The organism is Streptomyces aurantiaciflavus, from assembly GCF_049808595.1.
In the GTDB taxonomy this organism is placed as follows: domain Bacteria; phylum Actinomycetota; class Actinomycetes; order Streptomycetales; family Streptomycetaceae; genus Streptomyces.
In genome coordinates this window covers 1-54859 of record NZ_JBNCAQ010000053.1, presented here as the reverse complement: position 1 = coordinate 54859, position 54859 = coordinate 1, and the positions used below count along the sequence as shown (strand labels likewise).

The window sequence follows — 54859 nt, the reverse complement described above, 5'->3', positions numbered from 1 at the left end:
CGAACGCCTTGCGCGCGGCCACGACCGCGTCACGGGCGTCCTTGCGGGACGACTGCGGTGCGTTGGCCAGCCAGTCGCCCTTGCCCGCCGCGTCAGCGGCTGATGTCTTCGCCGTCACCTCGTACACCCGGCCGCTCTCGGAACGCGGGAACTTCCCGCCGATGTACAGCTTGTAGGTCTTGAAAACCCTGAGTCGCTGCTGTTCGGACTTCTCAGACATCGAGGTACGCCTCCAGGCCGTGGCGGCCGCCCTCGCGGCCGAAGCCCGACTCCTTGTAACCGCCGAAGGGCGAGGTCGGGTCGAACTTGTTGAACGTGTTGGACCAGACGACACCGGCCCGGAGCTTGCTCGCCACCGCGAGGATGCGGGAGCCCTTCTCCGTCCAGATGCCCGCCGACAGCCCGTACGGGGTGTTGTTGGCCTTGGCGACGGCCTCGTCCGGGGTGCGGAAGGTGAGGACCGACAGGACCGGGCCGAAGATCTCGTCGCGGGCGACGGTGTGCGCCTGGGTGACGTTCGTGAAGAGCGTCGGGGCGAACCAGTAGCCGGAGGTGGGCAGTTCGCAGGCCGGGGACCAGCGTTCGGCGCCCTCCGCCTCGCCCTGGTCGGCGAGGGCGCTGATGCGCGCGAGCTGTTCGGCGGAGTTGATCGCGCCGATGTCCGTGTTCTTGTCCAGCGGGTCGCCCAGGCGGAGCGTGGACAGACGGCGCTTCAGCGAGTCCAGCAGCTCGTCGTGGATCGACTCCTGCACCAGCAGACGGCTGCCGGCGCAGCAGACCTGGCCCTGGTTGAAGAAGATGCCGTTGACGATGCCCTCGACGGCCTGGTCGACGGGGGCGTCGTCGAAGACGATGTTGGCGCCCTTGCCGCCCAGTTCGAGCGTGAGCTTCTTGCGGGTGCCGGCGACCGTGCGGGCGATCTCCTTGCCGACGGCGGTGGAGCCGGTGAAGGCGACCTTGTTCACGTCCGGGTGGGCGACGAGCGCGGCGCCCGCGTCGCCGTAGCCGGGGAGGATGTTGACGACGCCCTTGGGGAGGCCCGCCTGACGGCAGATGTCCGCGAAGAAGAGGGCGGAGAGCGGGGTCGTCTCGGCCGGCTTCAGGACGACCGTGTTGCCGGTCGCCAGGGCCGGGGCGATCTTCCACGCCAGCATCAGCAGGGGGAAGTTCCAGGGGATGACCTGGCCCGCGACACCCAGCGGCCGGGGGTCGCGGCCGAAGCCGGCGTGGTCGAGCTTGTCGGCCCAGCCCGCGTAGTAGAAGAAGTGCGCGGCGACCAGGGGGAGGTCGGCGTCGCGCGTCTCCTTGATGGGCTTGCCGTTGTCGAGGGTCTCCAGGACGGCCAGCTCGCGGCTGCGCTCCTGGATGATGCGGGCGATACGGAAGAGGTACTTCGCGCGCTCGGAGCCGGGCAGCGCCGACCACTTCCCGAAGGCCTTGCGGGCGGCCCTGACCGCGCGGTCCACGTCCTCGGAACCGGCCTGCGCGACCTCCGACAGCACCTCCTCGGTGCTCGGCGAGACCGTCTTGAAGACCTTGCCGTCGGCCGCCTCGCTGAACTCGCCGTCGATGAACAGGCCGTAGGAGGGGGCGATGTCGACGACCGAGCGGGACTCGGGAGCCGGTGCGTATGCGAATGCCGATGCCATGGTGATCAGTCCACCGTCACGTAGTCGGGGCCGGAGTAGCGGCCGGTGGCCAGCTTCTGACGCTGCATCAGCAGGTCGTTCAGGAGGGAGGAGGCGCCGAAGCGGAACCAGTGGTTGTCCAGCCAGTCCTCGCCCACGGTCTCGTTGACCAGGACCAGGAACTTGATGGCGTCCTTGGAGGTGCGGATGCCGCCGGCCGGCTTCACGCCGACCTGTACCCCGGTCTGCGCGCGGAAGTCACGGACGGCTTCCAGCATCAGCAGGGTGTTCGCGGGTGTGGCGTTCACCGCCACCTTGCCGGTGGAGGTCTTGATGAAGTCGGCCCCCGCCAGCATGCCGAGCCAGCTCGCGCGCCGGATGTTGTCGTACGTCGAGAGCTCGCCGGTCTCGAAGATCACCTTCAGTCGGGCGGACGTGCCGCAGACCTCCCGCACGGCGACGATCTCGTCGTACACCTTCAGGTAGTTGCCCGCGAGGAACGCCCCGCGGTCGATGACCATGTCGACCTCGTCGGCGCCCGCGGCGACGGCCTCGCGGACGTCCGCGAGCTTGACGTCGAGGGCGGCGCGGCCGGCCGGGAACGCCGTGGCGACGGAGGCGACCTTGACGCCGGAGCCCGCGACGGCCGCCTTGGCGGTGGCGACCATGTCGGGATAGACGCAGACGGCAGCGGTCGTCGGCGTCGTACGGTCGGTCGGGTCGGGGTGGACGGCCTTCGCGCCGAGCGCCCGGACCTTGCCCGGGGTGTCCGCGCCTTCCAGCGTCGTCAGGTCGACCATCGAGATGGCGAGGTCGATGGCGTACGCCTTCGCGGTCGTCTTGATGGAACGGGTACCGAGGGATGCGGCGCGTGCCTCCAGGCCGACCGCGTCGACGCCGGGCAGCCCGTGGAGGAAGCGGCGCAGCGTGCTGTCGGACGTGGTGACGTCCGCGAGGGCGTGGGCCGCGGTGGGTGCATTGGTGGGCATGGTCACCAGACGAGCATATCTACGCGCGTAGCGGCTGTACACCCCGACGGCTGCCCTTCGACAGGAGCGGGGACGGATCCCCCACGGGGACGGGCGGGTCGGCCCGGCGTCGCGGGCTGCGGCAGAATCGGGACCATGACGAGCCCGGAAGACCAGTCACCAGCACCGCAGCCCCCGGCCCCCGAGTCCAAGGACCGCATCTACCGGTCGCCCGCGGGCATGGCCGGCGGCGTGCTGCTGCTCGCGCTCGTCGGCTGGCTCGGCATCGACGCGATCGTCGCGGGGGACGGGCGCACGCCCTGGCTCGCGCTCGCGACGCTGATCCTGCTGGTGCCGCTGATCGTCGCGTTCACGCTGCGGCCGGCCGTGTTCGCGGGACAGGACCGGCTGCGGGTGCGCAATCCCTTCCGGGTGATCGTGCTGCCCTGGGGGCAGGTCGCCTCGCTGCGGTCCGGCTACACCAACGACGCCGTCGCCACCTCGGGGAAGAAGTACCAGCTGTGGTCGATCCCCGTCTCGCTGCGGGCGCGCAAGAAGGCGGTCCGGCAGGAGACCCGGATCGAGGCGGAGCGGGCCGCCGAGCGGCAGGGGGGCAGTGGCCGGGGAGCCAGGGGACGCGGTGGCCGGGGGGCCGGGGGACTCGGCGGGTTCGGCGGCCTCGGAGGCTTCGGGAGCCCTGGTTCCGCCTCGGGCGCCGCGCTCCCGGAGGGGCCGGTGCGGGCCGAGAGCGACAAGATCATGCATGAGCTGCGAGAGCTGTGGGAGGTGCGGCAGAAGGAGGAGAGCGCGCAGGGAGAGGTGACCGTGCGGTGGGCGTGGGAGATCGTGGGGCCGGCGGTCGCGGGAGCTGTGGTGCTGGGGATCTTGCTGGCTGTGGGGTGAGGTGGGGGCGCCGGGACCCGGAGCTGCGGGGGCGGCGGGCTTGTGCCGGACGCCGGGGCCGCCGGAGGAATGTGTCCGGGGCTGGGTGGGCTGCGGTTCCGGGAGCCGTACATACCTGAGCTGCCCACAGGCCGCAGACCCACCGAACGCCCGCCGTCCCGCGCGATCACCCGGTGGGGGTGCCACCCGCCGTCGGCCGGAGGCACCCCTCGCGTACGCCTCAGATACCGGCGGCCGCCGCCAGGTCCCGCTTGACGGCCGCGAGCAGCTCGGCCGCCCTCGCCCGGGCCGCCGGGAGACCGTCGTGCGAGGCGACCGGCACGACGACTTCCAGGTAGCACTTCAGCTTCGGCTCCGTACCGCTGGGCCGGACGATGACGCGCGCGCCGTCGAGGGTGTAGCGCAGGCCGTCCGTGGGCGGGAGCTGGTCGGTGCCCCGGGTCAGGTCCTCGGCGCGGGTGATGGCGAGACCGGCGAGCTCGGTCGGCGGCTGTTCGCGCAGCCGTCGCATGGCGGCGGCGATGACGGAGAGGTCCTCCACCCGCACCGAGAGCTGGTCGGTGGCGTGCAGGCCGTGCTCGACGGCGAGATCGTCGAGCAGGTCGAGCAGGGTGCGGCCCTGCTCCCTCTGCTGGGAGGCGAGCTCGGTGATCAGCAGGGCGGCCGTGATGCCGTCCTTGTCGCGCACGCCCTCGGGGTCGACGCAGTAGCCGAGCGCCTCCTCGTAGCCGTAGCGCAGGCCGTCGACGCGGGCGATCCACTTGAAGCCGGTGAGGGTCTCCTCGTAGGGCAGCCCGGCCTTCTCGGCGATACGGCCGAGGAGGGAGGAGGAGACGATCGACTCGGCGAAGGTGCCGCGCGCCCCGCGCTGGACGAGATGGGCCGCGAGCAGCGCGCCGACCTCGTCACCGCGCAGCATCCGCCATTCCCCGCCGTCCTTGACGGCCACGGCACAGCGGTCGGCGTCCGGGTCGTTGGCGATGACCAGGTCGGGGTCGGTCGCACGGGCCTTCGCGAAGGCGAGGTCCATGGCGCCGGGCTCTTCCGGGTTCGGGAAGGCGACGGTCGGGAAGTCCGGGTCGGGTTCCGCCTGCTCGGCGACGAGCGCGGGCTCCGGGAACCCGGCACGGGCGAACGCGGCGAGCAGGACGTCCTTGCCGACGCCGTGCATCGCCGTGTAGACGGTGCGGGCGGTGCGCGGGGAGCCCTCCGCCAGTACGGCGTCGGTGCGGGCGAGGTAGGCCTCGAGGACGGACTCGTCCAGGAGCTCCCAGCCGGTGGTGGGCCGCGGGACGTCGTCGAGGGACCGTACGGCCGCGATCTCGGCGGCGATCTCCGCGTCCGCCGGCGGGACGATCTGCGAGCCGTCGCCCAGGTACACCTTGTAGCCGTTGTCCCGGGGCGGGTTGTGGCTGGCGGTGACCTCGACGCCGGCGACCGCGCCCAGGTGCCTGATGGCGTACGCCAGGACGGGGGTCGGCAGCGGGCGGGGCAGCACGGCCGCGCGCAGGCCCGCGCCCGTCATCACGGAGGCCGTGTCCTGGGCGAACTCCGCGGACTTGTGGCGGGCGTCGTACCCGATGACGACCAGGCCGTCCTGCCCGCCCTTCGCCTTGAGGTACGCGGCCAGGCCGGCGGCGGCGCGGATCACGACGGCACGGTTCATGCGCATCGGGCCGGCGCCGAGCTCGCCCCGGAGGCCGGCGGTGCCGAACTGCAGGGTGCCGGAGAAGCGGGCGGCGAGTTCGGCGCGGTCGCCGGCGTCGAGGAGCTTCGCGAGTTCCTCGCGGGTGTCCGGGTCGGGGTCCTCGGCCAGCCAGGACTGGGCGCGGACGAGGAGATCGTCGAGATCGTGGTGCACGGTCGGTCAACCTCTCGTGAGTGTGGTGAGTTTCCTCGCCCCCGCCGCCCCTACCCTTCCCGCCCCCGGGGGCTGCACCCCCGGACCCCCGCTTCGGCCCTGGACGGGCCTCGTTCTCAAGAAAACGCGTTCTCAAGAAAACGCCGGACAGGCTCGATCGCCCGGCCGGCGCTCGAAAGCCGATGCCGGACGGGGTGGTCCGGGGTGGTTGGTTGTGGTGCTTCCTGACCGACCGAGTCGGGTGGTGGGCGCAGGCGGGGGCCAGGGGGCGGAGCCCCCTGGCGGGGTCGTGGGGGCAGAGGCCCTACAGGCGGCCCAGCACCTGCGCCAGCAGGGACCCCATCCGCGTCGCGCTGTCCCGCCCCGCCTGGAGGACCTCTTCGTGGTTCAGCGGCTCACCGGTCATGCCGGCGGCGAGGTTGGTGACGAGGGAGATGCCCAGCACCTCCGCACCGGCCTCCCGTGCGGCGATCGCCTCGAGGACGGTCGACATCCCCACCAGGTCGGCACCGATCACCCGGGCCATCCGGATCTCCGCCGGGGTCTCGTAGTGCGGGCCGGGGAACTGCGCGTACACCCCCTCCTCCAGCGTGGCGTCGATCTCCTTGCACAGCGTCCGCAGCCGCGGCGAGTACAGATCGGTGAGGTCGACGAAGTTCGCGCCGACGATCGGCGAGGTCGCCGTGAGGTTGATGTGGTCGCTGATCAGGACCGGCTGCCCGGGCCGCATGCCCTCACGCAGACCCCCGCAGCCGTTGGTCAGCACGATCGTCTTGCTGCCGGCCGCCACCGCCGTACGGACGCCGTGCGCGACGGCGGCCACACCACGGCCCTCGTAGTAGTGCGTGCGGCCCAGGAAGACCAGCGCGCGCTTCTCGCCGATCTTGTACGAGCGGATCTTGCCGCCGTGCCCCTCGACCGCCGGCGGCGGGAAACCGGGCAGCTCGGTGACCTGGAACTCGGCGTCGGGCGCGCCCAGTGCGTCCACGGCCGGGGCCCAGCCCGAGCCCATCACGAGGGCGACGTCGTGGGTCTCGGCGCCCGTCAGTTCGCGCAGTCGCGCGGCGGCGGCGTCGGCGGCGGCGTACGGGTCGCCCTGGATGTCGTCCGGGAGAAGAGATGCGTTCACGCCGATGAGGGTAGCCGGTCTCTGCCTACGCGCGTAGATGCCGGAGCCCACGGGATGGCGATCGTTGTCTTGTCGTTTCCAACCAGGGGCGGAGGCCGGGCGTCACTCGCCCGTGACGAAGATGTCCTTGTCGTTGAAGACTTCGATGATGAAGATCAGCAGTCGGCCCACGCTGACCGTGTACTCGATGAGGATGTTCTGCGTCAGCCGGATGGTCCGGTCGTCCCCGGTGGAGCTTATCGGCCGGGACAGGTCCGGGAAGGGGTCGGCGGCCAGCATCGTGATGCCCTTGTCGAAGGCGGCGCGCTGCTGCTCGTCGAGTCGGTCCCGTGCCGCTGCCGCCTGCTCGGTGTAGTAGACCGTGTACGCGGTCCTGCCGGTCATCGCGCCCTCCCGTCCGTGTGTCGGTCCCGACCAAGTCTAGGTCGGGTGCCTTCAGCAGGGACGCTTCCGTAGCTCCATCACGTAATCGTGTGGTGCTCCGGCCGACTCCGCCGCGTCCGCGACCTCTCCGAGGTACCGGGCCGACGGCAGGCCGCCCTCGTAGCTGTTCAGGACGTACACCCAGGCGGCCGTCTCGCCGTCCAGGGTGTGCACCCGTACCCGGAGCCGGCGGTAGATGCCGAGGCCGACGCCCTCCCAGCGGTCCAGCGAGTCCTCGTCCATCGGCGCGAGGTCGTACAGCGCGACGAAGACCTGGGAGAGGGGGTCCTCCACGAGCGTCGCCAGGGCGCCCTCCCAGCCCATGTGCTCGCCGCCGAAGGTGAGCCGCCAGCCGTTCAGCCAGCCCGTCGCGCGCAACGGCGAGTGCGGGGCGCGGCGGGTCATCAGCCGCGCGTCGAGGTTGCCGGCGTACGCGGCGTAGAGCGACATGCGACGAGGGTACGGCAGCTCGAACGGACGTCACTTGCGTCGTCCGGCGTCGCTGCGGCACCTGGCGGTACCGCCGCCCGGCCCCCCGAGGCAGTCGTACGTTGAAGCGTGCGGGACAATGGGGTACGTGACTCGGATCGTGATCATCGGTGGCGGACCCGGCGGCTACGAAGCGGCGCTGGTGGCCGCGCAGCTCGGCGCGGAGGTGACCGTCGTCGACTGCGACGGTCTGGGCGGGGCGTCGGTGCTGACCGACTGCGTGCCGTCGAAGACCCTGATCGCCACGGCAGAGGTGATGACCACCTTCGACTCCTCCTACGAGGAGCTGGGGATCATCGTCGCCGACGACACCCCGCCGCTGGAGCAGGCCGCCCGGGTGGTCGGCGTGGACCTCGACAAGGTCAACCGACGGGTGAAGCGGCTCGCGCTCGCCCAGTCGCACGACATCACCGCCTCCGTCACCCGCGCGGGCGCCCGTGTCCTGCGCGGCCGGGGCCGGCTGGAGGGCATGCAGGCCCTCGACGGCTCCCGCAAGGTCGTGGTCACCGCCGCCGACGGCACCGAGGAGACCCTCGTCGCCGACGCCGTCCTCCTCGCCACCGGCGGTCACCCCCGCGAGCTGCCCGACGCCCAGCCCGACGGCGAGCGCATCCTCAACTGGACCCAGGTCTACGACCTCCGTGAGCTGCCCGAGGAGCTCATCGTGGTCGGGTCGGGTGTGACGGGCGCCGAGTTCGCCGGCGCCTACCAGGCCCTCGGCTCCAAGGTCACCCTCGTGTCGTCCCGTGACCGCGTGCTGCCGGGCGAGGACCCGGACGCCGCCGCCGTCCTCGAGGACGTCTTCCGGCGTCGCGGTATGAACGTCATGGCCCGCTCGCGCGCCCAGTCCGCCAAGCGCGTCGGCGACCGCGTCGAGGTCACCCTCGCCGACGGCCGTGTCATCACCGGCTCGCACTGCCTGATGGCCGTGGGCGCCGTCCCGAACAGCGCGGGCCTCGGCCTGGAGGAGGCGGGCGTCCGGGTCCGCGAGTCCGGGCACATCTGGACCGACAAGGTCTCCCGGACGACGGCCCCCGGCGTGTACGCGGCCGGTGACGTGACCGGTGTCTTCGCCCTCGCCTCCGTCGCCGCCATGCAGGGCCGTATCGCCATGTACCACTTCCTCGGCGACGCGGTGGCCCCGCTCAACCTCAAGACCGTCTCCTCCAACGTCTTCACCGACCCCGAGATCGCCACCGTCGGCTACACCCAGGCCGACGTGGACGCGGGCAAGATCGACGCGCGGGTGGTCAAGCTGCCCCTCCTGCGCAACCCGCGCGCGAAGATGCAGGGCATCCGCGACGGCTTCGTCAAGATCTTCTGCCGGCCGGGCACCGGGATCGTCGTCGGCGGTGTAGTCGTCGCGCCGCGCGCCTCGGAACTGATCCACCCCATCTCGATCGCCGTCGACAACAATCTGACGGTCGAACAGATCGCGAACGCCTTCACCGTGTACCCGTCCCTTTCGGGCTCGATCGCCGAGGTGGCACGGCAGTTGCACACGAGGAAGTCGGGCGGCGAGCTCTAGGGCCGGTTGCGAAAGTGGCGTCGTCGCCCGAAGGGCGGCCGCGCGGCGTCCGGTGCGTGCTCTCGGCGTGCCGCCCGGAAGCCCTCGTACTGGGCGTACTCGGGCTTTCGGGCGGTGCGGCGAGAGTGCGTGCCGGGCGTCGGGCGGCAGGCGCCACTTTCGCAACAGGCCCTAGCCCTCTCGGGCGGCCGGCGGCAACTTCCCGCTGGTCACGGGGAGTTGTGGCCCGTGCGGGTGGCATAGGCGCCGGAACTAGGCTCCTATACCACCTCGCGCCCCACTGTGCGAACAACTTCTGCTATTCGGCGCAAAGAGCTGAAAGCAGACGGTCGCCCGCGTTACTGTCAGTTTCGTGTTCGCTGCAGAACGTCGCCAATTGATCCTCGAAATGGTGCGAGCGAACGGGGCCGTGTCGCTCCGTGAGCTCGCCCGCGTCGTCCAGACCTCCGAAGTGACCGTACGGCGGGACGTGCGCGCACTGGAGGCAGAAGGACTCCTCGACCGCCGGCACGGCGGTGCGGTACTGCCGGGCGGTTTCACGCGGGAGTCCGGCTTTCCGCAGAAGTCCCATCTCGCGACCGCCGAGAAGACCGCCATCGCCGACCTCGCCGCCAACTTCGTGGAAGAGGGCGAGGCCATCGTGGTCGGGGCGGGTACCACCACCCAGGAGCTGGCCCGCCGGCTCGCCCGGGTGCCCGGCCTCACGGTCGTCACCAACTCCCTGTTGGTCGCCCAGGCGCTGGCCCACGCCAACCGGGTGGAGGTCGTGATGACCGGCGGCACCCTCAGAGGCTCCAACTACGCCCTCGTCGGCAGCGGAGCCGAACAGTCCCTCCAGGGCCTGCGCGTCTCCCGGGCCTTCCTCTCCGGAAGCGGACTGACCGCCGAACGCGGCCTGTCCACGTCCAACATGCTCTCCGCATCGGTCGACCGGGCCCTCGTGCAGGCCGCCGCCGAGGTCGTCGTCCTCGCCGACCACACCAAGCTCGGCACCGACACGATGTTCCAGACCGTCCCGACCGACGTCATCACCCGCCTGGTCACGGACGAGCCGCCCGCCCACGACGACCGCGCCCAGACCGAGCTGCAGGCCCTGGCGGACCAGGGGGTGCAGATCGCCGTGGCCGGGGCGCAGGGAAACCCGGGGGGTGAAGCGGTCCCGGCGCGCCGCCAGCAGCAGCGCCGGGACGTGCCTCTCCCGGCCCCCCGCCGCGGCCAGGTCCCGGGCGCCTCGGCAGGCCTGCGCGCCGCCACGGTCCTCGGCGAACAGCCCCCGGGCGGGGAGCGGGCCCGGGTGGCCGACCTCCGCCGCCGCTGAGCCCGCCGCCGGCACCCCGTACCGGTGCGACGGCGACCCCGAGCGACCAACCTGCGCCCTGTGGCCGACGTGCTGGTGAGGACCGTACGCAGGCCTCATGCGGTGGGCGCGCGGGCCGTACCGTCGCCCCAGGGGCGGCGAAGCCGTCCGACGGGACGCCCGGGGACGCCACGGAGTCAGCGGGGCGGACGTGCGGCGGGTGAGTCCGTCGCCGTCATGGCGCGCTCCTCGAAGCCGGGCCCCTGGAAGCCGGGCCCTTGGGGGACAGCCGCCCTCGGCACCGGGCGGCCGCCGATCACCGCGACCCCGCCCGTCGACGTGGCCGGGTTCGTCTCCGGCCCGTAGCCCGGCATCCCCCGATCTCCTTCGCCCTGCCTGCCACCACCGGATGCGACCCCGCGGGTCTGGTGATCACCCGGCACGCTTCCGGCCGGCCGCGCGCCGCGCACAACGGGCGAGGCGCCCGGCGGGCCGTTGCTCCAGCCCGCCGAGCGCCTCGACGCCGTATTCGATCCCGGTGTGTCAGTCCTTGATCTCGCAGATCGCCGCGCCGGACGTGATCGACGCGCCCACCTCCGCGGACAGGCCCTTGATCGTGCCGGAGCGGTGCGCGTTCAGCGGCTGCTCCATCTTCATGGCCTCCAGGACGACGATCAGGTCGCCCTCCTGGACCTCCTGGCCCTCCTCGACGGCGACCTTGACGATCGTGCCCTGCATCGGGGAGGCGAGGGTGTCGCCCGAGGCGACGGGGCCGGACTTCTTCGCCGCGCGGCGCTTGGGCTTGGCGCCCGCCGCGAGGCCGGTGCGGGCCAGCGACATGCCGAGGGAGGACGGCAGGGAGACCTCGAGACGCTTGCCGCCGACCTCGACGACGACCGTCTCGCGGCCGGGCTCCTCGTCCGTCTCCGCGTCGGCGGGGGCGGTGAAGGGCTTGATCTCGTTGACGAACTCGGTCTCGATCCAGCGGGTGTGGACCGTGAACGGGTCGGTGGAGCCGGTCAGCTCGGGGGCGAACGCCGGGTCGGTGACGACCGCGCGGTGGAACGGGATCGCCGTGGCCATGCCCTCGACCTGGAACTCGGCCAGGGCCCGAGAGGCCCGCTGCAGGGCCTCCTTACGGGTGCGGCCGGTGACGATCAGCTTCGCCAGCAGGGAGTCCCAGGCCGGACCGATGACCGAGCCCGACTCCACACCCGCGTCTAGGCGCACGCCCGGGCCGGACGGCGCGTCGAACGTGGTGACCGTGCCGGGGGCGGGGAGGAAGTTGCGGCCCGGGTCCTCGCCGTTGATGCGGAACTCGAAGGAGTGGCCGCGCAGCGGCGGGTCGTCGTAGCCGAGTTCCTCGCCGTCGGCGATGCGGAACATCTCGCGCACCAGGTCGATGCCGGCGACCTCCTCGGTGACCGGGTGCTCGACCTGGAGACGGGTGTTGACCTCGAGGAACGAGATCGTGCCGTCGTTGCCGACGAGGAACTCCACCGTGCCGGCGCCGACGTAGCCGGCCTCCTTCAGGATGGCCTTGGAGGAGGAGTACAGCTCCGCGACCTGCTCGTCGGACAGGAACGGCGCCGGGGCCTCCTCGACCAGCTTCTGGTGGCGGCGCTGCAGCGAGCAGTCACGGGTGGAGACGACCACCACGTTGCCGTGGCTGTCGGCCAGGCACTGGGTCTCCACGTGCCGCGGCTTGTCCAGGTAGCGCTCGACGAAGCACTCGCCCCGGCCGAAGGCGGCGACGGCCTCGCGCACCGCGGAGTCGTACAGCTCGGGGACCTCTTCGAGGGTGCGGGCCACCTTCAGACCGCGCCCGCCGCCACCGAAGGCGGCCTTGATCGCGATCGGCAGGCCGTGCTCCTTGGCGAAGGCCACGACCTCCTCGGCGCCGGACACCGGGTCGGGCGTACCGGCCACCAGGGGCGCGCCCGCGCGCTGGGCGATGTGGCGGGCCGCCACCTTGTCGCCGAGGTCGCGGATGGCCTGCGGGGGCGGGCCGATCCAGATCAGGCCCGCGTCCAGCACCGCCTGGGCGAATTCGGCGTTCTCCGAGAGGAAGCCGTAGCCGGGGTGGATGGCGTCCGCGCCCGACTCACGCGCGGCGTTCAGCACCTTCTCGATGTCGAGATAGCTGGTGCCCGGCGTGTCACCGCCCAGGGCGAACGCCTCATCCGCGGCGCGGACATGCAGAGCGTCCCGATCCGGGTCTGCGTACACGGCAACGCTCGCGATACCGGCATCCCGGCATGCCCGGGCCACGCGGACTGCGATTTCGCCACGGTTGGCGATGAGCACCTTGCGCACGATTGAGGCTCCCTCCTTGAAACAAGCCGAGTTTAGGGACTGCCGACACGGCACTTCGACCCGTCCCCAAAGGTGAGCTTGCCCACACGGAGCGTGATGCGAGGCTCACTCGACCGCGAAATCCCTTGTAGTACCGCCGTACGCAGCACTCCTCCCGGAAACCCTAGCCCTCCACTGTGGTCAAGGTCTCTGTGAAGGCGTGCTGCGGCCCACTCTGTTTCTTTGTGGAGTCCCTACGAATGGCCCAACGATTCTTTGCTGCGGCCGGAACCCTTGTCCCGGGGTTTACCCGTTAGTAGCGTTCACGATGTCTCGAACGTACTTGAGGTAACAGCAGTCCTGCTCGGGGCTGGGTCGAAAGTGGGTGGGGACCGGTGGTGCGCAGACCGGTGGCAGCGATCGTGGCGGTCGTGCTCTTCGCGGAGGCACTCGGTGTCGCCGCGCTGAACTGGTTCCTCGGGATCGTCGTGGACCGGCAGGACATGTCCCTGGCGGGCCTGGACCCGGACACGATGTCGACGTCCTCGAAGATCGGCGGGATCGTCTTCGGTCTCTACTTCGCCCTGTGCGGTCTGGTCGCCCTGCTGGTGGCGCTGCGGGGCCGCCCGCCGGCCGGCCTCGGCCGCGTCCTGCTGATCAGCGCCGCGGTGGTGCACGGCCTGCTGGGCGCGTTCGTCTGGGGGCTCGTGGGCTGGCCGGCGTTCCTGTTCATGGTGGTCGTGCTCGCGCTCATCGTGCTGCTGCTGATGGGCTACGACCGGCAGGAGGGCGCGGGCGCCGCGGAACCCCGTGACGCCGGCCCGCAGGACGGCGGATCCAGGGACGGCGGGCCGCAGGACGGCGGATCACAGGACGACGGGCCGAAGAACGAGGGTCCCGCCCCGATCACTCCGCCGACGGCGCCCACAACTCCGTGATGCCGACCCCCAGTTCGGCCAGCAGCCGCCGCAGGAGGGGCAGGCTGATACCGATGACGTTGCCGTGGTCGCCGTCGATGCCGTCGATGAACGGGGCCGAACGGCCGTCGAGGGTGAACGCCCCGGCGACGTAGAGCGGCTCGCCCGAGGCGACGTACGCGGCGATCTCCTCGTCCGTCGGCTCCCCGAAGCGGACCACGGTGGAGGCGACGCCGGAGGTGTAGCGCCCGCTGGTGGTGTCGTAGACGCAGTGGCCGGTCTGGAGCGTGCCCGCGCGGCCGCGCATCGCCTTCCAGCGGGCGGTGGCCTCCTCGGCGTCCGCGGGCTTGCCGAGGGCCTCGCCGTCCAGGTCGAGGACCGAGTCGCAGCCGATCACCAGAGCACCCATGACCTCCGGCTTCGCCGCCACCACGGAGGCCTTCGCCTCGGCGAGGGCGAGCGCCAGCTCGGCGGGGGTGGGGGCGGTGACGGCGTCCTCGTCGACCCCGCTCACGATCACCTCGGGGTCGAGCCCGGCCTGCCGCAGCAGACCCAGCCGGGCGGGGGACTGGGAGGCGAGCACGAGTCGACGGCGCGGCTGATCAGTCATGGGCTCAGCGTAGCGCTGACGCCGGTCCGGGCAGGTTCCGTCATCCGAGGCCGATCACGATCATCGCCAGCATCATGGCCAGGGCCAGGAAGAGGCCGAGACGCCGCAAGGTCTCCTGCATGTCGCGCAGTTCCTTGGGCGGCTCGTTCTCGGGGTCGGACCACAGCATGGTTCCAGGGTGCGGGAGGCTGCCGCCGGGCCGCCTGAGTACGCGTACTCAATGTCTTCGGCGCATCCGGTGCATCCGGCGTATCCGGCGTATCCGGTGTATTCGGCGTATTCGGCCCGCAGTCGGTGGTTCTCCGACCGCGGGCCGGTGGGGCTTGTCGCGCCGCCGCGCGGAGCCGCATGTCGATACGGTCCCGCGCCCCCGGGTGGGCTGCGCTCAGCTCGGCCAGTACGTGCGGGCCCAGGACGCCTGGCCCGGTCGCGGCAGCCGGTGTCCCGCGATGCGCGACGGGTCGGACCAGGCGTCCTTCGTCGTCGGTGCGCCGGGTGGCGTGGTGGACGCCGCCGCGGCGCGGGCCCTGACCACCGCCAGTGCGGCGGCCAGCTCCTCAGGGGTCGGGTTGCCCCGTACGACCTTGATCACAGCGGCTCCTTACAGGGGGATGTTGCCGTGCTTCTTCGGAGGCAGGGATTCCCGCTTGGTACGCAGTTGACGCAGGCCGCGCACGACGTGGCGGCGAGTGTCGGACGGCATGACCACGGCGTCGATGTAGCCGCGCTCGGCCGCGATGTAGGGGTTGAGGAGGGTGTCCTCGTACTCCTGGATCAGCCGGGCGCGCACCGCCTCCAGATCCTCGCCGTTCGCCTCGGCCTCCGCGATGGTGCGGCGGTGCAGGATGTTGACCGCGCCCTGGGCGCCCATGACGGCGATCTGGGCGGTCGGCCAGGCCAGGTTGAGGTCGGCGCCCAGGTGCTTGGAGCCCATGACGTCGTACGCCCCGCCGAAGGCCTTGCGGGTGATGACCGTGATCAGCGGGACGGTCGCCTCCGCGTAGGCGTAGATCAGCTTGGCGCCGCGGCGGATGATGCCGTCGTGCTCCTGGTCGACGCCGGGCAGGAAGCCCGGGACGTCGACGAAGGTGATGACGGGGATGTTGAAGGCGTCGCAGGTCCGCACGAAGCGCGCGGCCTTCTCGCTCGCCTTGATGTCCAGGCAGCCCGCGAACTGCATCGGCTGGTTCGCGACGATCCCGACCGGGTGCCCCTCGACGCGGCCGAAGCCGGTGAGGATGTTCGGCGCGAACAGCGGCTGCGTCTCGAAGAACTCGGCGTCGTCCAGGACGTGCTCGATCACCGTGTGCATGTCGTACGGCTGGTTCGCGCTGTCCGGGACGAGCGTGTCCAGCTCCAGGTCCTCGTCGGTGACGGAGAGGTCCGCCTCCTCCGGGAACACCGGGGCCTCGCTGAGGTTGTTCGACGGCAGGTACGACAGCAACTGCTTGACGTACTCGATGGCGTCCTTCTCGTCGCCGGCCATGTGGTGCGCCACACCGGACGTGGAGTTGTGGGTGCGGGCGCCGCCCAGCTCCTCGAAGCCGACGTCCTCGCCCGTGACCGTCTTGATGACGTCCGGGCCGGTGATGAACATGTGCGAGGTCTGGTCGACCATCACGGTGAAGTCGGTGATCGCGGGGGAGTAGACCGCGCCGCCCGCGCAGGGTCCGACGACCAGGCTGATCTGCGGGATGACACCGCTGGCGTGCGTGTTGCGGCGGAAGATCTCGCCGTACGCGCCGAGCGAGGCCACGCCCTCCTGGATGCGGGCGCCGCCGGAGTCGTTGATGCCGATGACCGGGCAGCCGGTCTTCAGCGCGAAGTCCATGACCTTGACGATCTTCTGGCCGTAGACCTCGCCGAGGGCGCCGCCGAAGACGGTGAAGTCCTGGGAGAAGACGGCGACGGGCCGGCCGTCCACGGTCCCGTATCCGGTCACGACCCCGTCCCCGTAGGGGCGGTTCTTGTCGAGGCCGAAGTTGGTGGAGCGGTGGCGGGCGAACTCGTCCAGCTCGACGAAGGACCCCTCGTCGAGGAGGAGTTCGATGCGCTCACGGGCCGTCAGCTTGCCCTTCGCGTGCTGCTTCTCGACGGCACGTGTGGAGCCGGCGTGCGTCGCCTCCTGAACGCGGCGCTGGAGATCCGCGAGCTTTCCCGCGGTCGTGTGGATGTCGATCTCTTCCGGCTCGGACATCGGGATGCGGCTCCCTGCCTGCTCAAAAGGGGGGACGGTTACTCATCCGTAGCGTAGTGGTGTGCCTCTGCATCGGCAGTGCGGCGTTTACCACACCTAGGGTGGCTTGCATGACGCCGCGAGATGCATCAGGAAACTCAGCAAACAGCAGCCGGTGGGCCGATCTCGAACGGCCGCCCCTCAACGCCGCGAGTCTGCGCCGGGGGCTGGTGCGGGAGGGAGGGCTGTGGACCGGGGTGGACGTGGTGCAGCGGACCGGGTCCACGAACTCCGACCTCGTGGCTCTGGCGGCCGCGGGGAAGGCGGCGGAGGGGGCTGTGCTGGTCGCCGAGGAGCAGACCTCCGGGCGCGGCCGGCTCGACCGGCAGTGGACGGCGCCCGCGCGGTCCGGGATCTTCTTCTCCGTGCTCCTGAGGCCGGCCGAGGTGCCCGTGGAGCGGTGGGGGTGGCTGCCGCTGCTGACGGGGATCGCGGTGGCGACGGGGCTGTCGCGGGCCGCGGGGGTGGATACGGCGCTCAAGTGGCCGAACGACCTGTTGGTGACCGTCGGCGGGGAGGAGCGCAAGGCCGGGGGGATCCTCGCGGAGCGGGTCGGGGCGGACGGGGTGGTGCTGGGCGTCGGCGTCAACGTCACGTTGCGGGCCGAGGAGCTGCCGGTGCCGCAGGCGGGGTCGCTGGCGCTGGCCGGGGCGGTGAGTACGGATCGGGATCCGTTGCTTCGGGCTGTGCTGCGGGCGTTGGAGGAGTGGTACGGGCGGTGGCGGGGGGCCGGGGGTGATCCTGCGGTGAGCGGCGTGCAGGAGACCTATGCGGCGGGGTGCGCGACGTTGGGGCGGGTGGTGCGGGCCGAGTTGCCGGGGGAGCGGGCTGTTGTGGGGGAGGCGGTGGCTGTGGACGGGGACGGGCGGCTGGTGATCGCGACGGGGGAGGGGGTGCGGGAGCCGGTGGGGGCGGGGGACATCGTGCACCTGCGACCTGCGTGAGGTGCTCCGCCCCTGCGGGGGGCTCCGCCCTTGGACTCTGTGCGGGGCTGTGCCCCATCGTCCCCGGGGCTCCGCCCTTGGACCCCGTGCGGGGCTGCGCCCCTGCGCCCCCTGCGGGGCTGCCGCCCCGCACCCCGCTTCGGCCCTGAACGGGCCTCGTCCTCAAACGCCGGACGGGCTGAGGTACCTGACCGGCGCTCGTTGGGCACCGTCGGCCGGGCTGAGATGCCTGTGTGGCGCTCGTCAGGGACCGGCGGGCGGGGTGAGATGCCTGTGCGGTGCTCGTCAGGGACCGGCGGGCGGGGTGAGATGCCTGTGTGGCGCTCGTCAGGGACCGGCGGGCGGGGTGGGCTGTGGGCTGCGGCGGCTGCTTCTTGTTCGAGCGAGTCGGGTGGTGGGTGGGCATAGGCCGGGGGTCTGGGGGCGGAGCCCCCAGCGGGGTGTGGATCGGGGGCGGTGCCCTGGCGAGTGGTGGGTGCGGGGTACGGGGGGCGGGGAGTGCCCAGGTGGTGCGGGGGCTGGGGGCGGGGGCCCCAGTCGGGCCCGCTGGGGGTGCAGGGGGCGGAGTCCCCGGCGTCGGAGACCCCTGCTCCACCTAACGGAGTGAGCTGGCGCACACCTGCCGTAGAGTTGAGGCCGGTCGATACCTGACCGCGATAGATCGGAAGGGCAGCAGGCGTGACCGTCGACGACACGGGCTCCGGCGCGGGCGCGGACGGCCGGATTGACCCTCCGCCACTCTCGGCTTCGCTCGAGCGGGGGGACCCACAGGCCGCCGAACCCGGCGACGACCCGCTCGCCCTGCGTCTCGAGCAGCTCATCCTCGGCGCCGAGCGGCGCTACACCCCTTTTCAGGCGGCCCGCAGCGCCGGCGTCTCCATGGAGCTGGCGTCCCGCTTCTGGCGGGCGATGGGCTTCGCCGACATCGGGCAGGCCAAGGCGCTCACCGAGGCCGACGTGCTGGCCCTGCGCCGGCTCGCCGGTCTCGTCGAGGCGGGGCTGCTGAGCGAGGCGATGGCGGTGCAGGTGGCGCGGTCCACGGGGCAGACCACCGCCCGGTTGGCCGAGTGGCAGATCGATTCCTTCCTGGAGGGGCTGACCGAGCCCCCCGAGCCGGGCATGACCCGCACCGAGGTCACCTATCCGATCGTCGAGCTGCTGCTGCCCGAGCTGGAGGAGTTCCTCGTCTACGTGTGGCGTCGGCAGCTCGCCGCCTCCGCCGGGCGCGTCGTCCAGGCCGCCGACGACGAGGAGATGGTCGACCGGCGGCTCGCGGTCGGGTTCGCGGATCTCGTCGGGTTCACGCGCCTGACCCGTCGTATGGAGGAGGAGGAGCTCGGCGAACTCGTCGAGGCCTTCGAGACCACCGCCGCCGACCTCGTCGCCGCGCGCGGCGGGCGGCTCATCAAGACGCTCGGTGACGAGGTCCTCTACGCCGCCGACGACGCCGGGACCGCCGCCGACATCGCCCTGCGTCTCGTCGAGACCATGAGCAACGACGAGACCATGCCCGAGCTGCGCGTCGGCATGGCCTTCGGCACCGTCACCACCCGGATGGGCGATGTGTTCGGTACGACCGTCAACCTGGCCTCGCGGCTGACCTCGATAGCCCCACGGGACGCCGTCCTCGTCGACAGTGCCTTCGCCGAGGAGCTCATCCGTACCGGCGACGCACCCTCCTCCGAGGCGGAGGCCGCGGAGGAGGCGGCTGCCGCCGAGAAGGAGGGCAAGGAACCGCCCGTCTACCGGTTCGCGCTCCAGCCGATGTGGCAGCGGCCCGTGCGCGGACTCGGCGTGGTCGAGCCCTGGCTGCTCACCCGGCGGGGCAACGGGAGCGAGTGAGCGACGAGTGAGCCCCGTCAGCGCGGGGCGCTGAGCGGGTCCACGCACAGGCCGATCACCGGTACGCAGATGCCGGGCTGCTCCGGCTGCGGAGCGGGTACGGCGGTGGTGGGGGTCGGTGCCGGTGTACGTGCGGGTGCAGGTGTGGGTGTCAGTGCCGGCGTCGGAGTGGGTGTGCTCGGCTGTCGGGCGGTGGTCGCCGGGGGCGTGGTCGGCGGGGCAGGTGCGGTCGTTCGTGGTGGGGACGGGGTGAGTGAGGCCGCGTAGGGGCCGCTCGGTGTGCGGACCGGGGTCGTCGGGGACGCGGTCGGGGCGCCGCTGCCCATGGGCGCGGGGGCCGTCGGTGCCGCCTCCGGGGTCGGGTCCGCCGTGGCGGCCGCACGGGTCGTGTCCGCGGTGGGCTCCATGCGCGGTTCCGCCTCCGCCGTGCCCAGGCCTCCCACGCCCGGGTCCGGTGTCAGGCGGACGAGGCTCAGGGCGCCGGCCGCCAGGGCCAGGCCGCCCGCGGCGAACAGGACCTTGCGGGGGCGGGGGCGGCGGTGCCGGCCTCGGGTGCGGGGGGTCCGGAGAAGGGCGGTCGGCTCGGGGTCCGTGGGTTCCCCGCCCGCCTCGCCTCGATATCCGTAGGTCCCGGTCTGCGTTTTCACCGGTGTGGTCGTCATCGCGCTCCCTCCCCGAGGTGGTTGCGCCCCCTCCGCGCCGTGGCGGACGCACGTTATGCGCTTCCGTGGGCGGTGCGGGCGGAGTCGGGCGAGATGTCACTCGAACGGGTTGACGGGGGGTCCCCTCGGTCTCTCCGGCCGCTCGTTCCCCGGTTCGGCCTTTCCCCGGTCCCGCCCGGCTGCGATGATCGGGCGAGCCAGGTAGTTAACCCGCGTTAACCGGAGGGTGTCATGAGCGAGGAACGGTTCGGGGAGTTCGTGCTGGTGCGGCGGCACGGGGACGGGCATGTCGCGGAGCTGGCCCTCGACCGGCCCAAGGCCATGAACGCCGTGTCGACCGAGATGGCCCGGTCCATCGGGGCGGCCTGTACGGCGCTGGGCGACGACAAGGGCGTACGGGTGGTCGTCCTCACCTCGACGCATGAGCGGGCCTTCTGCGTCGGGGCCGACCTGAAGGAGCGGAACTCCCTCAGCGACGCCGAGTTGGTGCGGCAGCGGCCGGTGGCGCGGGGGGCGTACACCGGCGTGCTGGAACTGCCGGTGCCGACGGTCGCGGCGGTGCACGGGTTCGCGCTGGGGGGCGGGTTCGAGCTGGCGCTCGCGTGCGACGTGATCGTGGCCGACCGCACGGCGGTGGTGGGGTTGCCCGAGGTGTCGGTCGGGGTGATTCCGGGGGGCGGGGGTACGCAGCTGCTGCCCCGGCGGGTGGGGGCGGCCCGGGCGGCCGAGCTGATCTTCAGCGCGCGGCGGGTGGAGGCCGCGGAGGCGCGGCAGCTGGGGCTGGTGGACGTGCTGGTGGAGGAGGGGCGGGACCGGGAGGAGGCGCTGGCGTTGGGCGCGCGGATCGGGGCCAACTCACCGGTGGGGCTGCGTGCGGCCAAGCGGGCCCTGCGGCTGGGGCAGGGGCTGGATCTGCGGGCCGGGCTGGAGGTCGAGGACGCGGCCTGGCGGTCGGTGGCCTTCTCGGGGGACCGGGCGGAGGGGGTCGCGGCCTTCAACGAGAAGCGGAAGCCGGAGTGGCCGGGGGAGTGAGTTCCCTCGGCGCCCCTGAATAGGGGACGCGGTACCACCGACACTCCACCGCCCACCTGGTGTCCCGTTTGTAAGTAAATATCCCTAGCCTGGTGAGATGGGTGAGGACAGACGCCTCGCGGCCGTGGTGGCGCTGGCGCAGGGGATGGCGGCCGCGCACACGCCCCGGGAGTCGTGGCGTGCGGCGGCGCTCGGGGCGTGCCGGGCGCTGGCCGGCGCCTTCGCCGCGCTCTCGGTGTGGGAGCGGGAACTGGGGCGGCTGCGGGTCCTCGTCAACGTGGGGGACCGGGCGCCCGACGAGGAAGAGTTCCCGGAGGGCGAGGCCTACCCGGTGCACCAGTTCCCGGAGATCACCGAGTTCCTGCACGAACGCTGGGTGTCCGGGGGCGAGCCCCACGCGTGGGTGGAGACGGCGGACGGGCCCGCCGCCGGGCGGCCCGGCCACCGCCATCAGGGGGCGCCTCCCGGTGTCAGCTGGGGGAGGGTCGCCGCCCTGCGCCGGCGCGGACGCGGCTCCTGCGTCGTCGCGCCGATCGTGCTGCACGGCCGCGCCTGGGGCGAGCTGTATGTGGCCCGCTCCTCCGGCACCCCCGTCTTCGACCGCGCCGACGCCGACTTCGCCACCGTCCTGGCCGCCGTCGTCGCCGCCGGGATCGCGCAGACCGAGCGGCTGGAGGAGGCGCGTCGGCTCGCCTTCACCGACGCCCTCACCGGCCTGGCCAACCGCCGCGCCGTCGACGTACGGCTGGAGGAGGCGGTCGAGCGGCATCGGGCGCGGGGGGAGGTCGTGAGCCTGGTGGTGTGCGACCTCAACGGGCTGAAGCGGGTGAACGACACCCAGGGGCACGCCGTCGGGGACCGGCTGCTGGAGCGGTTCGGGTCCGTGCTGTCGCTGTGCGGGGCAATGCTGCCGGGGGCGCTGGCCGCGCGGCTCGGCGGGGACGAGTTCTGTCTGCTCGCCGTGGGGCCGCCCGCCGACGACGTCGTCAAGGTCGCCGAAGAACTCTGCCGCCGGGCCGGCGAGTTGGAGCTCGGTGAGGGCGTGGCCTGCGGGGTCGCCTCCACCGGGGACCCCATCGGGCCCGTGCGCTCCGCCCGCCGGCTCTTCCGGCTCGCCGACGCCGCCCAGTACCGCGCCAAGGCCCTACGGGCCGTCCGGCCGGTCGTCGCGGGGCGGCAGGGGCCCGACGACCCCGTCGTCCGCCTCGCCGACGAGCCGCCCCGGGGGCCGTCGGCCGAGCGGCGGCGCTTCCGTGGGCGGCACTGACACGGTGACCTGTCGGTAAGGGGCGAACCCCGCCCCCACTGGTGACATCTTCGTCTTCACTGCGTACGCTCCTGAATATGGATATGCACATTGTGGTGGTGGGGACTTCCGGGGTGACCGCGTCCGACGTGCTCGCCGTGGCGCGCGGCGGCGCCCGGGTCGAGCTGTCCGAGGAGGCGGTGGCGGCCCTCGCCGCGGCCCGCGAGATCGTCGACGCGCTGGCCGCCAAGCCCGACCCCGTCTACGGCGTCTCCACCGGTTTCGGCGCCCTCGCCACCCGGCACATCAGCCCGGAGCTGCGCGCGCAGCTCCAGCGCAACATCGTCCGCTCGCACGCCGCCGGCATGGGGCCGCGCGTCGAGCGGGAGGTCGTACGGGCGCTGATGTTCCTGCGGCTCAAGACCGTCTGCTCCGGGCACACCGGCGTACGGCCCGAGGTCGCGCAGACCATGGCCGACCTGCTGAACGCCGGCATCACCCCGGTCGTCCACGAGTACGGCTCCCTCGGCTGCTCCGGCGACCTCGCCCCGCTCTCGCACTGCGCCCTCGCACTCATGGGCGAGGGGGACGCCGAGGGCCCGGACGGCGTCGTACGGCCCGCCGGTGAGCTGCTCGCCGCGCACGGGATCGCGCCCGTCGAGCTGCGCGAGAAGGAGGGGCTCGCCCTCCTCAACGGCACCGACGGCATGCTCGGCATGCTGATCATGGCCCTGGACGACCTCGACACCCTCTACAAGTCCGCCGACGTCACGGCGGCGCTCTCGCTCGAGGCCCTCCTCGGCACCGACAAGGTCCTCGCGCCCGAGCTGCACGCCATCCGCCCGCACCCGGGGCAGGGCGCCAGCGCCGCCAACATGCTGGCCGTGCTGAAGGGTTCCGGGCTGACCGGGCACCACCAGGACGACGCGCCCCGCGTCCAGGACGCCTACTCGGTGCGCTGCGCCCCGCAGGTCGCCGGCGCCGGACGGGACACCATGGCCCACGCCCGGCTGGTCGCCGAGCGGGAGCTCGCCTCGGCCGTCGACAACCCCGTCGTCCTGCCTGGGGGCACCTCCCAGGCTTTCGGCACTGGGGGAGGGCGCGTCGAGTCCAACGGCAACTTCCACGGCGCCCCCGTGGCCTACGTCCTCGACTTCCTCGCCATCGCCGCCGCCGACCTCGCCTCGATCGCCGAGCGCCGTACCGACCGGCTGCTGGACAAGAACCGCAGCCACGGGCTGCCGCCGTTCCTCGCGGACGACGCCGGCGTCGACTCCGGCCTCATGATCGCCCAGTACACGCAGGCCGCGCTGGTGAGCGAGCTGAAGCGGCTGGCCGTACCGGCCTCCGCGGACTCGATCCCGTCCTCCGCGATGCAGGAGGACCACGTCTCGATGGGCTGGTCGGCGGCGCGCAAGCTGCGCACCGCCGTCGACAACCTCACACGCGTGATCGCCGTCGAGCTGTACGCCGCCACGCGCGCCGTGGAGCTGCGCGAGGGGCTCACGCCGGCGCCGGCGACCCGGGCGGTCCTCGACGCCGTACGGGAAGCGGGAGTTCAGGGTGCCGGTCCCGACCGGTTCCTGGCGCCCGACCTCGCGGCGGCCGACGCGTTCGTGCGGGACGGGCGGCTCGTCGCGGCCGTGGAGACGGTCACCGGGCCGCTGCGGTAGCAGACGGGCCGGGGCCCTGCCGTCGTGGGTGACGGCAGGGCCCCGGTGTCGATGTGCGTACCCGAGCGAGGACTACTTGAGCTTGGCGACCTGCGCCTGGACCACGGCCGCCGGGATCTCGGTCTTGTCGCCGCCCGCGAGCGCGGCGAAGTTCACCGTGTAGAACGTGGCGATGGTGTTGCCCTTGCGGATCACCTCGGTGTGGAAGGTGGCCGTGCCCTCGCCGTCCATGTCGACGTCCTCGGCGAACGCGATCGCCTCGTCGCCGCCTCCCGTGCCCTTCTCCGAAGTGACCTTGGTGACCTTGGACTTCTCGCCCCCGGCGGCCAGGCCGTACCCGCCGGCACAGGCCGTCACGCCGTCGGAGACGGCCTTCATGGCCTTCTCGGCGCCGTCACCCGCGTACGAGGAGAGGCCCACGAACGTCATGTCGATGTTGAAGGCCTCCGCAAGGTCCGCCGGGGACTTGGTGGCGCTCGACGCCTTGTCCTCCGAGACGGTGTTACTGGCGTTCGCGTCCGTGTCGCCCGGCGCCAGCGCGGCCGTGGCCCAGGCGAGCGGGTCGCACGCCGCCTTGTCCGTCTTCACCTCGGCCTTGGATTTCGGGAGGGTGTCGTCGCCCGACGCGACCTTGTACCCCTTGACCTCGCCCTGCGCGAGAAGCAGCTTCTCCAGCTCGGCCGCGGTCAGCGCGGCGGCGGCCGGGGCCGACGACGAGGCGGCGGAACCGGTCCCCGAACCGGAACCCTTGGACCCCTTGTCCTTCTTCGACCCGTCGCTCGAACAGCCGCTGATGAGGGCGAGCGAGAGAGTGCTCACCACGGTCACGGCACACAGCCGCGCCCCCCAAGATCTCTTCATGAGCGGACTATGAAGGTTGGGTCAAGTAAGCGTCAAATCAATTCACAGACCGAGGCGTTCGCGGCGAACGGAATAAACCACGAACCCCGCACCCAGGGCGAGCAGCGTCGTTCCGCCGATCACGTACGGGGTGGTGTCGAAGCTTCCGGTGTCGGCGAGGCGGACGCCGTCGGTGTCGGCCGAGGTGTTGGTGGCCGTCGTGTCCGCGGCCCGCGCCTGGGTCGTGGCCTGCGGCGTCACGTCCGTTCTCACCGGGGCGTCCTGGGTCGCGTTGGCGTTCGGGACGAACCACAGGGCACCCAGCAGGGTCCCCGCGGCGGTGGCGGTCAGCAACGGACGGCGAGCGGATGACACGGAATATCGATCCCCTTGTGGCGCTGGCGAATTGGCCGTGTGGGCAGATGCTAATGAAAGGCGCGGGTCGCGGGAAAGTTGCGGGAGGCGAGAGCCGTACGCTCCGGGCATGAGCACTGAAGAGACATCCCGATATGTCCGGCTTCGCGTCGAGCTTGTCCTCGAGATCGAGAACGAGGACGCCGTGACCAAGGCCGCCCTGCGGCGGATCGCGGCGGACCCGGAGGCGCCGGAGAGCGAGCGGGCGCACGCCGAGAGCGCTGTGACGGAAGACACCGCCGAGGCCCTCGCCTATCTCGTCGACCCGTTCGACCTGGTCAGCGAGGTGCCGGGGGTCGAACTCCAGCAGGCCTCCTGGTCGAGTGAGCCGATCGACTACGACCCTGACTCGCCGGACTGGGACCTCGACGAGGATGATGTCGAGGAAGATGACGAGGCGGACGGCGAAGAGGGCGGCCGCACGGGCGGCATCGGCTGAGCCTCTCGGGGAATTCGTGACCCCGGGCGGCAACCGCCGGCCGGGGTTTCGTCGTCTCAAGGGGCGCACTGACCGACACCCGCGCCACGGGCCCCGGCGGACCCTTCCGCCTCGGCGGTTTCCACCGCTCCCGCGGACGTGGCGTGGCCCACACATCAGGAAGATGTGGAACGGGACGAACCGGTCGTAGCGTTGATGTTCTTTGACGGGGACTCTCGGGGTTTCGGGAATCGGCAACGATGGAGAAGCGTGTGATGACGAACAGTAGGCGGCGCAGGGGTCTGAGGACCGCGTCCGCACTGCTCGGCAGTGTTCTGTTGCTCTCTGCGTGTTCCGGCGGCGACAGCAGCGCCTCCGACGGCGGAAACGGCAGTTCCTCCCAGGCCAAGGCCGACGAGGCCGCGGCCCAGAAGGCTTCCGAGGCACAGATCAAGATCACGCCCGCGGACGGCTCGGACAACGCCTCCATCAACAACTCGGCGGCCGTCACGGTGAGCAAGGGCACGCTCACCCAGGTGACGATGACCACCGCCGACGGCAAGGCCGTCGAGGGCGAGCTCTCCGCCGACAAGACCAGCTGGAAGCCCAGCGTCCAGCTCGAGCGCTCCACCACCTACAAGCTCGCGGCGACCGCGAAGGACTCCAAGGGGCTCGAGGCCCACGAGAACGCGTCCTTCACGACGGTCTCCCCGGACAACAGCTTCATAGGCAACTTCACGCCCGAGGACGGCTCCACCGTCGGCGTGGGCATGCCGGTGTCGATCAACTTCAACAAGGAGATCACCAACAAGGCCGCCGTCCAGAAGGGCATCACGGTCACCTCCAGCAGCGGCCAGGAGGTCGTCTGCCACTGGTTCAACACCCAGCGCATGGACTGCCGGCCCCAGGACTACTGGCAGGAGGACTCCACCGTCACGCTGAAGCTCGCGCTCGACGGCGTCGAGGGCGCCCAGGGCGTCTACGGCGTCCAGCAGAAGACGGTCACCTTCAAGATCGGCCGCAACCAGGTCACGTACGTCGACGCGAAGACCAAGCAGATGAAGGTCACGCAGGACGGCAAGACCATCCGCACCATCCCGATCTCCGCCGGCTCGCCCGACAACAAGACGTACGAGGGCCAGATGGTGATCTCCGAGAAGTTCAAGGAGACCCGGATGAACGGCGCGACGGTCGGCTTCACCGACGACGACGGCAAGGGCGAGTACGACATCAAGGACGTGCCGCACGCCATGCGCCTGACCACCTCCGGCACCTTCGTGCACGGCAACTACTGGGGCGCCAAGTCCATCTTCGGCTCGGTGAACACCAGCCACGGCTGTGTCGGCCTGTCCGACACCAAGGGCGCCAACGACCCGAACACGCCGGGTGCCTGGTTCTACAACAACTCGATCGTCGGTGACGTGGTGGTCGTCCAGAACACCGGCGACAAGACGGTCTCGCCGGACAACGGCCTCAACGGCTGGAACATGGACTGGGCCCAGTGGAAGGCGGGTTCGGCCGTCTGACGGCCCTCCCCCGACAGCCGGGTCACAGCTGACCGATGCCGCCCCCAGGGGCGGCATCGGTGTTTCCGGGGCCGGACACGGCCTTCTCATCCGTCTCTTATCAGCGCCTTATCCCTTCATCAGGGTGCGTACCTAGCTTGCGGCGCATGTTCTTCACCTACCTGAGGCGCGAACTGCGCCGCCGCAGAAAGGCGGCCCTCGTCGTCGCCTCCGGCCTCGCGCTGGGCATCGCGCTGGTCATCGTGGTCACCTCCGTGTCCTCCGGCATGGGAAAGGCCCAGGACAAGGTCCTGCAGTCCCTGTACGGGCTGGGGACGGACATGACGGTCACCAAGGCCGCCTCGCCCACCGCGAACGCCTCCGAGCGGCCGCGCTTCCAGTTCGACGCGCAGGACAACGACTCCGGCGAGGAGCAGAGCAGTGACCGCGTGTTGGTGCAGGGCTTCCAGACCCTGTCGGCCTCGACCGTCACCAAGGTCGGCGAGCAGAACGGTGTCGCGGACGCGGTCGGCGGGCTGAGCCTCCAGGTCATCAAGGTCAGCGGCCAGTTCACCCGCGGCCAGTTCCAGCAGAACGGCACCGGCGGCCAGCAGGGCGGCCCGGGCGGCGCCGGCGGCGGGAGCGGCCAGCCGCAGGGCGAAGTACGGGGCGGCGGCGCGAACTTCGACGTCAACAACTACTCCGTCTACGGCACCGACGTGACCCGGCCGGCGCTCGGCCCGCTGACCTCCTCCAAGATCACCAGCGGCCGTACCTTCAAGTCCACGGAGACCGACGCCAAGGTCGCCGTGCTCGACTCGGCGTACGCCAAGGAGAAGAAGCTCAAGGTCGGCTCCACCGTCACCATCAAGAGCGTCAAGTTCAGCGTGATCGGCATCGCCACCGCCGACAGCGGTGACTCGGCCGCCAACGTGTACATCCCGCTGACGCAGGCGCAGACGCTCAGCGACTCCAAGGACAAGGTCACCACGATCTACGTCCAGGCGACCGACTCCCAGAAGATCGACAGCGTCAAGTCGGCGATCCAGAAGAACGTTTCGGGGACGACGGTGACGACGTCGGCCGACCTCGCGGACACGGTGTCCGGCTCCCTGTCGACGGCGTCCTCGCTCGCCACCAGCGTCGGCAAGTGGCTGTCCATCGCGGTGCTGATCGCCGCGTTCCTCGTCGCCGGGCTGCTCACCTCCTCCGCGGTGTCGCGACGGGTGCGGGAGTTCGGCACGCTGAAGGCACTCGGCTGGAAGTCCGGACGGGTCACCCGGCAGGTGGTCGGGGAGGCCATGGTCAACGGACTGCTGGGCGGAGCGCTGGGCATCGCGCTCGGTCTGGCGGGAGCGTATGCCGTGACGGCGATCAGCCCCACGCTGCAGGCCCAGTTGGGCGGCGGTGGCGGTGGCGGCCAGGGCGGTCCCGGCGGCGGGGGCTTCGGCGGCCCCGGGCGGCAGGCCGCGAAGACGCTGGACGTCGTGCTGACCGCGCCCGTGAGTGTGACGACCGTGGCGATCGCCGTCGGCCTCGCCGTGGCCGGTGGGCTGATCGCGGGGGCGTTCGGCGGCTGGCGGGCTTCCCGACTGCGGCCGGCGGACGCGCTGAGGCGCGTCGAGTGACCGACGCCGACACCCCGACGCCCCGACCACACCCAGGAGTTGACCCATGTACGAACTCAGAGACGTCACCAAGCGCTACACCCGCGGCAAGGAGACCGTCCACGCCCTCGACGGCGTCGATCTGACCATCCCGGACGGGGACCGGCTCGTCATCCAGGGCCCCACCGGCGGCGGCAAGTCCACCCTGCTGCAGATGCTCGGCGGGCTCGACCGGCCCTCCGAGGGCGAGGTCGTGCTCGACGGCGTCGACCTCGCCAAGCTGTCCGAGGCCAAGCTGACGCAGGTGCGCAGCCAGAACATCGGCTTCGTCTTCCAGGCCTTCAACCTCATCCCGACGCTCACCGCGCAGGAGAACGTGGAGACCGCTCTCGTCCCCCTGGGCGTGAGCGCGAAGGAGCGGCGCGAACGGGCCGCCGAGGCGCTGACCTCCGTAGGGCTCGGCGAACGGCTCGGGCATCTGCCCGGTGAGATGTCCGGAGGCCAGCAGCAGCGCGTGGCCATCGCCCGCGCGCTGGTGAAGCGGCCCAAGGTGCTGCTCGCCGACGAGCCCACCGGCAACCTCGACGAGTCCATGCGCGACGAGATCATGGACGTGCTCGAGACGCTGTGGAAGGAGCACGGGCTGACTTTCATCATGGTCACCCACGACTCCTCGATCGCGAAGAAGGCCCAGCGGCTGGCGACGATCCGCAAGGGCAAGATCACGGTGAAGGAGAACGCCGTCTCCTGACGGACCCCGGGTCTGTCCAGCCGTCCCGCACGGGCCGGTGAGGGGGAGGGCTGTGTGGGCGGTGCGGCGGGGCGGCGCGGGTCGGCTCGGCGGGCTTCGGGCCGGTGCGGGTCAGGCCTGTCCGGGGGGTCAGGTCATCCCGGGTCAGGTCAGTTCGCGTAGTGCCTCGCCGAGGGCCGCGACTCCTTCGGGGATGACGCCGGCCGGGGTGGCCGCGTAGCCGAGGACGAGGCCGGGGCGGCCGGGGAGTTGGCGGTGCCAGGACAGCGGCTGGCACTTCACGCCCCGGGCGAGCGCGGCGGCGGCCAGCTCGGTGTCCGGGACGTCGGGCGCGTAGGTGACCGTGAGGTGCAGGCCGGCCGCCGCGCCGTGCACCACCGCGCCCGGCAGTCGTTCGGCGAGGGCGTGGATCATCGCGTCGCGGCGGCGCCGGTGACGGCCGCGCAGCATCCGCAGATGCCGCTCCAGGCCGCCGGACTCCATCAGCCGGGCGAGGACGAGTTGCGGCAGCACCGCGTTGCCGAGGTCGGTGAAGCGTTTCGCGTCGACCAGCGCGTCCCGGTGGCGGCGCGGCGGCACCACCCAGCCGATCCGCAGCGCGGGCGCGAGCAGTTTGGACACGCTGCCCAGGTAGCAGACCTGGTCGTCGAGGAGGGCGCGCAGCGCGGGCACCGGCGGCCGGTCGTAGCGGTGTTCGGCGTCGTAGTCGTCCTCGATGATCAGGCCGCCGTCCGCCGCCCAGCCCAGCAGTTCCCGGCGGCGCTCGCCGCTGGTCACCACGCCGGTGGGGAACTGGTGGGCGGGCGTGAGCAGCACCGCGCGGGCGCCGGTGGCGCGCAGCGCGTCCACCCGTACGCCTTCCTCGTCGACCGGCACCGGCGGGGTGGCCAGGCCGCCGTTCTCCAGGTGCTGCCGGCTGCCGAGCGAGCCGGGGTCCTCGACGGCGACGGCGTCGACGCCCTCGGCCCGCAGGACCGGGTGCAGCAGGGTGAGGGCCTGTGCGGTGCCGGCGACGACGAGGACCTCGTCCGGCTCCACGCGGATGCCGCGACCGCGTGCCAGCCAGCCGGTGAGGGCGCGGCGCAGCTCCGGGGCGCCGTGCGGATCGCCGTAGCCGAGGTGCTCGGCGGACAGCTCGGAGAGCACGGCCCGTTCCGCGCGCAGCCAGGCCGAGCGGGGGAAGGCGGTGAGGTCGGGCCGGCCGGGCGTGAAGTCGATACGGGCGGGGGCGGCGCGCAGCGCGTCGAAGACGTCGGCGCCCGGTCGCCCGAGGAACGGCGCGCCCGTCACGGCGGGGCCTTGTGCGGCCGGCACGGGCGGCGCGGCGGGGGAGACCGCGACCACGACCGTTCCGCCGCGCCGGCGCCCTTCGACATGGCCGTCCTCGGTCAGCCGCCGGTACGCCTCGGCGACCACCCCGCGGGAGACGCGCAGTTCGGCGGCGAGCACCCGGGTCGGCGGCAGCCTGCTGCCCACCGTCAGCCGGCCGTCGGCCATCGCCCGCCGCAGCTGCCGCACCAGCCAGTCCGCCTTGCCGCCGGGAGGCGCGTCATCGGCGTCGAGCTGCAGGAAGTCCGACCCGTGGGCCGGGGATCCGACGCCCGCCGCCTGTTCCCTCTCGGTCACCCGGCCCATGCTGCCACGGGTCACCCGGGCCCCTGTCCGCCGTCCGGCCAGACGAACTCCGGCGCGGCGGAGGAGAGGACGGTGGTCGTGGGCTCGGCCGGCCAGTGCGCGGCCAGCTCCTCGGCGACGGTCTTCAACAGCTCCGGCACGGTCTGCCCACCGCCGTCGTGCAGGGCCTCCGCCACCACGAGGATCCGACGGGTGTCCGCGCCGACCGCGGAGTGGCCGCTCTGCCGGTTGGTCCAGCGGCGGGCATGGGAGCGTCCGGCCGAGTCGGCGAAGATCACCTCGCCGGGCGCGGGATGCTCGACGCCGCCGCCGAAGGCCGTGTACTCCTCGTCGCCGCGCGCGGGGCGCACCTCCAGCAGCGGACCGGCGATGCGGTCGGCGTCGAGGGCCGCCACCGGGACGGCGTACGCGGCGGAGATCGCGTTGCACAGGTCGACCACCGGATGGATGCGCGGCAGGCTCCCCTCCTTCCGCAGCCGCCGCAGCAGCGACTCCGAGGCACACCGGTACTGCGTCGGCCGGAGCCCCATCCGGGTGAACGCCCGCCGCCAGGCCAGCACTTCGGGGAACCCGCTCTCGCTGCCGGCCGCCAGCCGCTCCAGGGCGCGGGCGGTGTACTCGGCTACACGCGGGCCGACGTCGGCGGAGGCGTCGACGCCGGTGGCGTACAGGGCGCCGGCCGTGAGGCCGGGGTGGTCGGAGCGGACGGCGTCCGCGTGCCGGAACCGCATGCTCACGCCACCGCCAGCCGCGCGCTCAGTCCCACGAAGCAGGCGGCGAACACCCGGCGCACCCCGGTCATCACCCCGGGCCGGGCCAGCAGCCGGTCGCGTACGGCGGCGGCGCACCACCCGTAGGCGGCGAACACGACGAAGGTGAGCGCCATGAAGACGGCCCCGAGCCGCAGCATCGCGCCGACGGAGCCGGAGCCGGACTCCCCGGCGGGGACGAACTGCGGCAGGAAGGCGACGAAGAAGATCGTGAGCTTCGGGTTGAGCAGGTTGACCAGCACCGCGGAGCCGATCACCCGGGCCGCGGACCGCTCCCCGGCCCCCTCCACGGCCAGGGCCCCCTTCTCCCGCACCACGGCCCAGGCCATGTACAGCAGATAGCCGACGCCCAGGTACTTCACCGTCTCGTAGGCGACCGCGCTGGTGTGCAGCAGCGCGGCGAGGCCGGTGATCGTGGCCGCCAGGTGCGGCACGATCCCGAGGGTGCAGCCGAAGGCGGCGACCACGCTCGCCCGGCGGCCGTGGGCCAGCCCGGCGGCGAGGGTGTACACCACCCCGGTGCCGGGGGTGACCGCCACGACCAGGGCGGTCAACAGGAACGCGATGCTCAAGGAAACCTCCGGGAAGCTCGACGCACGTGCCGGCCCTCACCCTGCCGGGCCCATGGCCCACTCGACAGGGCCAAAGCGAGCGGCTTGGACAGGTCCAAAAAGCCTCCCGCTGAGCGCTGAGCGAACGCGACGCCGGAGGGGCAGCCTCCACCGTCCCGTTGTGCTTGCGTGATCCCATGACCGCCGAGACAGCCAGCACAGTCATCGAGTACATCCGGTACCGCATCCCCGAAGAGCGCTCCGCGGAGTTCCTCGCCGCCTACACCCGCGCCGCACCCCACCTGGCGGCCTCACCCCACTGCGTCGACTACGAACTCACCCGCTGCGAGGAGGACTTCGCACACTTCGTCCTGCGCATCACCTGGACGTCCACCGAGGACCACCTCCAGGGCTTCCGCACCTCCGACCTGTTCCCGGCCTTCCTCGCGGAGATCCGACCGTACGTCGGCGACATCGAGGAGATGCGCCACTACAAGCCCACGTCCGTGCGCGGCCGGGGCTCCGCCGTGCCCACCCTGTACGAGTGGGCGGGCGGCGCCGAGGCCTTCTCCCGCCTGACGGAGGTCTTCTACGCCAAGGTGCTCGACGACGACCTCCTGGCCCCGGTCTTCGCGGGCCTCGCCCCCGAGCACGCAGCGCATGTCGCCCTCTGGCTCGCGGAGGTCTTCGGCGGACCCGAGGCCTACTCCGCGACCCAGGGCGGCCACAGCCACATGGTCGCCAAGCACTTCGGCCGCGGCATCACCGAGCCCCAGCGCCGCCGCTGGGTCGAGCTCATCCAGGACGCGGCCCACGAGGCCGGCTTCCCCACGGACGCGGAGTTCCGCTCGGCCTTCCTCGCGTACGTCGAGTGGGGCACCCGTCTCGCCGTGTACTTCTCGGGCCCGGACGCGAAGCCGCCGGCGGAACAGCCGGTGCCGAAGTGGGGGTGGGGGATGGCGCCGCCGTACCAGGGCTGACGGGACGGTTGCTGCTCAGGCCTGGGGCCGGCTGATGCGGTCGGCCCGACGGTGGCTGGTGACGAGGGGGCGTACATCGGACCGTCGGCGCTGCTCTCCGCGCGAGGGCAGGGGACAAGCAGCCCGTCCGGCGACCGGGGACGAGGCCTGTTCAGGGCAGAAGCGGGGGTCTGGCGGCGGCAGCCCCCGGAACGAGGCCCGCGCCGGCACGGGGCACCTGTCGGGCGGAGTGCCTGAGACTCCGCGCCCGGCACTAGCCGCACCGTGGGCGGGCGCTGCTCCAGCCTCGTGACGCCGGACGGATCGCATCGTCCCCGGACGACACCGCGGGCGCCCGCGACGCCGAGGCGCCCGCGGCCACCGAACCTCCCGCCCAAGGTTTCTGACGCCACAGCACGAAGACCGGCGTTCACCCCCCTGGCTCGTCCCGGAGGGCGGAACCGCGCGCGCTGGAGATCCTGATCACAGCGGGGATCCAACCGGGCCCCCACGGAACAAGGAGTCTCCCGTGCGATTCGCACCCAAGGCGGGCAGCACGCTCGCGGCCGCCGGACTGGCCCTCGGCCTCGCCACGATCCCCGCCCCCGCCCACGCCGCACCGATCATGTGTGACGAGGCGGCCCTCGTGGCCGCCATCAACGCGGCCAACCTGGCCGGTGGCGGCACCATCGACCTCGCCCCGAACTGCGTCTACTCCCTCGATACGGCCCAGTCCCCCGTCGGCGACAGTGGACCGAACGGGCTACCGGTGATCACCGAGCCCATCATCATCAACGGCTCCAACTCCGTCATCGAACGCGCCGCCGCGGCCGGCGCCCCGAAGTTCCGCCTCTTCGAGGTCGGCGGCACGGACGGCGAGCTCACCCTCAACAAGGTCACCCTGCGGGGTGGCAACCCCGCCGACCTGGGCAGCGAGGACGGCGGTGCCGTCCTGGTCGACGCCGGCCGCGTCCTGGCCGTCAACAACAGCGTCCTTTCCGGCAACAGCGCTCAGGAGGGCGGCGCCATCGCTTCCCTCACCGGCAGCAGCACCACGATCTCCAGCAGCGTCGTCAGAGACAACGTCGCCTCCTTCGGCGGCGGCGGCGTCTACAACCTCGGCGGCAGCGTCACGGCCCGCTCCAGCGTCGTGTCGGACAACAAGGCCGACCACGGCAGCGGCATCCACAATCTCGGCACCCTGGTCCTGCAGTCCAGCGTCGTGCGGAACAACTCCGCCCCGCTCATGGGAGGCGTGGGGGGCGGCGTCTACAACACCGGCACCGCGACGATCAGCAGCAGCGTCGTGCAGAAGAACACCGCCGGCATCGGCGGCGGCCTCTTCAACCTCACCGGCTCCATGACCGTCAACCTCAGCGCCATCAGCGGGAACACCGCGGACAACGAGGGCGGCGGAATCCGCAACTACGCCACGCTCAACGTCACTTCCTCCACCCTCTCGAGCAACAAGGTCACCGCCGCGGGCTCCCAGGGCGGCGGCCTCTACAACGGCACGGGCACGGCGACCCTTACGCAGACCTTCGTGGCGGGCAACAGCGCCGTGCTCGAAGCCGGCGGCATCTACGAGAACCCCGGCAGCACGGTCACCCTGGTGGGCGGCGCCGTCACCGGCAACACCCCCAACAACTGCCGGCCCTCCGGAGCCGTCCCCGGCTGCGTCAACTGACCAGCCGCACCGCGCCCGGCCGCAGGGCGACGCCCACGACCGGGAAGGCCCGGCAGGGCGGCAGCGCCCACTGCCGCCCTGCCGGCCGCCGACCGGTCCGCGGTCGCAGCCCGTCGCGCCGAGAACGCCCCGGTGGAAAATGCTCCGGCGAAAGCGGCCCGTTCGTGAGTTACTGACTCGAACAGTCCGACCGACCGGGGGGAAGCGCGCGTGCCCAGCCACGACAACGACAACAGCAGCGGTGATGTGTTCCTGATCGGCGGTGGCCGGGACGAGGCCACCGCCGAAGCCGTCTTCGGGCCGTTCCTGCGGGCCGCTTCCGCGGCCGTGCCCCGCATCCTCTGCGTCCTCGTAGACGAGGGCGACGGCGCCAAGCAGTTCGCTGAGTACGACGCGGTGCTGCGGCAGGCCGGTGACTGTACGCCGGTGCCGTTGCTGCTGCCCATCGGGCAGCCGTTCGAGGTGGAGGCGCTGGCCGAGGACGTGGACGGGCTCTTCGTGTGCGGCGGGCTGACGCCGGCCTATCAGGAGGCGTTCGCCGGATGCCGGGAGCAACTGGCCGGGCTGCTCGCCGAGCGCGGTCTTCCGTACGCCGGTTACTCCGCCGGGGCCGCCGTCGCGGCCCGGGACTCCGTGGTCGGGGGGTGGCTGTCGGACGGGGTCGTGGTGTGTCCGCCGGACACCGCCGAGGACCTGGAGGAGATCGAGGTACGGCCGGGGCTCGGGCTGGTGCCGTTCGGGGTGGATGTGCACGCGGCGCAGTGGGGGACGCTGCCGCGGCTGGTCGCCCTGGTGGCGGACGGGCGGTCGGCGCACGGGGTCGCCGTCGACGAGCACACGGTCGTACGGGTCACGGCTGAGGGACGTGCCCATGTCGCCGGGCGGGGACGCGCCCACTCCGTACGTCCCGCGCCCGGTGGCGGGGCCCTCGTGCGGTCCTACGGGCCCGGCGAGTCCTTCTCCGCCGTCTGAGGCCGCCCCGCACGCCCAAGGGCCCCGGCGCGCTGCCGGGGCCCTTGAGCAGGCCGGTCACACGGTCGAAAAGGGGTCGTTCTCACCGGCCTTCGGCGAGCTCACCGGCCTTCGGCGGGCCGTCAGATCGTCGCCGTGTCGATCACGAACCGGTACCGCACATCGCTGCTCAGCACCCGCTCGTACGCATCGTTGATCTCGGACGCGCTGATCAGCTCGATCTCCGCGCCGAAGCCGTGCCCGGCGCAGAAGTCCAGCATCTCCTGCGTCTGCGCGATGCTGCCGATCATGGAACCGGCGAGGGTCTTGCCGCCGCCGATCACCGAGAAGAGGTTGAGGGAGATCGGCTCCTCGGGGGCGCCGACGTTCACCAGCGCGCCCTCCGTCTTCAGCAGCGACAGGTAGGCGTTGAAGTCCAGCGGGGCGGACACCGTGGACACGATCAGGTCGAACGTGCCGGCCAGCTCCTCGAAGGTCTTCGGGTCGCTGGTGGCGTAGTAGTGGTCGGCGCCCAGCTTCAGGCCGTCGTCCTTCTTGCGCAGGGACTGCGACAGCACGGTCACCTCGGCGCCGAGCGCGTGCGCGATCTTCACGCCCATGTGGCCGAGGCCGCCCAGACCGAGGATCGCGACCTTCTTGCCGGGGCCGGCGTTCCAGCGCTTCAGCGGGGAGTAGAGGGTGATGCCGGCGCACAGCAGCGGCGCGGCGACGTCCAGCGACAGCCCGTCGGGGATGCGGAGGACGTAGTTCTCGTCGACGACGATCTTCTCCGAGTAGCCGCCGTAGGTCGGCCGGCCGTTCTTGTCGAGGCCGTTGTAGGTGGACACGCCGCCGCCGGTGCAGTACTGCTCCTGGCCGGCCTTGCAGTTGTCGCACTCCCGGCAGGAGTCGACGAAGCAGCCGACGCCCACGTGGTCGCCGACGGCGAACTTGGTCACACCGGGGCCGACCTCCGAGACGACGCCGGCTATCTCGTGGCCGGGCACCATCGGGAAGATCGCCTCGCCCCAGCCCTCCCGGGCCTGGTGGATGTCGGAGTGGCAGATACCGGCGAACTTGATGTCGATCAGCACGTCGAACTCGCCGACCGCGCGGCGCTCGATCGTGGTGCGCTCCAGCGGCGCCTTGGCAGCGGGAGCGGCGTACGCGGCAACGGTGGTCGTGCCAGTGGTCATGCAGGGATCTCCTAGCAGGTCGTACGCCCGGTCTGCCTTCGGACCGGGCACGGCGACCAGCCTGCCGCACCGACCGCTCGCCACCCAGGCCTCAGCTGTGCCTACGACCGCCGTGCCTACCACTGGCGGGGTCAGGATCGCGTGCGTACGACCGTGAATACTGGACGCATGGACGAACAGCCCGAACCCGTGCCGGAGCCCGGCGGGGGCCTGGACCGGCGTGCCGAGCTCAGCGAGTTCCTGCGCACCCGGCGGGCCCGGCTCAAGCCGGAGGACGTGGGGCTGCCGGACTTCGGGCGGCACCGCCGGGTGCCGGGGCTGCGACGCGAGGAGCTGGCGCAGCTGGCCGGGGTGTCGGTGGCGTACTACACGCGCCTGGAGCAGGGCAACGGGCGGAACGTCTCGGCGGAGGTGCTGGACTCCATCGCCCGCGCCCTGCGGCTGACCGACGCCGAGCACGCCCACCTCAGCCATCTCGCGAAGCCCAAGCACAAGAAGAAGCCGGCGGTGCGGACCCAGCAGACGCGGGTCGCGCTGCGGCAGCTGCTGGACCAGCTGGACGGGGTGCCCGCGTACATCGTGGGGCGGCGCGCGGAGATCCTCGCGTGGAACCGGATGGCCGCGGCCCTCTTCGGGGACTGGGGCGAACTGCCCGTCGCCGAGCGCAACTGGGCCCGGCTGGTGTTCCTGCGGCCCGACTACCGCGAGCTGTTCGTGGACTGGGAGCAGAAGGCGATCGACATCGTGTGCGCGCTGCGGATGGACGCCGGGTGCTATCCGGACGATCCCCGGCTGTCCGCGCTGGTCGGTGAGCTGTCCGTGAAGAGCGAGGACTTCCGGCGGCTGTGGGCCACCCACGACGTCAAGGAGAAGAGCCACGGCGTGAAGCGGATGAATCATCCGCTGGTGGGGGAGCTGTCGCTGAACTTCGAGGGGTTCCGGCTGCTGGGCGAGGGTGAGCAGTCGATGGTGACGTACCACGCGGATCCGGGGTCGCCTTCGGCGGAGGCGCTGCGCCTGCTCGCGCACTGGGGCGCCGACGCCACCCGGGCGGGCGCGGAGTCCCAGGCGCCGTCAGCCTGAGGCGCCCTGCGCCGCGCGGGGGTCGTTCGACGCGGGCGGGGGACGGCGGACTCGACGGGGTCCGCGACGCCGTCCCCGGGCAGCAGCGGGCGGGCACGGAATGGCTTGGAACCCTCGCGCGTTGAGGAGAGCGGGCAGGGGATGCCGGTGGTGTGCGAGCCGGGCAGTCCGAGCGACCGAGCTGACAGAAATTGGAGGGGCCGTAATGGCTGCGCAGACGCAGAGGGCCGTGCTGGCGGGCGGATGCTTCTGGGGGATGGAGGAGCTGATCCGCCACCTTCCGGGCGTGACGGCGACCCGGGTCGGATACACCGGGGGTGACGTGCCGAACGCGACGTACCGCAACCACGGCACGCACGCGGAGGCCATCGAGATCCTTTTCGACCCCGAGAAGACCGACTACCGCGCGATCCTGGAGTTCTTCTTCCAGATCCACGACCCGAGCACCAAGAATCGCCAGGGCAACGACATCGGCCTCAGCTACCGTTCGGCGATCTACTACGTGGACGACGAGCAGAAGCGGATCGCCGAGGACACGATCGCCGATGTGGACGCCTCCGGACTCTGGCCGGGCAAGGTCGTCACCGAGGTGGAGCCGGTCGGCCCCTTCTGGGAGGCCGAGCCCGAGCACCAGGACTACCTCCAGCGTTACCCGGACGGCTACACCTGCCACTTCCCGCGCCCGGGATGGCGGCTGCCCGCCCGCACGGAGCGCTGACCGCGAGGCGGCTGGGCGGCGGGCGGGGACGGACCGGCCCAGGCACCGCAGCCGGGCTGCGGTCGCGCATGCGGGACGGTTGTCGCCCGCTGCGGACCAGGGGCGCCGGTGGCGGGACACAGCCCGGTAAGGGGGGACGCCCCGGCGACCCCGCTCAGCCGCCGGTCGTGACGACGCCGGTGGGCCCGCAGTACCCGCCCGCGGGCTCCGATCGGGGGTCCGCGGACGTCAACGTGCGGGGCGTCCCGCGGGCTCCGGCCCGGACTCAGTGCGGCAGCGTCGCCGGGCTCCCGCCGTTCGCCTCGTAGCCCGCCACCGCCAGCGCCCGGTACACGGCGAACTCCGCGGCCGGGTCCGGGGACAGCGTCCACGGCAGCGCGCCCACGTGGCCGTCGACGTGTATCAGCTGGCTCATGGCCTCCGACCAGCGCTCGGCGCGCACCAGGAAGAAGACGAGGAGATGGCGCACGTGCGCCAGCATCGGATCGTCGGAGCGGGCTGCGTGCACGGCGAACAGCGCGCCGTGGATCGCCTTCTTCACGACCTCGCTCTGGTAGAAGCCGCTGACCAGGTTCACCTCGGGCAGGTGCTCGAACACCGCGAAGAGGGGCATCGCCGCCAGGAGGGAACCCTGGGGGGCTCTGGCCGCCGCGGCCTCCGCGAACTCCATCGCCGTCTCCCGCGAGCCGTGCCACTTCTCGCACCAGTAGTGCAGGGCCGCCAGATGCGCGCCCATGTGCGCCGGGGCACGGTCCAGGATCCTCAGCCAGAGCTGCTCGAACTCCGCCTGCGAGTAGTCCAGGCCGCGGGCCACCGACAGTTCGACGATGTACGGGATCGGGTCACCGGGGGCGAGCAGCGCCGCCTGGCCGCAGGCGTCCCTCGCCTCCTCCATGATGATCCGGAAGTCGTCCGCGCCCGGCGTGGACGTCCGCCACGCCTGCTGCACCAGGAACTCGGCGTGCACCGCCGCGCCGCCCGCGTCCTTGGGCGCCTCGGCCCGCCACACCCGCAGCCACTGCCCGCCGGGCGTCTCACCGACCCCGCCCGGCCGCTGCTGCAGCTCCAGCGCCGCGGCGCCGGCGAAGGCCTGCACGCGCTGCCAGCGCACCTCGCCCTCCGTCTCCGTACCGGCCAGGAGCTGCTGGGCCGCCCGGTAGTCCTGCGTGCGCTGCACCACGCCCAGGACGTCCAGCAGGTCCTGGTCGGGGCCGGGCATGCGGATGTCCAGCTCCTCCTCGCGGACGAAGCCGTAGTTCGCCGGGTCCGCGGCGTCCGGGTGGCCCGCCGGGACCTGCTCGATCATGCCGCGCCTGCGCCGCAGGAACGGCAGCAGCACGAAGCTGAGCATGACCAGCGCCATCAGGACCCACAGAATCTCCATGTCTCAAGGGTTCCAGACGCCGCCGACAATTGGCCAACCCCCTCCACCCACCTGTGGAAAAACGTCCCGTCGGGGCTCGGACGCGGCGGGTCCGGCGAGCGCCCGGCAGCCCGCCGTCCCCCACCTCCCCCTCCGGCGCACTACGCTCGATGCCCATGAGCGACAGGCACATCAGTCAGCACTTCGAGACCCTGGCGATCCACGCGGGCAACACCGCCGATCCCCTCACCGGCGCGGTCGTCCCGCCGATCTACCAGGTCTCGACCTACAAGCAGGACGGCGTCGGCGGACTGCGGGGCGGTTACGAGTACAGCCGTAGCGCCAACCCGACGAGGACCGCCCTGGAGGAGAACCTGGCCGCCCTGGAGGGCGGCGTCCGGGGTCTCGCGTTCGCTTCCGGACTGGCGGCCGAGGACTGCCTGTTGCGTACGCTGCTCAGCCCCGGGGACCACGTCGTCATCCCGAACGACGCGTACGGCGGCACGTTCCGGCTGTTCGCGAAGGTCGTCTCCCGGTGGGGCGTGGAGTGGTCGGTCGCCGACACCAGCGACCCGGCCGCCGTACGGGCCGCGATCACCCCGAAGACGAAGGCGGTGTGGGTGGAGACCCCCTCCAACCCGCTCCTCGGCATCACCGACGTCTCGGCCGTCGCCCAGGTCGCCCGGGACGCGGGCGCCCGGCTCGTCGTCGACAACACCTTCGCCACGCCGTATCTGCAGCAGCCGCTGGCGCTCGGCGCCGACGTCGTCGTGCACTCGCTGACCAAGTACATGGGCGGTCACTCGGACGTGGTCGGCGGCGCGCTGATCGTGAGCGACCGGGACCTCGGCGAGGAGCTGGCGTACCACCAGAACGCGATGGGCGCGGTCGCCGGGCCGTTCGACTCCTGGCTGGTGCTGCGCGGCACGAAGACGCTGTCGGTGCGGATGGACCGGCACAGCGAGAACGCGACGAAGGTCGCCGACATGCTGACCCGGCACGCGCGCGTGACGCGCGTCCTGTACCCGGGCCTGCCGGACCACCCCGGTCACGAGGTCGCCGCCAAGCAGATGCGGGCGTTCGGCGGCATGGTGTCGTTCCAGGTGGCGGGCGGCGAGGAGGCGGCCGTCGAGGTCTGCAACCGCGCCAAGGTGTTCACCCTCGGCGAGTCCCTGGGGGGCGTCGAGTCCCTGATCGAGCACCCGGGGCGGATGACGCACGCGTCCGCGGCCGGCTCGGCCCTGGAGGTCCCGGCCGACCTGGTGCGTCTCTCCGTCGGCATCGAGAACGTCGACGACCTTCTCGAGGACCTGCAGCAGGCCCTCGGCTAGTACCGGGCCGCTACCGGCAGGGCTCAGGGAGCCCATGGGGTGGTGGTCGAGGGGCTCAGGCGGCTCCGGGGCTCACCAGTCGGTCAGGGGTGGGGTCGTCTCCGACGGCGGCTCCACCCACGGCTGGGCCGTCATCGCCCAGACGGTGAACCCGACCACGGCCGCGAACAGCAGCAGCCACAGCAGACGCCGGGCGAGCGTCCGCCGGCGCAGCATGCGGCTGCCACGGCGTACGACGTCCGCGTGCAGCTCCGGCGGCACCCGCGGCACCGCCCGCTCCATGATCTGCCGTACGGCGGCCTCCCGCTCGGGCCGGTTCATCCGGACCTCCCGTCGACGGACGGCCTCACGCCGTCGCCGTCACCCTGTCCGCCCGGTCGCCTCATGACGTCGCCGCCTCGGCGCCCACCACGGCCGCCGGCCGTTTCCGTGGCGGATGCAGCACTGTCGCCGTGGCGCGGTCGCAGATCGTGCGGACGCGTTCGGACGGCACACCGAGAAGGGCCGCCACCTGTTCCTCGGCGACGCCCTCGTAGAGCCTGAGCACCAGGATGAGACGCTCCTGCGGGGTGAGGGGGGCCAGGGCTCCGGTGGGGCGGGTGCGGGTCAGGGTGCCGTACTGGTGCCAGGCGCCGTGGGCGAAGCGGGTGGCGAGGTGCTGTCGGGCGTGGTCGTAGGGGTCCTCGCCGCGGAGACGGTCCCAGCACGCGTACGTGTGCGCGAGGACCAGGGTGAGGAGGCGCCGCGCGCGGGGGTTGTCGTCCGGTGCCTCCGCGGTGAGCAGGGTGGCGGCGTGCAGCAGCCGGCCGCTCGCGCCGGCGACGAACGCCTCGAACTCCCGGGCCCGACGGGCCTCCTGGGCCGCATGCCGTACTCGCATCGCGTGCCTCCCGCCTGCCGGCGACCCCCTGGAAACGGATCCCTGCCGCATGCGGCGAACGGGGACCCGGTCTCATATGAGGCCAGGGGCGGGCCGTCGGTCAAGAGCCGCGCACGCGCGGGATCGCTTCCCGCGCGCGGGACGTCAGGAAGCGGGGGCGGGCTCCGCACCCGGGACGCCGGGGACGCCCTGGACGGCCATGCGGGCGGACAGCGCGCTGTTGAAGCGGGTGAGGAGCGTGCAGAACGCCTCACGCTCCTCCGGCGCCCAGTCGTGGGTCAGTTCGGCCATCAACTGCCGCCGGGAGGAGCGCACTTCCTCCAGGCGGGACATCCCGCGCGGGGACAGCTGGAGCACCACGGCCCGCCCGTCCTCGGGGTGCGAGGTGCGCTTGACCAGGCCGGTGTCGACGAGCGGAGCCACCTGCCGGGTGACAGTGGACGAGTCGATGCCCATGCTCGCGGCGAGCGCCTTGACGCCCATCGGGCCTTCCTTGTCGAGGCGGTTGAGCAGCAGGTACGCGGCGCGGTCCATGGAGTTGCGCACCTGCCCGACGCCGCCGAGCCGGGTCTGTTCGGCACGGCGCGCGAAGACGGCGACCTCGTGCTGCAGCGTGTCGAGAAGACCGGTGTCACCGACGGTCGTCATGTCCATCGACATTTCAGGTGTTGTGGGCATGGCCGGGGGCTCACTTCATGAAGGGGGTGCTGGGTTGGGGGACAGGGTACGCGGCCGGAAGGCGGGCCGTACCGGCGCTGCGGAAACCAGTCTCGGTGGTTGGTCGCTGCGGTCGTTTCCGCCTGTGAACTGCGATGCTTGAGTCATGAGCTACGGCACGGCTGACTCCTTGCGGCCCGTCACCCTCGACGATGTGCGCGGCGCCCAGAAGATGCTCTCGGGTGTGGCGCGGATGACCGCGATGGAGGGCAGCAGGCACCTGTCCCAGCTCGTCGGGGCGCCGGTGCACTTCAAGTGCGAGAACCTCCAGCGGACGGGTTCGTTCAAGCTGCGCGGCGCGTATGTGCGGATCTCCGGGCTGCTGCCGGAGGAGCGCGCCGCCGGGGTCGTCGCCGCGAGCGCCGGCAACCACGCGCAGGGCGTGGCGCTGGCGTCGTCGCTGCTGGGCGTGCGCTCCACGGTGTTCATGCCGAAGGGCGCCCCGCTGCCGAAGATCAGCGCGACCCGGGAGTACGGCGCGGAGGTTCGCTTGCACGGGCAGGTCGTCGACGAGACGCTGGCGGCGGCGCAGGAGTACGCGGCGCAGACCGGTGCGGTGTTCATCCACCCGTTCGACCATCCGGATGTCATCGCGGGGCAGGGCACGGTCGGGCTGGAGATCCTTGAGCAGTGCCCGGAGGTGCGCACGATCGTCGTCGGGATCGGCGGCGGGGGTCTGGCGGCGGGTATCGCGGTCGCGGTGAAGGCGCTGCGGCCGGACGTGCGGATCGTCGGCGTGCAGGCGGAGGGGGCGGCGGCGTATCCCCCCTCGCTGGCGGCGGGGCGGCCGATGGCGATCGACCATCCGGCGACGATGGCCGACGGCATCAGGGTCGGCCGGCCCGGCGACGTGCCGTTCGCGATCGTCGGCGACCTGGTGGACGAGGTGCGCACGGTGACGGAGGACGCGCTGTCCACGGCGCTGCTGCTGTGCCTGGAGCGGGCCAAGCTGGTCGTGGAGCCGGCCGGGGCGAGCCCGGTCGCGGCCCTGCTGAGCGCGCCCGGCGCCTTCGAGGGTCCGGTCGTGGCGGTGCTCTCCGGCGGCAACGTCGACCCGGTGCTGATGCAGCGCGTCCTGCGGCACGGCATGGCCGCGCAGGGCCGCTACCTGGCCGTTCGGCTGCGTCTGACGGACCGGCCGGGCGCCCTCGCCACACTTCTCGGGGTGTTGTCAGTGGTCGACGCTAATGTCCTCGACGTGAGCCATGTCCGGACCGACCCACGGCTCGGGCTCACGGAGGCGGAGGTCGAGCTGCACCTGGAGACGAAGGGTCCGGCGCACTGCCTCGAGGTCGGCCAGGCCCTGCGCGAGGCCGGCTACACCGTCATCGGCTGAGGTCAGGGCCCCCTTCGTCACTCGTTCGAGTAAGTCCATTGAGAGACGCGATACATCGCGATACGGTGTGTCGCGCGACGCATTCGACCTCCGACGAAACCCGTCGCAGGAAATCCCCCCACGCACAGCACAGGCGAATTCAATGACGCATCCCCAACGACGTGGAGACTCATATGCCAGGCGCCATCTACGCCGAAGGCCTGGTGAAGACCTTCGGTGACGTAAGGGCTCTGGACGGCGTCGACCTCGACGTCCCCGAGGGCACGGTCCTCGGCCTGCTCGGGCCGAACGGCGCGGGCAAGACCACCGCGGTCCGCTGCCTGACCACCCTTCTGCGCCCCGACCGCGGCCGTGCCGTGGTCGCCGGTATGGACGTGCTCAAGCATCCCAACGAGGTCCGGCGCTCGATCGGCCTGTCCGGTCAGTTCGCCGCCGTCGACGAGTACCTGACCGGCCGCGAGAACCTTCAGATGGTCGGGCAGCTCTACCAGATGAGGGCCGCCGCGGCGAAGGCCCGGGCCGCCGAGCTGCTGGAGCAGTTCGACCTCACGGACGCCGCCGACCGCACGACGAAGACCTACTCCGGCGGCATGCGCCGCCGCCTCGACCTGGCGGCCGCGCTGGTGGTGTCGCCGCCCGTGATGTTCATGGACGAGCCGACGACCGGCCTCGACCCGCGCAACCGCCAACTGCTGTGGGACGTGATCAAGCGCCTCGTCTCCGGCGGTACGACCCTGCTGCTGACCACGCAGTACCTGGAGGAGGCCGACCACCTCGCGCACGACATCGCGGTGGTCGACCAGGGCCGGGTCATCGCGCGCGGCACCTCCGACCAGCTCAAGGCCCGCACCGGCGGTGAGCGCGTGGAGGTCGTGGTGCACGAACGCGACCACATCCCGGAGGCCGCGGAGGTGCTGGCCGGCTTCGGCAAGGGCGAGACCACCGTCGAGCAGCACACCCGCAAGCTCACCGTGCCCGTGACCGGCGGTGCGAAGCTCCTCGCCGAGGTCATCCGCGAGCTGGACACCCGCGGCATCGAGATCGACGACATCGGCCTGCGCCGTCCCACCTTGGACGACGTCTTCCTGTCCCTGACGGGACACGTGGCCGAGGCGAAGAACGACGAGAACGGCAAGGAGGCCGTGGCATGAGCGCCGTCACCGACACCGTCCGCAGCGCGGCGCCCGCCCGCCCCTTCGGGCAGGCCGTCCGGGACTCCCTGGTCGTTGCAAAACGCAACCTGATCAGGATGTCCAGGATTCCCGAAATGGTCATATTCGGGTTGATTCAGCCCATCATGTTCGTGGTGCTGTTCACCTACGTCTTCGGTGGATCGATGCAGATCGGCGGCAGTACCAGCGCCACCGACTACAAGAACTTCCTCATGGCGGGGATCTTCGCCCAGACGGTCACCTTCGCCACCGCCGGAGCCGGCGCGGGCATCGCCGACGACATGCACAAGGGCCTCATCGACCGCTTCCGCTCCCTGCCCATGGCCCGTGGCGCGGTCCTCACCGGACGCACCCTCGCCGACCTGGTCCAGACGGCCCTCACCCTGCTCGTCCTCGCCGTCGTCGCCCTGCTGGTCGGCTGGCGCGTCGGCTCCGACGGCGACACGAACGCCGGCCGCGTCCTGGCCGCCTTCGGCCTGCTGCTCCTGCTCGGCTACGCCTTCACCTGGATCGGCGCCCTCATCGGTCTGTCCGTGCGCACCCCGGAGGCGGCCACCTCCGGCGGACTGATCTGGCTCTTTCCGGTCACCTTCATCTCGAACGCGTTCGTGGACACCAGCAACATGACCCCCTGGCTGCGCCACATCGCCGAGTGGAACCCCTTCAGCGCCACGGTCCAGGCCTGCCGTGTCCTCTTCGCCAACCCCGGCCAGTCACCCTCCGACGCCTGGCCCATGCAGCACCCGGTCTGGGCCTCACTGATCTACTCGGTGCTGATCATCCTGATATTCCGCACGCTGGCGGTGCGCAAGTACCGCTCGGCCACCGCGTGAGCACCACCGGACCCGCGCGGCGCGACCGCGGCACCCGCGCATGACGAGGCCCCTGGTGCCACGGGGGGCGCCAGGGGCCTCCAAGCGGAAGTGAGCCGGTCAGCCGTTGTAGGGCTCGGCCTTGAGGATGCGCACGGAGGCCTTCTTGCCGTTCGGCAGCTCGTACTCCGCGTCCTCGCCGACCTTGTGGCCGATCACGCCGGTGCCGAGCGGGGACTGCGGCGAGTACGTCTCGATGTCGGAGCTCGCGTACTCGCGCGAAGCCAGCAGGAAGGTCAGGGTGTCGTCCTCGTCACCGTCGAAGGCGATCGTCACGACCATGCCGGGTGCCACCGCGCCGTCCGCGGACGCCGGGGCCTCGCCCACCTTCGCGTTCTCCAGGAGCTGGGTCAGCTGGCGCACACGGAGCTCCTGCTTGCCCTGCTCCTCCTTGGCCGCGTGGTACCCGCCGTTCTCACGCAGGTCGCCCTCCTCGCGCGCGGCCGCGATCTTGGCGGCGATCTCCGTGCGCGCAGGACCAGTAAGGTACTCAAGCTCATCCTTGAGCTTGTTGTACGCCTCCTGGGTCAGCCAGGTGACGTTCTCGCTGGTCTGGGTCACAGGGTGCTCCTCGTCGGTGCTGGGAATACAAAGCATCGCCCTACCCGGAAGCATGTTCCTCCAGGGATGGGCGAAACCACGAGCCTAACAATTGAGTGGCCGAAGGGGGAGGACATAAGCCACCAGAATTACGTCAACGCAGGTCAGGCCCTACGCATTCCGGAGGACACGGTCCCGGCGTCAGTCCGGATGACAACCGAGCAGTTCGGCCGTCGTGCCCTTCGCCGTCGTACGGAGCGTGACCACCTTGTCGATGCGTGTGTCCGAGCCGGAGAAGCGGAAGTCCGCGCGGCCCACCTCGGCGCCGTCCGCGGACTGCGAGCGGACCGTGCAGTAGCCGCCGGCGCCCGCGTCCTTGCGGACCTCCAGGTGCACACGGACCGCGTCGTCCCTGATCTCGAAGGAGATCACCTCGCCGCTGATCTTGTTCTGGCCGACGTAGTGGTAGGCGAAGTACCCCACCAGTGCGAGCAGGGCCGCGCCCAGGGCGGCGCCGACGAGCTTGAGCGTGCGGTCGGCGCGCTCGTCCGAGGAGCGGCCGTAACGGCCCTCGGGCGGCCGCGTGCTCGCCGTACTCATGATCGTCCTCTCGACAGGGCACGGGACGAATGTCCCGAAAGGGCTCCCGGAGCCCGGCTCCGGAATTATTGACCCCCTGATTCGGTCACTATAGAAGCCGCCGATCGCACCCCTGCCTACGGGGGCGCCGACTTACCGAGGATTGAGTCTTGACTGACCAGCTACGACTGATGGCTGTCCACGCGCACCCCGACGACGAGTCGAGCAAGGGCGCGGCCACCATGGCGAAGTACGTGTCCGAGGGGGTGGACGTGCTGGTCGTGACCTGCACAGGCGGGGAACGCGGCTCCATCCTCAACCCCAAGCTGCAGGGCGACAAGTACATCGAGGAGCACATCCACGAGGTACGCAAGAGGGAGATGGACGAGGCCCGGGAGATCCTCGGCGTGAAGCAGGAGTGGCTCGGCTTCGTCGACTCCGGCCTCCCCGAGGGCGACCCGCTGCCGCCGCTGCCCGAGGGCTGCTTCGCCCTGGAGGACGTCGACACCGCCGCCGGGGAACTGGTGAAGCAGATCCGCTCCTTCCGCCCGCAGGTGATCACCACCTACGACGAGAACGGCGGCTACCCGCACCCCGACCACATCATGACCCACAAGATCTCGATGGTGGCCTTCGAGGGCGCGGACGACACCGTGAAGTACCCGGAGGACGAGTTCGGCCCGGCGTACCGGCCGCTGAAGCTGTACTACAACCAGGGCTTCAACCGTCCGCGCACCGAGGCGCTCCACCAGGCGATGCTCGACCGCGGCCTGGAATCCCCCTACGGGGAATGGCTCAAGCGCTGGGACGAGTCCGGGATCAAGGAGCGCACGCTCACCACGCACATCCCGTGCGCCGACTTCTACGAGATCCGCGACAAGGCGCTGATCGCGCACGCCACGCAGATCGACCCCGACGGAGGCTGGTTCCGGGTGCCGCTGGAGGTCCAGAAGGAGGTCTGGCCGACGGAGGAGTACGAGCTCGCGAAGTCGCGGGTCGATGTCTCCCTCCCCGAGGACGACCTCTTTGCGGGCATCCGCGACAATGCCTGACATGAGCGCAAGCGTGCACCTGGCAGTGACCCAGTTCGCCACCCTCGCGAAGGAGGTGGACGAGGACAAGGTCACCCCCGGCGTCCTCGGCTTCATCGTCTTCGCGGCGATGGCGATCGCGGTGTGGGGCCTGATGAAGTCCATGAACAAGCACATGGGCAAGGTCGACTTCAAGGAGACCCCGGAGGACCCGGCCACCTCCGGCGAGGGCGCCTCCGGCAAGGGCGCCACGGGAAAGACGTCACCGGCGAAGGGCTGAGCCCGGCCACCCGCCGAGCGGCTCCGGGCACCGGCTCCGGCCGCGCCCCCGCCGACGGCAAGGCGTGAGCCCGTCCGGGAAAGGCCCGGCATGCGGCGCCGTGGCCGGCCCGACGGAGCGGGGCCCGGCACCCCCGCCCGGGGTCCCGAGCCGGCCGAGCTCCGCCCCGTGCGCGCCCATCGCGCCGCCCCGGCGCAGCCGCCTCGCCCTCGGCGAAGATGCGTCAGGCGAAGGCGCGGACGCGGGTGCGTGGGCGGCCGGGCGGGTCGGAGCCGATGAGGTCGTCCGGGGCGGCGACGCAGCCGGGGGCGGGCCGCAGCGCGTACGGCGGCCGAGCGCCCCTCACTCCTCCTCGGCCTTCGCTCCTCCTCGGCCTTCGCTCCTCCTCGGCCCTCACTCCTCCTCGGCCTTCACCGCCACCCCCATCACCTCCCGTGCGTGCCTCCCCGGCACCATGCCCAGGCGCCACGCCTGCCAGCCCGACTCGAGGCGCACCCCCCGCTCCAGCAGCAGTGCGTACGCGTCCAGGGACTCCGTGAGCCTGGTGTCCCGGAGCGGATGGGCGGACCGGGCCAGCCGGGTCAGTTCCTCCTGGGCCACCGCTGTGCCGACCTCGACGCCGCCGGGGGCCGCGTACGGCAGCAGGGTGCAACGGAGGAAACGGGCCCAGTCCTCGCCGCGGTGATCGCCGTAGGAGGCGAAGAGGGCCGCCGCCTCGTCACAGAGGGCGAGGGCCTGGGGGATGCGGGCGTTGCCCGCGTCGACGATCGCGAGTTCCAGGCAGGTCCAGGCCTCGCCGTGGGCGAGGCCGATGCGCTGGAAGTCGGCGCGGGCGTCCATGAGGAGCTGGCGGGCGAAGCCCGAGTTGCGCAGCGACCCCGTCTGCGCCGCGCGTTGGTCGCGCGTCACCCGGGCCGAGTGGTGGCGGGCGCAGGCCAGGCCGTAGACGTCGCGCATGCGGGAGAAGAGGGATCTGGAGCGTTCCAGTTCACGGACCGCCCGGTCGAGGTCGCCCGTCTCCTCCAGGGCGAGGCCCAGGTAGTACACCGTCCACGCCTCGCCGCGCGCGTCCTCGTTGTCCCGGTGGCGGGAGGCCGCGCCGCGCAGACCGTCCACCGCCGGGGACGGGTCGCCGGCGATGAGGCGGGCGCGGGCCAGCTGGGTGAGCGCCCAGGCCTCGCCGCGCCCGTCACGGGTGCGGCCGTACAGCTCGAGGGCCCGGCGCAGGTCGGTATCCGCGCTGGGGACGTCACCGCGGCGGAGGTGCAACTGGCCGAGCTGGTAGTGGGCCCACGCCTCGCCGTGCACCGAGCCGCCCTCGCGGTGCAGGACCAGGGAGCGGGTCAGCAGGTCCAGGGCCTCCGCCAGCCTGGCCCGGTCCCGTTCCACCGCCGCCAGCGCGTGCATCGTCCACGCCCGGTCCGTCGCCAGCTCGGGCGCGGCCTGGAGGTCCAGGGCCTCCCGCAGCTTCGCCGCCGCCTCCGCGAGACTGCCCTGGTGGTGCAGGGTGATGCCCAGCGAGCACAGCGCACGGGCCGCGCCCGCGTCGTGATGGGCCTGGAGATAGAGGTCCACCACCGAACTGAGCGTCGTGCGGGCCTTGTCCAGCTCGCCCAGCTGGCGGGCCGCGATACCCGTACGCCACTGCACGGAGTGCACCAGCAGGTCCTGGCCGACCGACTGCGCGAGCTCGCTGAGCTCACCGAGGCGGTAGAGGTCGCCGCGCAGCAGGCAGTAGTCGCACAGGGCGCCCAGCAGGCTCAGTACGGCCGCCTGGTCGAGGCCCTCCGCCTGCCGCAGGGTGGCGGTGATGAAGCCGGACTCGTCGTCCAGCCAGCGCAGCGCCTCGTCGAGGGAGGTGAAGCCGTGCGGGGTGAACCGGTCCGACCGCGTCGACATGTTGCCGTCGACCAGGCGCAGCACCGAGTCGGCGAGCTCGGCGTGGCTGACGATGAGACGTTCCTGGGCGGCCGTGCGGTCGGCCGGGTCCTCCTCGTCGGCGAGGCGGGCCTGGGCGAAGGCGCGGACCAGGTCGTGCAGGCGGTATCGGTCGCCGCGGACCCGGTCCACGAGCCCCGCCTGCGCCAGGGCCGTCAGATGACGGGTCGCCTCCGTGCGGTCGGTCGCGAGCAGGGCCGCCGCGGCCGCCGCGCCGAGCGAGGCCCGCCCGGCCAGCGCCAGCCGTCGCAGCAGCCTTCGGGTGACGTCCGGCAGGTCGGTGTACCGCAGCCACAGCGCGCGCTCGACCGGGTCCACCGGGCCGTACGCCCCCAGGTCCGACGCCAGCCGGCGCGGGGAGCGCGGGCCCAGGGAGGAGCCCGCCACCCGCAGCGCCAGCGGCAGCCCGCCGCACAACTGCGTGATCCGGTCGGCGGATTCGGCGTCGTACGGGCCCGAGGCGTCCTGCGCCGCCGCGCCCAGCAGCTCCTCCGCGCCTGCCGCCTCCAGGGGCCGCACCGGCAGGTCGTGCACCCAGGCGGACAGGCCGGCCGGCAGGTTCAGCGGCTTCCGCGCGGTGACCAGGACCAGGCTGTCGGAGCGTTCGGGCACGAGCGCGGCGACCTGCTCGGCGTCGCAGGCGTCGTCCACGATCACCGCCACCGGCAGCCCCGTCAGATGCTGCTGGTACAGCTCGGTCAGCCGCTTGACCTGCTGTTCCGGGGAGGAACGCTCACGGAAGAGCAGCTGCTCGCGGGGCGCGCCGAGCCGGTTCAGCAGATGCAGCAGCGCGTCCCGGGTGGACAGCGGAGCCTCCCGCGCGCTGTCCCCGCGCAGGTCCACCACGCACGCGCCCCGGAACTGGTCCCGCAGCTCGTGCGCCGCCCGCACCGCCAGCGCGCTGCGGCCACTGCCCGGCGCCCCGTGCAGGACGACCACCGTCGGCCGGGTCTGCGTACTGGCCCGGGCCGTCTGCACCCACTGCCGGATCCGCCCCAGTTCCTGCCGCCGCCCCGCGAACGGCCCGATCAGCTCGGGCAGTTGGGCGTACGACTGCTCCAGCACCGTCCGCCCGCGCGCCGCCGCGCTCTTGTCCGCGCCGCGCAGCTGCGGCCCCGGCTTCTTCGGCCCCGTCGTCGCGCTCAACACCCGCTGCTGGTCCAGGAACGGACGGATCCCGCGCACCTCCAGCGCCGTGAGCCACTGCAGCCTCAGCTGTTCCGGCCCGCCGGGCTGGCCGGCCTCACCCGCGCGGTGATGCGCGGCCGGCAGATGCGATCCGGCCACTTTCACGACGGTCGTCGCCGCGCCGACGACCCCGACGGCCACGCCGGCCCCCAGCGCCGTACCCGTGCCCGTGCCCAGCGCCAGGTCGGCGACGGCGGTCGTCACCGCCGCGACGCCCGCCACCAGCAGCGGAGCTCCGCCGCCGGCCTCGCGCGCGTACCGCTGTCCGAAGCTGAGCCGGCCGGCCTCCGTCTCGTCCACGGCCCGCGCGTACGCCTCGTACTCCTCGGCGGCGGTCTGCAGTATCGCGTCCAGTGCGCCCCGCGCCCGCGTCGTCAGCCCCTGCCGGTCGGTACGGCCGCCCGAGCGTCGTACCTCTTCCTCCACGGCCCGTTCCAACAGCCGCTCGGCTTCCGCCCGATGGCTGTTCCGCATGTCACGTCCCCCTTTGGCGACCACAGCGTGTCCCGGTCAAGTGTGCGGCGGCGGACGCACGGGCGCGAGGGTGCGAACGGGGTCCGATCGCCGGGGCGACGGCGGGTGGCAGGACGCCTGACACGTGCCCGGCGGGGTACTGCGGCAGGATGGATCCCATGGCGAACCGACTGGCCCATGAGACCTCCCCCTACCTCCTCCAGCACGCCGACAACCCGGTCGACTGGTGGCCCTGGTCGGCGGAGGCGTTCGAGGAGGCGCGCAGGCGGGGGGTGCCGGTGCTGCTGAGCGTCGGGTACTCGAGCTGCCACTGGTGCCATGTGATGGCTCACGAGTCCTTCGAGGACCAGGAGACCGCCGACTACCTCAACGAGCACTTCCTCAGCGTCAAGGTCGACCGGGAGGAACGTCCCGACGTCGACGCCGTGTACATGGAGGCCGTCCAGGCCGCCACCGGTCAGGGCGGCTGGCCGATGACCGTCTTCCTCACGCCGGACGCCGAGCCCTTCTACTTCGGCACGTACTTCCCGCCCGCGCCCCGGCACGGCATGCCCTCCTTCCGGCAGGTGCTGGAGGGCGTACGGCACGCGTGGAGCGACCGGCGCGAGGAGGTCGCCGAGGTCGCCGGGAAGATCGTGCGGGACCTGGCGGGGCGGGAGATCTCCTACGGGGCCGGCGTGGCGCCGGGGGAGCACGAGCTCGCGCAGGCGCTGCTGGGGCTGACCCGGGAGTACGACGCGCAGCGCGGCGGGTTCGGCGGGGCGCCGAAGTTCCCGCCGTCCATGGTCGTCGAGTTCCTGCTGCGTCACCACGCGCGCACCGGGGCCGAGGGCGCGCTGCAGATGGCCCAGGACACCTGCGAGCGGATGGCCCGGGGCGGGATCTACGACCAGCTCGGGGGCGGCTTCGCCCGCTACTCCGTGGACCGGGACTGGCTCGTGCCGCACTTCGAGAAGATGCTGTACGACAACGCGCTGCTGTGCCGGGTGTACGCCCATCTGTGGCGGGCCACCGGGTCCGAGCAGGCCCGGCGGGTCGCGCTGGAGACCGCCGACTTCATGGTGCGCGAACTGCGCACCGCCGAGGGCGGATTCGCCTCCGCGCTCGACGCCGACAGCGACGACGGAACGGGGAAGCACGTCGAGGGCGTGTACTACGTCTGGACGCCCGCGCAGCTCACCGAGGTCCTCGGCGCCGAGGACGCGGAGCTGGCCGCGCACCACTTCGGCGTCACCGCGGAGGGCACCTTCGAGGAGGGGGCCTCCGTGCTCCGACTCCCGCAGGACGAGGGCGTGTTCGACGCCGAGAAGATCGCGTCGATCAAGGAACGGCTGCTCGAGGCGCGGGCGACCCGCCCGGCTCCCGGCCGGGACGACAAGGTCGTCGCCGCCTGGAACGGGCTCGCCATCGCCGCGCTCGCCGAGACCGGCGCCTACTTCGACCGCCCCGACCTGGTCGACGCGGCTCTCGCCGCCGCCGACCTCCTCGTCCGGCTGCACCTCGACGACCGGGCGCGGCTGGCCCGCACCAGCAAGGACGGCCATGTCGGGGCCAACGCGGGGGTGTTGGAGGACTACGCCGACGTGGCCGAGGGCTTCCTGGCGCTGGCCTCCGTGACGGGAGAGGGGGTGTGGCTGGAGTTCGCGGGGTTCCTGCTCGACCATGTGCTGGCTCGCTTCGTGGATCCCGAGTCGGGGGCGTTGTACGACACGGCCGTGGACGCGGAGCGGCTGATCCGCCGGCCGCAGGATCCGACCGACAACGCGGTGCCCTCCGGGTGGTCGGCCGCGGCGGGGGCGCTGCTCTCGTACGCCGCCCACACCGGCTCCGAGGCGCACCGCTCCGCGGCGGAGCGGGCGTTGGGGGTCGTGAAGGCGCTGGGGCCGCGTGTGCCGCGGTTCATCGGGTGGGGGCTCGCGGCGGCCGAGGCTCTGCTCGACGGGCCGCGTGAGGTGGCCGTCGTCGGACCTTCCGCCGACGATCCCGGGACGCGTGCGCTGCATCGGACCGCGCTGCTGGGGGTCGCGCCGGGGGCGGTGGTTGCCTGCGGCACGCCGGGCAGTGGTGAGTTTCCGCTGCTCGAGGGGCGTGAGTTGGTCGATGGTGGGCCTACTGCGTATGTCTGCCGGAGGTTTGTCTGCGAGATGCCGGTGACGGATGGGGAGGGGTTGCGAACGAAGCTCACTCCGTGAGGGTTCGCGGGGGCGGGACCGAGGAGGGGGGTTCTGTGCGTCGCGGGGTGCGGGTTCGTTGTGGCTGGTCGCGCAGTTCCCCGCGCCCCTTGGGTGGGTGTCCTCGCCGGAGTCAGCAGGGCCTCGCGCGCCCCTTGGGTGGGTGTCCTCGCCGGAGTCAGCAGGGCCTCGCGCGCCTTGGGTGGGTGTCCTCGCCGG

The 54859-nt window shown here is 72.0% G+C and carries 53 protein-coding genes (1 of these 53 cut by a window edge); 25 read left to right on the top strand and 28 right to left on the bottom strand.

The genetic code is table 11. From position 1 onward, the window contains the following. The 3 genes in view from ACPT94_RS39530 to deoC are tightly spaced (at most 5 nt apart) and all read right to left on the bottom strand, a layout consistent with a single transcriptional unit that may run on beyond the window. A protein-coding gene (locus ACPT94_RS39530; protein ID WP_360334769.1) for an aldehyde dehydrogenase family protein crosses the window boundary here: on the bottom strand, positions 1-220 show its start. The gene continues 707 nt to the left of window position 1, outside the view; 220 of the gene's 927 nt are visible here — the first part of the coding sequence; its start codon is at positions 218-220; its stop codon lies beyond the left edge, outside the window. Beyond that, positions 213-1649: an aldehyde dehydrogenase family protein gene (locus ACPT94_RS39525; RefSeq protein ID WP_425247983.1), complete on the bottom strand. Its 1437-nt coding sequence runs from the start codon at positions 1647-1649 to the stop codon at positions 213-215. Before ACPT94_RS39525 ends, ACPT94_RS39530 begins: the two co-directional genes overlap by 8 nt. A 5-nt stretch (positions 1650-1654) precedes the next feature. Further along, positions 1655-2617 carry a deoxyribose-phosphate aldolase gene (gene deoC, locus ACPT94_RS39520; protein ID WP_360335202.1) on the bottom strand — a complete coding sequence of 321 codons (963 nt, stop codon included), beginning with the start codon at positions 2615-2617 and terminating at the stop codon, positions 1655-1657. Between the two features lie 135 nt (positions 2618-2752). Between deoC and ACPT94_RS39515 the strand changes: the two genes are divergently transcribed. Next, positions 2753-3499, top strand: coding sequence for a PH domain-containing protein (locus ACPT94_RS39515; protein WP_360334763.1), 747 nt, complete (start codon positions 2753-2755; stop codon positions 3497-3499). A 220-nt stretch (positions 3500-3719) separates the two neighbouring features. On the opposite strand, the gene ACPT94_RS39510 is transcribed toward ACPT94_RS39515, so the two are convergent. From ACPT94_RS39510 to ACPT94_RS39495, 4 genes are all read right to left on the bottom strand, one after another. Beyond that, positions 3720-5360 (bottom strand): phospho-sugar mutase, encoded by a 1641-nt coding sequence (locus ACPT94_RS39510; protein ID WP_425245323.1) that lies wholly within the window; start codon positions 5358-5360, stop codon positions 3720-3722. Between the two features lie 304 nt (positions 5361-5664). Beyond that, positions 5665-6489, bottom strand: coding sequence for a purine-nucleoside phosphorylase (locus ACPT94_RS39505; RefSeq protein ID WP_360334757.1), 825 nt, complete (start codon positions 6487-6489; stop codon positions 5665-5667). A 102-nt stretch (positions 6490-6591) separates the two neighbouring features. After that, positions 6592-6873, bottom strand: coding sequence for a type II toxin-antitoxin system RelE family toxin (locus ACPT94_RS39500; RefSeq protein ID WP_360334754.1), 282 nt, complete (start codon positions 6871-6873; stop codon positions 6592-6594). A 51-nt stretch (positions 6874-6924) separates the two neighbouring features. Continuing rightward, positions 6925-7362, bottom strand: a complete 438-nt coding sequence (locus ACPT94_RS39495; RefSeq protein WP_425245322.1) for a gamma-glutamylcyclotransferase family protein — start codon at positions 7360-7362, stop codon at positions 6925-6927. Between the two features lie 118 nt (positions 7363-7480). Here ACPT94_RS39495 and ACPT94_RS39490 point away from each other — a divergent pair, with 118 nt between their 5' ends. Beyond that, the gene (locus ACPT94_RS39490; RefSeq protein WP_360334748.1) at positions 7481-8929 is read left to right on the top strand and encodes an NAD(P)H-quinone dehydrogenase; all 1449 of its coding nucleotides are present in this window, start codon (positions 7481-7483) and stop codon (positions 8927-8929) included. Between the two features lie 352 nt (positions 8930-9281). Further along, a complete protein-coding gene (locus ACPT94_RS39485; protein ID WP_360350162.1) occupies positions 9282-10247 on the top strand; it encodes a DeoR/GlpR family DNA-binding transcription regulator in 966 nt (321 codons plus the stop codon). A 176-nt stretch (positions 10248-10423) separates the two neighbouring features. On the opposite strand, the gene ACPT94_RS39480 is transcribed toward ACPT94_RS39485, so the two are convergent. Both ACPT94_RS39480 and ACPT94_RS39475 read right to left on the bottom strand, forming a co-directional pair. Then, the gene (locus tag ACPT94_RS39480; RefSeq protein ID WP_360350165.1) at positions 10424-10600 is read right to left on the bottom strand and encodes a hypothetical protein; all 177 of its coding nucleotides are present in this window, start codon (positions 10598-10600) and stop codon (positions 10424-10426) included. Positions 10601-10769: 169 nt separating this feature from the next. Next, on the bottom strand, positions 10770-12542 hold the full coding sequence (locus tag ACPT94_RS39475) for an acetyl/propionyl/methylcrotonyl-CoA carboxylase subunit alpha (RefSeq protein ID WP_360350168.1): 1773 nt from the start codon (positions 12540-12542) through the stop codon (positions 10770-10772). Between the two features lie 374 nt (positions 12543-12916). Here ACPT94_RS39475 and ACPT94_RS39470 point away from each other — a divergent pair, with 374 nt between their 5' ends. Next, positions 12917-13459, top strand: a complete 543-nt coding sequence (locus ACPT94_RS39470; protein ID WP_360350171.1) for a hypothetical protein — start codon at positions 12917-12919, stop codon at positions 13457-13459. Here the strand turns inward: ACPT94_RS39470 and ACPT94_RS39465 are convergent. The 4 genes from ACPT94_RS39465 to ACPT94_RS39450 all read right to left on the bottom strand — a co-directional run bounded on the left by ACPT94_RS39465 (position 13428) and on the right by ACPT94_RS39450 (position 16245). Next, positions 13428-14048: a Maf family protein gene (locus ACPT94_RS39465; RefSeq protein ID WP_360350174.1), complete on the bottom strand. Its 621-nt coding sequence runs from the start codon at positions 14046-14048 to the stop codon at positions 13428-13430. The two genes, ACPT94_RS39470 and ACPT94_RS39465, sit on opposite strands and share 32 nt — an antisense overlap. Positions 14049-14088: 40 nt before the next feature. After that, positions 14089-14217, bottom strand: coding sequence for a morphogenic membrane protein MmpB (mmpB, locus tag ACPT94_RS39460; protein WP_360350177.1), 129 nt, complete (start codon positions 14215-14217; stop codon positions 14089-14091). Positions 14218-14433: 216 nt separating this feature from the next. Continuing rightward, positions 14434-14640 carry an acyl-CoA carboxylase epsilon subunit gene (locus ACPT94_RS39455; protein ID WP_360350180.1) on the bottom strand — a complete coding sequence of 69 codons (207 nt, stop codon included), beginning with the start codon at positions 14638-14640 and terminating at the stop codon, positions 14434-14436. A gap of 9 nt (positions 14641-14649) precedes the next feature. After that, positions 14650-16245 (bottom strand): acyl-CoA carboxylase subunit beta, encoded by a 1596-nt coding sequence (locus tag ACPT94_RS39450; protein WP_360350184.1) that lies wholly within the window; start codon positions 16243-16245, stop codon positions 14650-14652. A gap of 110 nt (positions 16246-16355) precedes the next feature. On the opposite strand from ACPT94_RS39450, the gene ACPT94_RS39445 reads away from it, so the two are divergent. Both ACPT94_RS39445 and ACPT94_RS39440 read left to right on the top strand, forming a co-directional pair. Further along, positions 16356-17228, top strand: coding sequence for a biotin--[acetyl-CoA-carboxylase] ligase (locus ACPT94_RS39445; RefSeq protein WP_360350187.1), 873 nt, complete (start codon positions 16356-16358; stop codon positions 17226-17228). A 678-nt stretch (positions 17229-17906) separates the two neighbouring features. Further along, positions 17907-19070 carry an adenylate/guanylate cyclase domain-containing protein gene (locus ACPT94_RS39440; protein WP_360350189.1) on the top strand — a complete coding sequence of 388 codons (1164 nt, stop codon included), beginning with the start codon at positions 17907-17909 and terminating at the stop codon, positions 19068-19070. A gap of 17 nt (positions 19071-19087) precedes the next feature. Here ACPT94_RS39440 and ACPT94_RS39435 read toward each other — a convergent pair whose 3' ends face one another. Further along, positions 19088-19732 (bottom strand): hypothetical protein, encoded by a 645-nt coding sequence (locus ACPT94_RS39435; protein WP_360350192.1) that lies wholly within the window; start codon positions 19730-19732, stop codon positions 19088-19090. Between the two features lie 231 nt (positions 19733-19963). Between ACPT94_RS39435 and ACPT94_RS39430 the strand changes: the two genes are divergently transcribed. The 3 genes from ACPT94_RS39430 (at position 19964) to hutH (ending at position 23683) form a co-directional block, all read left to right on the top strand. Then, entirely contained in the window at positions 19964-20764 is an 801-nt protein-coding gene (locus ACPT94_RS39430) for an enoyl-CoA hydratase/isomerase family protein (protein WP_360350195.1), read from the top strand. A 97-nt stretch (positions 20765-20861) separates the two neighbouring features. Beyond that, entirely contained in the window at positions 20862-22031 is a 1170-nt protein-coding gene (locus ACPT94_RS39425) for a GGDEF domain-containing protein (RefSeq protein ID WP_360350198.1), read from the top strand. 83 nt (positions 22032-22114) lie between these two features. Then, positions 22115-23683: a histidine ammonia-lyase gene (gene hutH / locus ACPT94_RS39420; RefSeq protein ID WP_360350273.1), complete on the top strand. Its 1569-nt coding sequence runs from the start codon at positions 22115-22117 to the stop codon at positions 23681-23683. A gap of 72 nt (positions 23684-23755) precedes the next feature. Here hutH and ACPT94_RS39415 read toward each other — a convergent pair whose 3' ends face one another. Next, positions 23756-24502 (bottom strand): hypothetical protein, encoded by a 747-nt coding sequence (locus tag ACPT94_RS39415; RefSeq protein ID WP_425245321.1) that lies wholly within the window; start codon positions 24500-24502, stop codon positions 23756-23758. 84 nt (positions 24503-24586) lie between these two features. Then, entirely contained in the window at positions 24587-24898 is a 312-nt protein-coding gene (locus tag ACPT94_RS39410) for an LPXTG cell wall anchor domain-containing protein (RefSeq protein WP_425245320.1), read from the bottom strand. Positions 24899-25007: 109 nt separating this feature from the next. Between ACPT94_RS39410 and ACPT94_RS39405 the strand changes: the two genes are divergently transcribed. From ACPT94_RS39405 to ACPT94_RS39390, 4 genes are all read left to right on the top strand, one after another. Beyond that, entirely contained in the window at positions 25008-25376 is a 369-nt protein-coding gene (locus ACPT94_RS39405; RefSeq protein WP_425245319.1) for a hypothetical protein, read from the top strand. Positions 25377-25615: 239 nt separating this feature from the next. Next, positions 25616-26881 carry a L,D-transpeptidase gene (locus ACPT94_RS39400; RefSeq protein ID WP_360350210.1) on the top strand — a complete coding sequence of 422 codons (1266 nt, stop codon included), beginning with the start codon at positions 25616-25618 and terminating at the stop codon, positions 26879-26881. Between the two features lie 146 nt (positions 26882-27027). Continuing rightward, positions 27028-28488, top strand: coding sequence for an ABC transporter permease (locus tag ACPT94_RS39395; protein ID WP_425245318.1), 1461 nt, complete (start codon positions 27028-27030; stop codon positions 28486-28488). A gap of 46 nt (positions 28489-28534) precedes the next feature. Beyond that, complete coding sequence (locus ACPT94_RS39390) at positions 28535-29218, top strand: ABC transporter ATP-binding protein (RefSeq protein WP_425245317.1); 684 nt, start codon at positions 28535-28537, stop codon at positions 29216-29218. Between the two features lie 144 nt (positions 29219-29362). On the opposite strand, the gene pdxR is transcribed toward ACPT94_RS39390, so the two are convergent. From pdxR to ACPT94_RS39375, 3 genes are read right to left on the bottom strand one after another with little or no spacing between them, the layout of a single operon-like run. After that, a complete protein-coding gene (gene pdxR, locus ACPT94_RS39385) occupies positions 29363-30853 on the bottom strand; it encodes a MocR-like pyridoxine biosynthesis transcription factor PdxR (RefSeq protein ID WP_360350275.1) in 1491 nt (496 codons plus the stop codon). An 11-nt stretch (positions 30854-30864) separates the two neighbouring features. After that, positions 30865-31584 carry a B3/B4 domain-containing protein gene (locus ACPT94_RS39380; RefSeq protein ID WP_425245316.1) on the bottom strand — a complete coding sequence of 240 codons (720 nt, stop codon included), beginning with the start codon at positions 31582-31584 and terminating at the stop codon, positions 30865-30867. 2 nt (positions 31585-31586) lie between these two features. Next, positions 31587-32195 carry a LysE family translocator gene (locus ACPT94_RS39375; RefSeq protein WP_360350219.1) on the bottom strand — a complete coding sequence of 203 codons (609 nt, stop codon included), beginning with the start codon at positions 32193-32195 and terminating at the stop codon, positions 31587-31589. Between the two features lie 176 nt (positions 32196-32371). Here ACPT94_RS39375 and ACPT94_RS39370 point away from each other — a divergent pair, with 176 nt between their 5' ends. The 3 genes from ACPT94_RS39370 to ACPT94_RS39360 all read left to right on the top strand — a co-directional run bounded on the left by ACPT94_RS39370 (position 32372) and on the right by ACPT94_RS39360 (position 35792). After that, a complete protein-coding gene (locus tag ACPT94_RS39370) occupies positions 32372-33154 on the top strand; it encodes a group II truncated hemoglobin (RefSeq protein WP_425245315.1) in 783 nt (260 codons plus the stop codon). A gap of 508 nt (positions 33155-33662) precedes the next feature. Next, positions 33663-34820: a right-handed parallel beta-helix repeat-containing protein gene (locus tag ACPT94_RS39365; protein WP_425245314.1), complete on the top strand. Its 1158-nt coding sequence runs from the start codon at positions 33663-33665 to the stop codon at positions 34818-34820. Between the two features lie 210 nt (positions 34821-35030). Then, on the top strand, positions 35031-35792 hold the full coding sequence (locus ACPT94_RS39360) for a Type 1 glutamine amidotransferase-like domain-containing protein (RefSeq protein WP_360350228.1): 762 nt from the start codon (positions 35031-35033) through the stop codon (positions 35790-35792). Positions 35793-35914: 122 nt separating this feature from the next. Here the strand turns inward: ACPT94_RS39360 and ACPT94_RS39355 are convergent, their stop codons facing one another. Continuing rightward, a complete protein-coding gene (locus ACPT94_RS39355) occupies positions 35915-36967 on the bottom strand; it encodes an NAD(P)-dependent alcohol dehydrogenase (protein ID WP_425245313.1) in 1053 nt (350 codons plus the stop codon). A 168-nt stretch (positions 36968-37135) separates the two neighbouring features. On the opposite strand from ACPT94_RS39355, the gene ACPT94_RS39350 reads away from it, so the two are divergent. Beyond that, entirely contained in the window at positions 37136-38050 is a 915-nt protein-coding gene (locus ACPT94_RS39350; RefSeq protein WP_360350234.1) for a helix-turn-helix domain-containing protein, read from the top strand. Between the two features lie 205 nt (positions 38051-38255). After that, positions 38256-38768, top strand: a complete 513-nt coding sequence (gene msrA, locus ACPT94_RS39345; RefSeq protein ID WP_360350237.1) for a peptide-methionine (S)-S-oxide reductase MsrA — start codon at positions 38256-38258, stop codon at positions 38766-38768. Between the two features lie 265 nt (positions 38769-39033). Here msrA and ACPT94_RS39340 read toward each other — a convergent pair whose 3' ends face one another. Next, positions 39034-40152, bottom strand: a complete 1119-nt coding sequence (locus tag ACPT94_RS39340) for a hypothetical protein (protein WP_360350240.1) — start codon at positions 40150-40152, stop codon at positions 39034-39036. Between the two features lie 155 nt (positions 40153-40307). On the opposite strand from ACPT94_RS39340, the gene ACPT94_RS39335 reads away from it, so the two are divergent. Then, positions 40308-41462: a cystathionine gamma-synthase gene (locus ACPT94_RS39335; protein WP_425245312.1), complete on the top strand. Its 1155-nt coding sequence runs from the start codon at positions 40308-40310 to the stop codon at positions 41460-41462. Between the two features lie 72 nt (positions 41463-41534). Here the strand turns inward: ACPT94_RS39335 and ACPT94_RS39330 are convergent, their stop codons facing one another. The 3 genes from ACPT94_RS39330 to ACPT94_RS39320 form a co-directional block, all read right to left on the bottom strand. Beyond that, positions 41535-41783, bottom strand: coding sequence for a hypothetical protein (locus ACPT94_RS39330; protein ID WP_360350245.1), 249 nt, complete (start codon positions 41781-41783; stop codon positions 41535-41537). A gap of 61 nt (positions 41784-41844) precedes the next feature. Then, complete coding sequence (locus tag ACPT94_RS39325; RefSeq protein WP_425245311.1) at positions 41845-42342, bottom strand: sigma factor-like helix-turn-helix DNA-binding protein; 498 nt, start codon at positions 42340-42342, stop codon at positions 41845-41847. A 144-nt stretch (positions 42343-42486) separates the two neighbouring features. Then, on the bottom strand, positions 42487-43002 hold the full coding sequence (locus ACPT94_RS39320; protein ID WP_360350281.1) for a MarR family winged helix-turn-helix transcriptional regulator: 516 nt from the start codon (positions 43000-43002) through the stop codon (positions 42487-42489). Positions 43003-43165: 163 nt separating this feature from the next. On the opposite strand from ACPT94_RS39320, the gene ilvA reads away from it, so the two are divergent. From ilvA to ACPT94_RS39305, 3 genes are all read left to right on the top strand, one after another. Continuing rightward, complete coding sequence (gene ilvA, locus ACPT94_RS39315; RefSeq protein WP_425245310.1) at positions 43166-44395, top strand: threonine ammonia-lyase; 1230 nt, start codon at positions 43166-43168, stop codon at positions 44393-44395. Between the two features lie 173 nt (positions 44396-44568). Next, positions 44569-45546, top strand: coding sequence for an ATP-binding cassette domain-containing protein (locus tag ACPT94_RS39310; protein WP_425245309.1), 978 nt, complete (start codon positions 44569-44571; stop codon positions 45544-45546). Continuing rightward, a complete protein-coding gene (locus tag ACPT94_RS39305; RefSeq protein ID WP_360350256.1) occupies positions 45543-46400 on the top strand; it encodes an ABC transporter permease in 858 nt (285 codons plus the stop codon). Before ACPT94_RS39310 ends, ACPT94_RS39305 begins: the two co-directional genes overlap by 4 nt. 99 nt (positions 46401-46499) lie before the next feature. Here the strand turns inward: ACPT94_RS39305 and greA are convergent, their stop codons facing one another. Beyond that, on the bottom strand, positions 46500-47000 hold the full coding sequence (gene greA, locus ACPT94_RS39300) for a transcription elongation factor GreA (protein WP_360350259.1): 501 nt from the start codon (positions 46998-47000) through the stop codon (positions 46500-46502). A gap of 180 nt (positions 47001-47180) precedes the next feature. After that, positions 47181-47579, bottom strand: a complete 399-nt coding sequence (locus ACPT94_RS39295; protein WP_425245308.1) for a DUF4307 domain-containing protein — start codon at positions 47577-47579, stop codon at positions 47181-47183. 170 nt (positions 47580-47749) lie between these two features. Here ACPT94_RS39295 and mca point away from each other — a divergent pair, with 170 nt between their 5' ends. Next, positions 47750-48610 (top strand): mycothiol conjugate amidase Mca, encoded by an 861-nt coding sequence (gene mca / locus ACPT94_RS39290; RefSeq protein WP_360350284.1) that lies wholly within the window; start codon positions 47750-47752, stop codon positions 48608-48610. Continuing rightward, the gene (locus ACPT94_RS39285) at positions 48603-48869 is read left to right on the top strand and encodes a hypothetical protein (RefSeq protein WP_425245307.1); all 267 of its coding nucleotides are present in this window, start codon (positions 48603-48605) and stop codon (positions 48867-48869) included. Before mca ends, ACPT94_RS39285 begins: the two co-directional genes overlap by 8 nt. A gap of 223 nt (positions 48870-49092) precedes the next feature. Here ACPT94_RS39285 and ACPT94_RS39280 read toward each other — a convergent pair whose 3' ends face one another. Together ACPT94_RS39280 and ACPT94_RS39275 are read right to left on the bottom strand one after the other, a co-directional pair. After that, entirely contained in the window at positions 49093-49215 is a 123-nt protein-coding gene (locus ACPT94_RS39280) for a hypothetical protein (protein ID WP_425245306.1), read from the bottom strand. A gap of 47 nt (positions 49216-49262) precedes the next feature. Next, entirely contained in the window at positions 49263-52469 is a 3207-nt protein-coding gene (locus ACPT94_RS39275; RefSeq protein WP_425245305.1) for a tetratricopeptide repeat protein, read from the bottom strand. 158 nt (positions 52470-52627) lie between these two features. Between ACPT94_RS39275 and ACPT94_RS39270 the strand changes: the two genes are divergently transcribed. Continuing rightward, positions 52628-54661, top strand: a complete 2034-nt coding sequence (locus tag ACPT94_RS39270; protein WP_425245304.1) for a thioredoxin domain-containing protein — start codon at positions 52628-52630, stop codon at positions 54659-54661. Positions 54662-54859 lie beyond the last annotated feature (198 nt).

What these genes read in the sequence shown, in the direction of transcription:
- ACPT94_RS39525 (WP_425247983.1), bottom strand. Translation starts at nt 1,649, where the DNA reads ATGGCATCGGCATTCGCATACGCACCGGCTCCCGAGTCCCGCTCGGTC.
- deoC (WP_360335202.1), bottom strand. Translation starts at nt 2,617, where the DNA reads ATGCCCACCAATGCACCCACCGCGGCCCACGCCCTCGCGGACGTCACC.
- ACPT94_RS39515 (WP_360334763.1), top strand. Translation starts at nt 2,753, where the DNA reads ATGACGAGCCCGGAAGACCAGTCACCAGCACCGCAGCCCCCGGCCCCC.
- ACPT94_RS39500 (WP_360334754.1), bottom strand. Translation starts at nt 6,873, where the DNA reads ATGACCGGCAGGACCGCGTACACGGTCTACTACACCGAGCAGGCGGCA.
- ACPT94_RS39495 (WP_425245322.1), bottom strand. Translation starts at nt 7,362, where the DNA reads ATGTCGCTCTACGCCGCGTACGCCGGCAACCTCGACGCGCGGCTGATG.
- ACPT94_RS39490 (WP_360334748.1), top strand. Translation starts at nt 7,481, where the DNA reads ATGGGGTACGTGACTCGGATCGTGATCATCGGTGGCGGACCCGGCGGC.
- ACPT94_RS39480 (WP_360350165.1), bottom strand. Translation starts at nt 10,600, where the DNA reads ATGCCGGGCTACGGGCCGGAGACGAACCCGGCCACGTCGACGGGCGGG.
- ACPT94_RS39465 (WP_360350174.1), bottom strand. Translation starts at nt 14,048, where the DNA reads ATGACTGATCAGCCGCGCCGTCGACTCGTGCTCGCCTCCCAGTCCCCC.
- mmpB (WP_360350177.1), bottom strand. Translation starts at nt 14,217, where the DNA reads ATGCTGTGGTCCGACCCCGAGAACGAGCCGCCCAAGGAACTGCGCGAC.
- ACPT94_RS39450 (WP_360350184.1), bottom strand. Translation starts at nt 16,245, where the DNA reads ATGTCCGAGCCGGAAGAGATCGACATCCACACGACCGCGGGAAAGCTC.
- ACPT94_RS39445 (WP_360350187.1), top strand. Translation starts at nt 16,356, where the DNA reads ATGACGCCGCGAGATGCATCAGGAAACTCAGCAAACAGCAGCCGGTGG.
- ACPT94_RS39435 (WP_360350192.1), bottom strand. Translation starts at nt 19,732, where the DNA reads ATGACGACCACACCGGTGAAAACGCAGACCGGGACCTACGGATATCGA.
- ACPT94_RS39430 (WP_360350195.1), top strand. Translation starts at nt 19,964, where the DNA reads ATGAGCGAGGAACGGTTCGGGGAGTTCGTGCTGGTGCGGCGGCACGGG.
- ACPT94_RS39425 (WP_360350198.1), top strand. Translation starts at nt 20,862, where the DNA reads ATGGGTGAGGACAGACGCCTCGCGGCCGTGGTGGCGCTGGCGCAGGGG.
- hutH (WP_360350273.1), top strand. Translation starts at nt 22,115, where the DNA reads ATGCACATTGTGGTGGTGGGGACTTCCGGGGTGACCGCGTCCGACGTG.
- ACPT94_RS39405 (WP_425245319.1), top strand. Translation starts at nt 25,008, where the DNA reads ATGAGCACTGAAGAGACATCCCGATATGTCCGGCTTCGCGTCGAGCTT.
- ACPT94_RS39400 (WP_360350210.1), top strand. Translation starts at nt 25,616, where the DNA reads ATGGAGAAGCGTGTGATGACGAACAGTAGGCGGCGCAGGGGTCTGAGG.
- ACPT94_RS39395 (WP_425245318.1), top strand. Translation starts at nt 27,028, where the DNA reads ATGTTCTTCACCTACCTGAGGCGCGAACTGCGCCGCCGCAGAAAGGCG.
- ACPT94_RS39390 (WP_425245317.1), top strand. Translation starts at nt 28,535, where the DNA reads ATGTACGAACTCAGAGACGTCACCAAGCGCTACACCCGCGGCAAGGAG.
- pdxR (WP_360350275.1), bottom strand. Translation starts at nt 30,853, where the DNA reads ATGGGCCGGGTGACCGAGAGGGAACAGGCGGCGGGCGTCGGATCCCCG.
- ACPT94_RS39380 (WP_425245316.1), bottom strand. Translation starts at nt 31,584, where the DNA reads ATGCGGTTCCGGCACGCGGACGCCGTCCGCTCCGACCACCCCGGCCTC.
- ACPT94_RS39370 (WP_425245315.1), top strand. Translation starts at nt 32,372, where the DNA reads ATGACCGCCGAGACAGCCAGCACAGTCATCGAGTACATCCGGTACCGC.
- ACPT94_RS39355 (WP_425245313.1), bottom strand. Translation starts at nt 36,967, where the DNA reads ATGACCACTGGCACGACCACCGTTGCCGCGTACGCCGCTCCCGCTGCC.
- ACPT94_RS39350 (WP_360350234.1), top strand. Translation starts at nt 37,136, where the DNA reads ATGGACGAACAGCCCGAACCCGTGCCGGAGCCCGGCGGGGGCCTGGAC.
- msrA (WP_360350237.1), top strand. Translation starts at nt 38,256, where the DNA reads ATGGCTGCGCAGACGCAGAGGGCCGTGCTGGCGGGCGGATGCTTCTGG.
- ACPT94_RS39340 (WP_360350240.1), bottom strand. Translation starts at nt 40,152, where the DNA reads ATGGAGATTCTGTGGGTCCTGATGGCGCTGGTCATGCTCAGCTTCGTG.
- ACPT94_RS39335 (WP_425245312.1), top strand. Translation starts at nt 40,308, where the DNA reads ATGAGCGACAGGCACATCAGTCAGCACTTCGAGACCCTGGCGATCCAC.
- ACPT94_RS39330 (WP_360350245.1), bottom strand. Translation starts at nt 41,783, where the DNA reads ATGAACCGGCCCGAGCGGGAGGCCGCCGTACGGCAGATCATGGAGCGG.
- ACPT94_RS39325 (WP_425245311.1), bottom strand. Translation starts at nt 42,342, where the DNA reads ATGCGAGTACGGCATGCGGCCCAGGAGGCCCGTCGGGCCCGGGAGTTC.
- ACPT94_RS39320 (WP_360350281.1), bottom strand. Translation starts at nt 43,002, where the DNA reads ATGTCGATGGACATGACGACCGTCGGTGACACCGGTCTTCTCGACACG.
- ilvA (WP_425245310.1), top strand. Translation starts at nt 43,166, where the DNA reads ATGAGCTACGGCACGGCTGACTCCTTGCGGCCCGTCACCCTCGACGAT.
- ACPT94_RS39310 (WP_425245309.1), top strand. Translation starts at nt 44,569, where the DNA reads ATGCCAGGCGCCATCTACGCCGAAGGCCTGGTGAAGACCTTCGGTGAC.
- ACPT94_RS39305 (WP_360350256.1), top strand. Translation starts at nt 45,543, where the DNA reads ATGAGCGCCGTCACCGACACCGTCCGCAGCGCGGCGCCCGCCCGCCCC.
- ACPT94_RS39295 (WP_425245308.1), bottom strand. Translation starts at nt 47,579, where the DNA reads ATGAGTACGGCGAGCACGCGGCCGCCCGAGGGCCGTTACGGCCGCTCC.
- mca (WP_360350284.1), top strand. Translation starts at nt 47,750, where the DNA reads ATGGCTGTCCACGCGCACCCCGACGACGAGTCGAGCAAGGGCGCGGCC.
- ACPT94_RS39285 (WP_425245307.1), top strand. Translation starts at nt 48,603, where the DNA reads ATGCCTGACATGAGCGCAAGCGTGCACCTGGCAGTGACCCAGTTCGCC.
- ACPT94_RS39275 (WP_425245305.1), bottom strand. Translation starts at nt 52,469, where the DNA reads ATGCGGAACAGCCATCGGGCGGAAGCCGAGCGGCTGTTGGAACGGGCC.
- ACPT94_RS39270 (WP_425245304.1), top strand. Translation starts at nt 52,628, where the DNA reads ATGGCGAACCGACTGGCCCATGAGACCTCCCCCTACCTCCTCCAGCAC.